Below are 57,671 nucleotides of genomic sequence, written 5' to 3' on the forward strand. Positions count from 1 at the left end.
CCGAAGGAACTGATCGGCTCGGAGGAGGAGCTGGAGGCCCACGCCCAGCCCAAGGCCCAGCCGGAGCCCGTGGGGGCCCTCACCACCGGAACGTCGGCCCTCCCCTCGGCCGCCGACCTCTCGCCGTCGATGCCTCTGTCCGGTTCCGGGCAGGGCGCCGCCACGATGGCTCCGGTGCCGGGCGGCCACGACGCCGCCGCTCACTTCGGCGAGACGTCCACCCCGGCGTGGGAGCCCCAGAGCACCTCCCCCCAGCCACAACCCCAGGCCCAGCAGCCTGAGCAGCGACCCGGCGGTGACCGGCGCCCGGACCTGCCTAGACGCCACGCTCAGGCGAGCCTTGCGCCCGAACTGCTCACCACCCCCGCCCCCCCGGCCGACGAACCGGAGCCCGATCACAATCCAGGACTGATGGCGGCATTCAAGAAGGGAATGCGCAGCGGCCAGGAAGAGGGCCCCGGGGACGAGGCCGGTAGCACTGACTGATGGAACACCACATATATAAGGAGCGTCCATTGAGCGCCGTCTCCCCGAACCAGGCTCCAGATCTAGCTTGGCTGCTGAAGGGTCTGGCCGAGGAGGTCCCCGTCATCAGGGGCAGTGTCCTGCTGTCCTCCGACGGAATGTTGAAAGCCGCCCATGGCCTTGATCGTGCCAGCTCGGAACAGTTCGCGGCACTCGCGTCCGGACTGTTCTCGATAGCACGGAGCGCCGGGACGAAGTTCGACAACAGCAACGAGGTCCGGCAGGTGGTGGCGGAGCTGAAGTCCAGCCAGCTGTTCATCTCGTGGGCCGGCTTCAACTCCGTACTCGCGGTCTTGGCGAAGGGGGAGGCCGACCCGGCCGTCGTCGGTTTCGAGATGGCCCGGCTGATCAAGGCCGTCCGGCCCTTCCTCGACACGGCGGCACGGCCGCCGGCCACCGCCCCGGGCGACCGGAACCCATGAGTACGACACCCGACGATGACGAAGTATGGCTCGATGACGACGCGGGCCCCCTTATCCGCCCGTACACGGTCAACGCGGGCCGCACCCAACCCACCGTGGAACTGGATCTGCTCTCGCTGGTGATCGCGACCGGGCAGGCGAGCTCACGCACGGACCCCGAGCACCTCAAGGTGCTCGGGCTGTGCCACAAGCCGCTCTCGGTCGCCGAGGTGGCGGCCTACATGCGCCTTCCCGTGATGGTCACCAAAGTCCTGCTCGCCGATCTCGTGGACTGTGAGGCCATGACCATGCGGGCCCCGCGTCCCACTTCGGGCTCCACCGACCGAGTTCTACTGGAGAAACTGCTCGATGGCCTACAACGAATCTGAGGTGTTCCCCACCCAGGTCAAGATCCTGATCGCCGGCGGCTTCGGCGTCGGGAAGACGACATTCGTCGGCGCGGCGAGTGAGATCGAACCCCTGAGCACGGAGGAGCTCATCACCGCGGCCAGTGTCGGCGTCGACAGTCTCTCGGGAGTGGAGAACAAGTCCGCGACCACCGTCGCCCTCGACTTCGGCCGCATCACCATCGACCAGCACGGCATCGTGCTCTATCTGTTCGGCACGCCCGGGCAGGAGCGTTTCTGGTTCATGTGGGACGAGCTGTCAGCCGGGGCCCTGGGTGCGATCGTCATGGCCGACACCCGGCGGCTGCAGGCGTCCTTCGAGGCCATCGACTTCTTCGAGAACCGCGGCATCCAGTTCCTCGTCGCCGTCAACGAGTTCGACGGCGCGTTCCGCTACGAACCCGAAGAGGTACGCGCCGCGCTCGAACTCAACGCGCGCGTGCCGATCGTGTTGTGCGACGCCCGGGACAAGCAGTCCGCCACGTCGGCGCTCAGATCCCTCATCAAGCATCTGCTCACCGCCGTGCCCTCCCCATCCGTCTAGTCCACCCCGCAGCCTGCCCACCCATGGAGATCGCTGTGACGTACGAACAGATATACGAGCCCAACGGCCATCTGCTGACGCCCGTTGATCACGAAGTTCCGAAGCGGGAGGCACGGCTGCGAGAACTGGGGCTGGGCAAGGCTCCGGATCGCGAGTTGGACGAGTTCTCCCGTGAGCTCGCCGAGGTCGCACGGCAGCTCTCAGGGGCCGAAAGTGCTCCGTTCGCGATGGTGAACTTCGTGACGGACCGGCAGTACCTGGCCGGCGTGTACCTGCCACCGGGCTCCGAGGGAGTCGGCGCCGCGCTCCTCGGCAGGGAGGCGCCCCTCGATCTCGGTTTCTGCCCGCACGTCGTCGTTCGGCGTAAGGCACTGGTCCTGGACGACGTGTGCGACTACCCGCGCTTCGCGGGCAATCCGATCGTCGACAAGCTCGGCATCCGTACGTACGTCGGAGCACCGTTGATCGACCGCACGGGCACGGCTCTCGGGACGGTCTGCATCGTGGACAACGAGCCGCGCCCGTGGGGTCATCCTGGTCTCAACCTCATCAAGGAGAAGGCGGCCGAGCTGATGCAACGGATTCAACGGCGCGAGGGTCTGCCGGGGTAGCCGCACAGCTCGTCGCGGCCTCCCTCCGGCGTGAGCTCTGGTCAGGTCATGGTGGGGCTGGGAATCGAGCGGGAGTGCAGGTCGCCGGCCGACCATGAGCCGGCTTCGTCGTCGGTGTCGAGGATGCCTGAGGCCAGAAGGTCGAACTCTGTGGCGACGCCGGTGATGTCGGTCTTGAGGAACGCGATAGCGGTTCGGACCCTGTCAGGGTCTGGACCGGTCTCGGCAGACCACCGCATGACCTGGGTGATCGCGAACAGGTAGGCGATGGCGCGGCCGGCCAGCACCTGATGTTCCTGTCCCAGGGGACGATCGAGGAAGCCCAGATTCCCCCGGAGCGCCGCGACGGCCGGCGCTGTGAGCGGCCAGGCGGCCAGGAAACCGCTGAGCGTGCGTCCGGACAGGCGGGCCAGGCAGTATTCGGTGAGCTGCTGGCTGAGCAGATCATTGTTGCCGTCGAAGATCGGGAAGACCCGGGCGTCCAGGGCCGCCTGGGCCGCGATGTTGGTGGGCGAGCCGCTGCGATAGCCCTCTCCGCCGGCCAGCTGCTGGTAGTGCAGCGCCGCGCTCAGGATCCGTTCGGTGGCGACGGTCTTGATGGCCTGTACGGCGGGGAACGCGGAGGTCATGTCGGCCTTGAGGTCCAGCCGCGTCTGCAGATGGTGGTTGAGCGCCTCACAGATGGTGTACGAGGTGTCGATGGCCGCGAGCCGGTAGCGAGCGAACCGGATCGCCGACAACGGCGCACGCCCGATGGTGCGGGTCTCGGCGTACATGTGCGCTTCGCGGCTCACACGGCGGAGGAAGCCGCACCCCATCGCCGCCATCATCGCCCGCGACGCCATGAGTATCTCCACCATGGTGCTCAGATCCCTCTTCTCAGCACCGATCCGCCGATGCCGGGGGACGATCGCGTCGATGTCGTTGAGGCCGTAGTCGACCGCCTTCAGGCCCACCGGCTCATAGCGCTCCACGGTACGGAAACCCTCACTGCGCTTGACGATGAAGAAGCCGTACTCGCGGCGCCCGGCGTCATCGTTCTTCGCACTGACCACCCACCAGTGGGCGGATTGGCTGAGGGCCTGCCAGTGTTTGCGGCCACGGATCCGGTAGCCCTCACCGGCCTCCTCGAACGTGGTGGTCATGCCGGACATGGCCGAGCCACATCCCGGCTCGGTCGCGGCGAACCCGGCCAGCAGCGGGTCGCTTCCGGAGAACAGCGGCAGGATCTCCTGTTTGGCCTGCTCGCCCGCCCACATCACGATGGGCCGGAGCGCCAGGGCCGTGTTGACCGCCGCGTGCACACCGAGTGGAAGGTTCCACTCCGAGATGGCCTCCACGACCCGGCACATCTCCAGATGGCTGTCGCGGCCTCCGTACTCCCTGGGCAGAGCCGGAAGCAGTACGCCACTCCCCACGAGTAGCGCCCAGTCGTCGGCGGGAAGATTCTGCTGTGGATAGCTTGCGGAGTCGAACTTGGACGCGACCGCTTCGATGCCAGCGATGAACTCGTTCGTCGACAGAGACAGTAGAGCCTTGCTCATTGGTGTCCGCTCTCACAGGTCGGGGTGTCAGTAAGGGGAAGGAGTCAGGTCCCGACGTCTATGAACGCCTTAACGGGCGATTCATGGCGAGATAGCCGATCACGCGTACCTCCTGCCGAAGTGTCCTGTTTCCCGGTGCGGTCTACAGGGATCATCGTGAATATTTCGGTCACAAAATGCAAGGCATCTCTGGCTAGCTGTAATCACCCATCGCATGACGACAGCCGTAACCGGCGTATCGGCCTTGACGGCCTGTTGATCTTAGTTTTCACTCGTGAGCTTGACGAACGGCGCGGGGCGGGAGCCCCGGGACAGACCGTGCCAAAGGCCTCATGTGGCCGCACTTTGGTATCGACAGGATCCCGAATAAGTGATCATCCGGGCGCATACCGACACGGGGGCACGGGGATCCCCAAGCTCAGGCGACCACGCCTGGGCTGGGCGTTCATGACGCAGCCGAACGGGCCCGGCCGTCAGCGACATCTGACCGAAATTGTCAAGCGTGGGGCGTACAGGGCCGCATGTGGCCACCGGGTACGCCGATTCGGCGCCGGCCAGGCGCGTTCGAGACCGCAGGGCGCGCCCGGCGGGCAGCGTTCCGGTGGCAGGCAAGGCCGAGGAGGGACTCGGCCTCGACTAGGCCGCCGACCGGCGGCGATGCCGCCGGACGCCGCGCGGCGGCGTGGTCCTGTCCGCGCGGGTTCTTACTTGCGGGAGCGCTTCTCCCGGATCTTCATGCTGATCTCGATGGGGGTGCCGTCGAACCCGAACTCCTCGCGGAGCCTGCGCTCGATGAAACGGCGGTAGCCCTCCTCGAGGAAGCCGGTCGTGAACAGCACGAACCGCGGTGGCTGCACGCCCGCCTGTGTGGCGAACATCACCCGCGGCTGCTTTCCGCCCCGCACGGGGTGCGGCTTGGCGGCGATCAGGTCGGACATGAAGGAGTTGAGCCTGGCGGTCGGCACGCGCTCGCCCCAGCCCGCCAGGGCCGTCTCGATGCCCGGCACGAGCTTCTCCACGTGGCGGCCCGTACGGGCCGAGATGTTGACGCGCGGCGCCCAGCGGGCGTGGTGGAGCTGCCGGTCGATCTCGCGGTCGAGGAAGTGACGGCGCTCCTCGTCGACGAGGTCCCACTTGTTGAACGCCAGGACCAGCGAACGGCCCGACTCGATCACCATCGAGATGATCCGCAGGTCCTGCTCGGCGAGCGGCTCGCTCGCGTCCACCAGGACGACCGCGACCTCGGAGCGGTCCAGCGCGGACTGGGTGCGCAGCGTGGCGTAGAAGTCGGCGCCCTGGTTCTCCCGTGCTCGCCGGCGGATACCGGCCGTGTCGACGAACTTCCAGGTCTGGCCGCCCAGCTCGATCAGCTCGTCCACCGGGTCACGTGTGGTGCCGGCGACGGAGTCGACGACCACGCGGTTTTCCCCGGCGAGCTTGTTGAGCAGGCTCGACTTGCCGACGTTGGGCCGGCCGAGCAGGGCGATGCGGCGCGGGCCACCGGCGACACCGAAGGTCTCCGGCGGTGCCTCCTCGGGCAGTGCGTGCAGCACGGCGTCGAGCAGGTCACCGCTCCCCCGGCCGTGCAGGGCCGAGACGGTGAGCGGCTCGCCGAGGCCGAGGGACCACAGCAGGGTGGCGTCCGACTCGGCCCGGGAGTCGTCGACCTTGTTGGCGGTGAGGACGACCGGCTTCTTGGACCGCCGCAGGACGTCCGCGACGGCCTCGTCGGTGTCGGTGGCGCCGACGGTGGCGTCCACCACGAACAGGACGACGTCGGCCGCGTCGACCGCCAGGCGCGCCTGGTCGGCGACGGCGGCGGCGAGGCCCTCGGCGTTCGGCTCCCAGCCGCCCGTGTCGAGGACGGTGAACCGCCGGCCGCCCCAGGCGGCGTCGTAGGCGACCCGGTCGCGGGTCACGCCGGGTACGTCCTCCACGACCGCCTCGCGGCGGCCGAGAATGCGGTTGACCAGCGTGGACTTACCGACGTTCGGCCGTCCTACGACGGCCACGACCGGTGGAGGGGCGACGTCGTGCTCGACGTCATCGGCGACCCCGATGACGTCGGCGTGCTGGATCTCGGTCTCGCTCACGGGCTTTCCTCGCTGGACAGCGCCTCGCGAACCGCTCCAACGGTCCCTCCGGCCCTATTCGCTATATGGACGATTTCGCTGATGACCTCGGAAAGACCGAGGCTGGAGGTGTCGACCTCGACCGCGTCGGCCGCCCGCGTCAGAGGGTCGGTCTTGCGGGTGGAGTCGAGACGGTCACGGCGGGCCATGTCGGCCTGGGTCGCCAAGACGGTCGCGCCGGTCAGCTCCCTGCTGCGGCGCCGCGCGCGTACCTCGGGGCTCGCGGTGAGGTAGATCTTCACCGGGGCGTCCGGGGCGACCACGGTGCCGATGTCACGGCCCTCCACGACGATACCCCCGGCGCCGATGATCTCCCGCTGCAGCGCCACCAGGCGCTCGCGCACCTCCGGAACCGCGGCGACGGCGCTCACCGCGCCGGTGACCTCGGAACCGCGGATGGGCCCGGAGACGTCGGTGCCGTCCACGGAGATCTCCGGGGAGTCCGGGTCCGTGCCGCAGGACAGGCCGGGCTCGCCCGCGCGGGCCGCGACCGCGGACGGATCGTCCACCGGGACGCCCTCGCGCAGCATCCACCACGTCATGGCGCGGTACATCGCGCCCGTGTCGAGGTAACGCAGCCCCAGGGCGCGTGCCACGCCCTTGGACACGCTGGACTTGCCCGAACCCGACGGGCCGTCCATGGCGATGACGAGCGTCACGTGTGAATCCTCTCCCGTACCGACCGGCCAACGTATGAGGCTACCGGTCCGCCGGGCCGGGTTGATCCGAACATCGAACACCCCGCCACCGGAGGCATACGTCTTGTATGTAACATAGATACAAGATGACCACAGCAACCTCCCGGGCCTACGACCACGTGAAGCAGGCCATCCTCGACCGCGCCTACCCGGGCGGCGCCTTGCTCAGCGAGGGCGAGATCGCCTCCGAGGTCGGGGTGTCCCGCACCCCCGTACGCGAGGCGCTGCTGCGGCTCGAGACCGAGGGGCTCGTACGCCTCTACCCGAAGCGCGGTGCGCTGGTCCTGCCCGTCTCCCCCCAGGAGGTCTCCGACGTGCTGGAGACCAGAGAGCTGGTGGAGACCTTCACCGCCGGCCGGGCCACCATCGGCCCCGAGCTCGTCGCGGAGCTCACAAGGCTCCTGGAGGCCATGCGCGAGCACTCTGGCGCCGCCGACGCCAAGGAGTTCGCCCACGCCGACCGCTGCTTCCACCGCACGCTCGTCGCGGCCGCGGGCAACGCGATCCTCACCCAGCTGTACGACTCGCTGCGCGACCGGCAGCTGCGCATGGCCCGGCTGACCGCCAGCGACCCCGTACGCGCCGCCGATGCGATCAGGGACCACTCGGAGATCCTGGAGGCCGTGCGCTCGGGCGACCGCCGGCGGATCCGCGCCGCGATCCACCGCCACCTCCAGACCGCCGGGGCGGCGCTTCACGGCCGCTCCTGACCACCGGTTCACACCAGCCCCCCGAAAACCCCCTGCCGCAGGCGGAGTACGACCCCTGCCCCCGAAAGGTGAGAAGTGAATCTCGCGGTCCTGTCGCCGCCCCGTCCCGACACCGGCCCCCACCCGCTCGGCGGCCGCCGCGCCTGGAGCATCTGGGCCGTCGGCGCGCTCGTCTACCTGGTCGCCTTCTTCCAGCGTACGAGCCTGGGCGTCGCCGCCCTGGCCGCCCAGCAACGCTTCGACCTCGGCGCGACCGCGCTGTCCGCCTTCGCCATCCTCCAGCTGGGCGTCTACCTGGTGATGCAGATCCCGGCCGGCATCATGGCCGACCGGTTCGGCCCGCGCCGGATGCTGGTCGCGGCACTGCTGTCCATGGCCGTCGGCGAGGTGCTGTTCGCGTCCGCGACCTCGATGCCGCTCGCCGTGCTCGGCCGGGCACTCGTCGGCCTCGGTGACGCCTTCACCTTCATCAGCGTCATCCGGCTGGCCGCCTCGTGGTTCCCTCGCCGCCGGTTCGCGCTGCTGACCGCGCTCACGGCGATGGCCGGGGCGCTCGGCCAGGTCTCCGGCACCGTCCCGCTGTCGGCGTCACTGCGCGCGTACGGCTGGACCCCGACCTTCCTCGGCACCGCCGTCCTCAGCGCGGTACTGGCGGTGGCCGTGGGGTGGTGGATTCGCGACCATCCGGGCGGCACGTCTATGGAACGTTCCAGAACGACCGCCCCGATCCTCACGGATCTGCGCACGACGCTGGCACAGGGCGGCACGCGTACCGCCCTTTGGGTGCACTTCACCCTGATGTCCTCGTTCATGGTGCTGGCGACGCTGTGGGGCTACCCGTACCTGGTCGAGGGGCTCGGGATGGCGCCGGGCCCCGCCCGGCTCACGCTGACGCTGACCGCCGCGGCGCCGCTGGCCGTCGCGCCCGCCATGGGATGGGTGGCCGGCCACCGGCCCGCCCTGCGCGGACGCCTGATCGTCTCGGTCGCCGCCGCGCTCGCCGTCGTCTGGATCGTCGCGATCACCTGGCCGGGCGGCCGGCTGCCCGTGCCGCTGGCCGTGGCGCTCGTCCTGGTCAGCGCCACCGGCAGCGCGGCGTCGATGCTGGCCTTCGACCTCGCGCGTGACGCGAACCCGCCGAGCCGCGGCGGAATGGCCTCCGGTGTCGTCAACATCGGCGGGTTCTCCGCCGCGATGACCGCCTCGCTCGCCGCGGGAGCGCTGCTGGACGCCACCGGGGGGCACTACGACGCCCCGTCGTTCCAGCTCGCCTTCGCTCCGATCACCTGCATGATCGTGCTCGGCAGCGTGCGCATCGCGTTCTTGCGGCTGTGGCGCACGCCGCCCCCCGCCATGCCCGCGGTCGAGCTCAGCCGGGAACCGACCAGCCACGCGCCCGTAGTTCGTCGGCGAGGCGCTGTGCCGCGGCCGGCATCACACTCACCTCGACCACACCGACCGGGCGGCCGGGCGAGTGCTCGATCGTCACGTCCTCGATGTTGACGCCGGCGACCCCGGCGGCCTGGAAGAGCAGGGCCAGCTCACCGGGCCGGTCGGGAATGAGGACCGGGACGACGGCGTAGGTGCCGGCGCGGTCGCCGTGCTTGCCCGGCAGCCGCCGGCGGCCGGCACCGCCGCGCTTCAGCAGCTCGGTCACGGCGGTCTCCCCGCCCTCGCGCAGCGCCGCGGCGGTGTCGGCGAGGTCGGCGGCGACCGCGTCGATGACGTCGGCCACCGGGGCCGCGTTCGAGCTCAGGATGCCGATCCACAGCTCGGGGTCGCTGCCGGCGATGCGGGTGACGTCGCGTATCCCCTGCCCCGCCAGGCCGAGGGCGACCTCCGGCGCGGCCTCGAGCCGGGCCGCGACGGCGGCGGCGGCCACGTGCGGGCCGTGCGAGACGAGCGCGACGGCCCGGTCGTGCTCGTCGGCGCCGACCACGACGGTCTGCGCGCCGCAGGACTCGGCCAGCGCGGTCACGGCGTCGAGGGCCGGCCCGGTGGTCTCCGGCGTCGGGCACAGCGCCCAGGGCCGGCCGAGGAACAGGTCGGCGCGTGCCGCGGCCGGGCCGGAGCGCTCACGGCCCGCGAGGGGATGTCCCGCGACGAAGCAGGTGAGGTCGCAGCCGAGCTCGGCGGCCTCGCGCAGCGGGCGGGACTTGACGCTCGCGACGTCGGTGTAGACCCGCGCGAGATCGCGCTTCTGGGCGTCCAGCAGAGTCGCGGCGACGGCCGCCGGCGGGACCGCCAGCACCGCGATGTCCGCGGGACCGGCGTTCTCGGGAAGGGGAACCCCGGCGCCCAGCTCGGCCGCCATGCGCACGGACGCCGCGTCACGGTCGGCGAGCCACACCTCGTCACCGCGCCCGCGCAGGGCGAGCGCCACCGAGGTCCCGATCAACCCGGTGCCGATGACGACCACCCGCCGTGATTCGACGATCACTCTCACCTCCGCGTGAACTCTCAGGGTATCGACAACCCCAGGAGCCCATGCGGGCGTGGCAGTACGGTGCCTAGGCGCGCGAGCGGATCTCCAGGCCGAAGGCGCGGATCTTCCGGTAGATCGTCGCGCGGGAGATGCCGAGCCGTGCCGCGGCCTTGCGCTTGTCGCCGCCGGACTCATCGAGCGCGCGGGAGATCGCGTCGCGTTCGATCGCCTCCATCGGGGTCAGCACGTGCCGGCTGGTCGTGTGGGCCTCGTCGGGCAGGTCACCGGGCTCGATCCGGCCGGTGGGCCGGGCGGCGACGGCCGCCTGCACCACCCGGTCGAGCTGGGCGACGTTGCCGGGCCAGGGTGAGCGCAGCAGCGTGTGCATCGCCTGGGGTGAGCAGACCAGGCGACGGTGCGCGGCGTGCCGGCGCAGCAGCACGGGCACGATGTCACGTACGTCGTCGATGCGGTGCCGCAGCGGCGGGACGACGAGCGACTCGGCGAAGTGGGCGAGGAGCGAGTGGGGCAGGCTCGCGGGTCCGGTCACGGTGCCGACCACCCAGGCGCGGAGCGCCGCGGGCTCGAGCAGGCCGGCGAGCTCGACCGCGGCCTCGGCGGGCAGCCGGTCGAGGTGCCGCAGCACGACCGTGGCCATCGGCGCGCCGAGGTCGGAGCGCAGCCGGCCCATCCAGTGGGCGGTGTCGCCGCGCAGGTCCGCCGCCTCGAAGACGGCGAACCTCGCCGCCGGGTTGAGTCGCCGGTGCATGGCGCGGACGACGGCGAGCTTGCCGACGCCCTCCTCCCCGCGCAGCAGCAGCCACGAGCGGGACCGGCAGGCCGCCTCCACGATCTGGCAGACCCGTGTCCATCCCGGGCTCCCGCCGGCCACGCCGGGGGGCGGCGCGGAGGCCGGTCTCCCGGCCGGCGCGTCGCCGACGACGTGGATCTCCATGACGGCGCCGCCGCCCATCGCGGGCCGGCACCGGAGCCGTACGGTGTGGCCCTGCGACAGCAGGATCTCCTCGCTGACGTCGCGGGACCCGGCGAGCAGCTCGTCGGCGCGCTCACGCAGCAGCTGGTGGTCGCTCGGCGCGAGGAGACGCGCGGCGGCGGCGTTCACGATGACCAGGTCGCCGGCCACGCTGAAGATCGCTCCCCGGCCACCGCGCGCCGTCGCCATGAACTCCCGCAGCAGGGCGCGCTCCCGCTCGCTGCCGCCCTCGCCGAGGCGCTGCTCGATCAGCGTGGCCGTCTCCTGTACGAGCGCGGGCATCAGCGGGTTGGCGTGGTCGGAACGCGTCGTCAGGTCGATGATGCCCTCCAGCCGGCCCGACAGCGGGTCGCGGATGGGCGCGCCGGCGCACGACATGAGCTGCAGGCGGTCGGTGAAGTGCTCCGCGCCGAACACGCAGGAGACCTGGCCCTGCTCGATCGCGGTGCCGATGCCGTTGGTGCCGACGTGCTCCTCGGCGTAGCTGAAGCCGGGTGCGAGCGAGATCTCGTCGAGGCGGCGCTCCAGGCCGTTGTCGTCCACCCGGCGGTCCAGTACGAGGCCGTGGGCGTCGGTGAGGATCACGCTGGTGTTCGTGCCGGTGAGCTGGCGCTGCAGCCGGTCCAGGACCGGGCGGGCGGCGCGTACGAGGCGGGTGTCGAAGTCCAGGTCGGGCCGGTAGGGCATGTCGAGGTCGTCGGGCGCGACCCCCCAGAAGCGCGAACGCTTCCAGGACGCCAGGATCTCCTCGCGCACCTGTGGTGCCCGGTCGCTGGCCAGGAAGCTCTCCCGGGCGCGCGCGACCGTGAATTCGTCTCCCACCGCCGATCGGTCCCCTCTGAACTCGTGGATGACTCGGAGGCGTCCCAAAAAGATCGACTACCGGCGCTTATACGGGGCTTTCGCCGTGTCCCCACCGTAAGTGAACATCCGGACGCGGCTCGTCTCAAGATGAGACCGTCTTTCTTCTCTATTGGGGGTGCTATTGGCGTGTCCCCGCCGGAGCACGTACCGGCGCCTCTGCACGGGAGGTCACGTGAGCAGGCAGAGCCTGACGAAGGCGCATCAGAAGATCACCGAGCTGTCGTGGGAGCCCACCTTCGCGACACCGGCGGAGCGGTACGCCACCGACTACCGGTTCGACAAGTCGCCCAAGAAGGACCCGCTGAAGCAGATCCTGCGCTCCTACTTCCCGATGGAGGAGGAGAAGGACAACCGCGTCTACGGCGCGATGGACGGCGCGATACGCGGCAACATGTTCCGCCAGGTCCAGCAGCGCTGGATGGAGTGGCAGAAGCTCTTCCTGTCGATCATCCCGTTCCCGGAGATCTCGGCGGCGCGCGCCATGCCGATGTCGATCGGCGCCGTGCCGAACCCGCAGATCCACAACGGCCTCGCCGTGCAGATGATCGACGAGGTACGGCACTCGACGATCCAGATGAACCTCAAGCGCCTGTACATGAACCACTACATCGACCCGGCCGGGTTCGACATCAGCGAGAAGGCGTTCTCCAACTGCTACGCCGGCACGATCGGCCGCCAGTTCGGTGAGGGTTTCATCACCGGTGACGCGATCACCGCCGCGAACGTCTACCTGACCGTGGTCGCCGAGACCGCCTTCACCAACACGCTCTTCGTCGCGATGCCGTCGGAGGCCGCGGCCAACGGCGACTACCTGCTGCCCACCGTCTTCCACTCGGTGCAGTCCGACGAGTCGCGCCACATCAGCAACGGCTACTCCATCCTGCTCATGGCCCTCGCGGACGAGCAGAACCGCCAGCTCCTCGAACGCGACCTGCGCTACGCCTGGTGGAACAACCACTGCGTCGTGGACGCCGCGATCGGCACGTTCATCGAGTACGGCACCAAGGACCGCCGCAAGGACCGCGAGAGCTACGCGGAGATGTGGCGCCGCTGGATCTACGACGACTACTACCGCAGCTACCTCATCCCGCTGGAGAAGTACGGCCTGGTCATCCCGCACGACCTCGTCGAGAAGGCCTGGGACCGGATCTGGAACCAGGGCTACGTGCATAAGGTCGCGCAGTTCTTCGCCACCGGCTGGCCGGTGAACTACTGGCGCATCGACGGCATGACGGACGCGGACTTCGAGTGGTTCGAGACCAAGTACCCCGGCTGGTACGACCAGTACGGCAGGTGGTGGGAGGCCTACAACCGGCTCAGCCGCCCGAACGGCCACAAGCCGATCGCGTTCGAGGACGTCGGCTACCAGTACCCCCACCGCTGCTGGACCTGCATGGTCCCCTGCCTGATCCGCGAGGACATCGTCTGCGACGAGGTCGACGGGCAGTGGCGTACGTACTGCTCCGAGACGTGTCACTGGACCGACAAGACCGCGTTCCGGCCGGAGTACGAGGGCCGCCCGACGCCGTCGATGGGACGGCTGACCGGCAAACGCGAGTGGGAGACGCTTTACCACAACTGGGATCTCGCCGACATCATCACCGACCTCGGGTACGTGCGCGACGACGGCAAGACCCTGATCCCCCAGCCGCACCTCGACCTCGGCGACCCGAAGAAGCTCTGGACCCTCGACGACGTACGCGGGCTGCCGTTCCCGAGCCCGAACGTGACGCTGAACGAGATGTCCGACGCCGAGCGCGAACGCTTCATCGCCGAGTACAAGGTCCACCCGAACCGCACTCCCTGACCAGCGCCGGAGGGCAAGACCGTGGGCGACAAGCACCGGGTCAGGTTCGAGCCGGTCGACATCGAGATCGAGGTCGACGAGGACGAGACGATCCTCGACGCCGCGTTCCGTCAGGGCGTCATGCTCATGCACGGCTGCAAGGAGGGCCAGTGCTCGGCGTGCAAGTCCTTCCTGCTCGACGGCGACCTGCAGATGGAGCGCTACTCCACGTTCGCGCTCGCCGACTACGAGAGCGAGGAGGGCTACGTCCTGCTCTGCCGGGGCCACGCCTACAGCGACCTCGAGGTCGAGCTGATCAACTACGACGAGGACATGATCCGCGCCGGGGTGCCGATCCAGCTCGTGAACACCGAGGTCGCGGCCATCGAGGAGCTGACGCACGACATCGTGCACCTGCGGCTGACGTGCGTGTCACCACGGGAGCTGGCCTTCAATCCCGGCCAGTACGCCGACGTGCGGATCCCCGGCACCGAGCACTGGCGATCGTTCTCGATGGCGAACACCCCGTCCACCGACCACCAGGCCGACTTCGTCATCAAGCGCTACCCGGGCGGGCACTTCTCCGGCCTGCTCGACGGCGGCCTGTCGGTCGGCGACGCCCTCGACATCAAGGGTCCGTACGGGACGTTCACCCTACGCGAGAGCGACCGCGACCTGGTCATGATCGGCGGCGGCGCGGGCATGGCGCCCATCCTGTCGCTGCTCACGCACCTGCGTGAGCAGGGCATCGACCGCAGGACCACCTTCTACTACGGCGGCCGTACGGCGCGTGACCTGTTCTACCTCGACCGGATGGACGAGCTGTCCGAGGTGCTCTCCCGGTTCTCCTTCGTCGCCGCCCTGTCGGAGGAGACCGGAGTCGCCGGGGCCGAAGAGGGCCTGATCACCGACGTCGTCGACCGGCTGGAGACCGACCTGTCCGGCGCCGACGCCTACCTGTGCGGGCCGCCACCGATGGTCGAGGCCGCGATCGAGCTGATGGCCGCCAAGGGCGTGCCGGAGGGGCGGGTCTTCTACGACAAGTTCACCACCACAGCCAGCGCAGACGAACCAACGTGAGGAGGAAGCCGATGTCGACTCCCCCGACCAGGTCGGGTACGCGTGATTTTCCCAAACCGGAGTTCACCGACGCCGAGGCCGGCGCCCTGGAGTTCCCGAGCTCGACGAGCCGCAGCTACAACTACTTCACCCCCGCGCGCATGCGGGCCTCGATGTACGAAGACGTCACCGTCGACGTGCAGCCCGACCCCGAACGCCATCTCCTGCAGGGGTGGATCTACGCCTTCGCCGACGGCCAGGCCGGTTATCCGAAGGACTGGACCGAGCTGAGGTCCTCGGACTGGCACACGTTCCTGGACCCCAACGGGGAGTGGGAACAGACCATCTACCGCAACAACGCGAGCGCCGTACGCCAGGTGCAGAACAACCTGGCGAACGCCAAGGCGGCGAACGCGTACGGCGCCTGGGCACCGGGATGGAAGGAGTTCGTCGCCCGCCACGTGGGCGCCTGGATGCACGCCGAGCACGGCCTGGGCATGCACCTGTTCATCGCGATCCAGCGCTCCGCGCCCACCAACATGATCAACAACGCCATGTCGGTGAACGCCGCGCACAAGCTGCGCTTCGCCCAGGACCTCGCGCTGTACAACCTCGACCTCACCGAGAACATCGACGGCTTCGACGGCGCGGTCCACCGCGAGGTGTGGCAGGACGACGAGATCTGGCAGCCGGTACGGGAGAACGTCGAGCGGCTCACCGCGATCGTGGACTGGGCCGAGGCGCTCTTCGCCACCAACGTGGTCTTCGAGTCGCTGGTCGGCGAGCTGTTCCGCAGTGAGCTGGTCATGCAGATCGCGGCGCGGAACGGCGACTACACGACCCCGACGATCATGGGCGTCGGGGAGAACGACCACACCCGCGACAGCGGCTACACACGGGCGCTGTTCACCATGCTCGTCGCCGACGAGACGCACGGCGCGCACAACATCGAGACCCTGGAGGCCTGGACCGAACGCTGGCTGCCGGTGAGCCTCGCCGCGGCCCGCCACCTCCAGCCGCTGTGGTCACAGCCCGCAGAGCGGGTCATCCGCTTCGAGGACTCACTCGACCGGGCCAAGGACCGGCTGCGCGGCGTCCTCGCCGACCTGCGCCTGAGCGAGCCGAAGGAGCTGACCTCGTGAGTACGTATGAGTTCCAGCGGACTTCCTCCGGCAAGTGCGGCGTCACGCTGATGAACAACCAGGTCGGCTACGTCGTCGCGCAGGTGATGCGCGGCAAGGAGGGCGTCAAGGTCTCGGAGTATCCCTCGATGATCCGGGTCGACGGCGCCACCAAGCTCGTCTTCGACTTCGACGAGATCTCCGACGTCCTGGGCTTCGAGTTCGCCGTGCCCGACTTCGAGGAGATCATGTCCACCCACTACGGGCGGATGGTCCACCTCGACGACCAGACCGTGCTGTTCGCCAACCCCGAGGACGCGGCGGAGTACATCGACTTCGACCTGCGTCCGGTCCAGTAACGGCCCCCCTCTACGCCCTGTGCGGCGCGCACCACGATGCGCGCCGCACCGGGTGATCTGGTTTCTCCCCCCGAGAGGTCATCTCATGTACGAGAAGGACGGCACCGGCTACTACATCGTCGACGGGCACGTGCACTTCTGGAACGCCGGCGCGGACAACCGCAACCGCTTCGGCGAGGGCTTCATCGAGTGCTTCTATGGCTACCACTCGTCCCTGTCACCCGAAGAGTGGCTGTGGACCAAGGACAAGTTCGACCGGTACACCGAGCAGGACATGATCCACGACCTGTTCGAGGTCGGCTACGCGGACAAGGCGATCTTCCAGCCCACGTACCTGAAGGACTTCTTCCCCGGCGGCTTCAACACGATCGAGCAGAACGCCGAGATCGCCGCGCGGCACCCCGACCGGTTCGTCGTGAACGGCGCCTTCGACCCGCGCGACGGCGAGCTCGGACTCCGGCGGCTGGAGGAGGACCACCGGCGGCACGGGATCAAGGGCGTCAAGCTCTACACCGCCGAGTGGAAGGGCTCCTCGCGCGGCTACAAGCTGTCGGACGCCTCGGCCCTGCGCTACCTGGAGAAGTGCCAGGAGCTGGGCATCACCAACATCCACGTCCACAAGGGCCCGACGATCTGGCCGCTCGACCGCGACGCCTTCGACGTGAAGGACGTCGACGTCGCCGCCACCGAGTTCCCCGGCCTGAACTTCATCGTCGAGCACTGCGGGCTCCCCCGGCTGGACGACTTCTGCTGGATCGCCACGCAGGAGCCGAACGTCCTCGGCGGGCTCGCGGTGGCCATCCCGTTCATCCACAGCCGGCCGCGGTACTTCGCCAAGGTCATCGGCGAGCTGCTGTTCTGGCTCGGCGAGGACCGGATCACGTTCGCCAGCGACTACGCCATCTGGCAGCCCAAGTGGCTCGTGGAGAAGTTCGTCGACTTCCAGATCCCCGAGGACATGCAGGGCGAGTACGGGCGGCTCACCACCGACGTCAAGCGCAAGATCCTCGGCCTGAACGCCGCACGCCTGTACGACCTGAAGGTCCCGGACGAGCTGCGGGCCGCGGGCGACGGCTCGGGCACGGTCGCCTCGCCCGAGGCCGCGGTATGACCCCGGCCGGCACCGCACCGCCCGTCACGGACGTCGCGGCGGCCGTGTGGTCGGCACTCGGCACCGTACGTGACCCGGAGCTGGACCGGCCGATCACCGACCTGAGGTTCGTGAGCGAGGTGAGCACCGAGGACGGGCGCGTACGGGTACGCCTGCGCCTGCCCACCTACTTCTGCGCACCCAACTTCGCCTACCTCATGGTCGACGACGCCCGGCGGGCGATCGTCGGCCTGCCCGGCGTGACCGGGGTGGAGGTCGTGCTGGAGGACCACTTCGCCTCCGGCGAGATCAACCACGGCGTCGCGGCGGGCGAGGGGTTCGAGGCGGCCTTCGACGGGCTGGCGGCCGGTGAGCTCGGCGGCCTGCGCCGCGTGTTCCTCCGCAAGGGGTACGTCGCGGCGCAGGAACGCGTGTGCGCGGGCCTGGCCGATCCCGACGTCCGTCTCGGCGACCTCCCGGACTCACCGGCCAAGGAGGCGTTCCTGCTCCGCCGCGCCGAGCTGGGCCTGGACTGCGCACCGGACGCGTACGTGCTCGCGGACCCGGACGGCGAGCACGTCCCGGCCGGACGCACCACGCGCTACCTCCGTTTCGCCCGGACCGTACGGATCAGTATGGAAAGTAACGAGGAGTACTGCCGAGGACTCCTGCGCATCCGTTACGAGGAGCAACCATGAAGGCCGTCCAACTCAGCAAGTACGAGCAGACCCCGGAGCTGACCGAGGTCCCGGACCCGCGGATCACCGGGCCGCTCGACGTCATCGTGCGGATCGGCGGCGCCGGTGTCTGCCGTACGGACCTGCACATCATCGAGGGGCAGTGGGCGCCCAAGACCGGCGTGAACCTGCCCTACACGCTCGGGCACGAGAACGCCGGCTGGGTCGCCGAGGTCGGCTCGGCCGTCACCAACGTGGCCGTCGGCGACACCGTCATCCTGCACCCGCTCGTCACCTGCGGGCTCTGCCGTGCGTGCCGGGACGGCGACGACGTGCACTGCGAGAACTCCGCGTTCCCCGGCATCGACACCGACGGCGGCTACGCGGAGCTGCTCAGGACCACGGCACGCTCGGTGGTCAGGCTCGACCCGTCGCTTCGGCCCGCCGACGTGGCGGCGCTCGCCGACGCCGGGCTGACCGCGTACCACGCGGTGGCCAAGGCCGCGCGGCGGTTGCGGCCCGGCCGGCGCGCCGTCGTGATCGGCGCGGGCGGCCTCGGGCACATCGGCATCCAGGTGCTCAAGGCGCTGACCCCGGCCGAGATCATCGTGGTCGACCGGTCCCCCGACGCGCTGAAGCTGGCCGGAGAGCTCGGCGCCGACCACACGGTCGTGGCCGACGGCTCCCAGGTCGAGGCCGTGCTGGACCTGACCGGCGGGCAGGGCGCCGAGGCCGTGGTCGACTTCGTCGGCGAGGGCGGCGCGATCGAGGACGGCGTCGCGATGCTGCGCCGCGCCGGCGACTACTACGTCATCGGGTACGGCGGTGCGCTGAACGTCCCGACGATCGACATCATCTCCACCGAGATCAACTTCATCGGCAACCTCGTCGGTTCCTACAACGACCTCGCCGAGCTGATGGTCCTCGCGGCCGACGGCAAGGTCGCGCTGCACACCGAGACCTATCCCCTGGACGCCTTCGCCCAGGCCCTCGCCGACCTCGACGGCGGGCGCGTACGCGGCCGGGCGATCCTGATCCCACCGGAGGCGTGATGGCCAAGGAACTGCGATTCAACAGTGACGCCCGGCGGCTGCTCGAACAGGGTGTCAACGCGCTCGCCGACGCCGTGAAGGTGACGCTCGGCCCCAAGGGCCGCAACGCCGTACTGGAGAAGCTCACCGGGCCGCCCACCATCACCAACGACGGCGTCACCATCGCCCGTGAGATCCAGCTGCGCGACTCCTTCGCCAACATGGGCGCCCAGCTCGTCAAGGAGGTCGCGACCAAGACCAACGGCGACGCGGGCGACGGCACGACCACCGCGACCGTACTGGCCCAGGCGATGGTCCGCGAGGGGCTGCGGCGCGTCGAGACGGGCGCCAACCCCCAGCAGGTCAAGGCCGGCATCGAGCAGGCGGTCGACCTCGTCGTGAGCGCCCTGCGCGACGCCTCACGGCCGGTGTCGGACGCCTCCGACCTGCTGCACGTCGCGACACTGGCCGCGAACAACGACCCGGTCATCGGCGAGGTGATCGCCGAGGCCATCGAGCGCGTCGGCCCGAACGGCGTCATCACGGTCGAGGAGTCGCCGGCCTTCGGGCTCGACGTCGACTTCGTCGAGGGCATGGAGTTCGACCGCGGCTACCTGTCGCCGCACATGGTGACCGAGCCGGGCCGGATGACCGCCGAGCTGGAGAACGCCTACCTCCTGCTGACCAACGAGAAGATCTCCCGGGTGCAGGACCTGATGCCGGTGCTGGAGCAGGTCATGCGGGCCGGTGGTCCGCTGCTGATCGTCGCCGAGACCGTCGACGGCGCCGCGCTCGGCATGCTGGTCACCAACATGGTCCACCGGACCTTCACCTCGGTCGCGGTGCAGGCGCCCGGCTTCGGGCACCGGCGCATCGCCGAGCTGGGCGACATCGCCGCGGTCGTGGGCGGCGATGTCATCACCTCCGACGCGGGCAGCAACCTGGCCGGCGTACGCCTGGAACGGCTCGGCCGTGCCGCCAAGATCACCGTCACGGAGGCGTACACGACCATCGTCGGCGGCCACGGCACGCCCGAGGCGGTCGCGAGCCGGATCGAACAGCTCAAGACCGAGTTCCTGCGCGCGGAGAACGAGCACGACCGGGAGAAGCTGCAGGAGCGCATCGCCCGGCTGTCCAACAGCGTCGCGGTGATCCGGGTCGGCGCGGCCACCGGTGTGGAGCTGAAGGAGAAGCAGCACCGGGTCGAGGACTCCCTGTCCGCGACGCGCGCGGCCGTCGAGGAGGGGCTCGTCGCCGGTGGCGGCGCGGCCCTCGCGCAGGCCCGAGGTGTCCTGGACGGGCTCGACCTCACCGGCGACGCCGCGGTCGGGCGCGACATCGTGGCGGCGGCGCTCACCGAGCCGCTGCGCTGGATCGCGGTCAACGCCGGGTACGACGGCGACGAGGTGACCGGGCGGGTCACGGCCGGGGACGGCATCGGCTTCGACGCGCTGAGCGGCGACTACGGCGACATGTTCGGGCGGGGGATCGTGGACCCGCTGAAGGTCACCCGGTGCGCCATCCAGAGCGCCGCCTCGATCGCGGCGCTCCTGCTGACCACCGAGACCCTCATCGTGGAGGAGATCATGGTCAACCCGGGTGAGATCCACGCGCCCGGCTTCGGTGACCTCGCGGAGGGCCTCGTACGGCCCTCCAACATTCCGTGACGGAGTCGGCCGCCGCACTGCCGCGACCATGGCGGGGCAGAACAGGCTGGATACGCCTGCTCGGCCCCGCCTTCGTCGCCTCGGTCGCGTACGTCGACCCGGGGAACTTCGCGACGAACGTGCAGGGTGGGGCGCGGTTCGGCTTTCTGCTGCTGTGGGTCGTGGTCGCGGCGAACCTGGTCGGCATGCTCCTGCAGTACCTGTCGGCCAAGCTCGGCGTCGCCACCGGGATGAGCCTGGCCGAGATCTGCCGGGAGCGCTATCCGCGGCCGGTCGTGTGGGGCCTGTGGGTGCAGGGCGAGATCGTCGCGATCATGACCGACCTCGCCGAGTTCGTCGGTGGCGCCGTCGCGCTGTCGCTGCTGTTCGGCTGGCCGCTGCCGTCCGGCGGCGTCGTGATCGCGGTGGCCTCGCTGCTGCTGCTGATGACGCGGGAGCGTGGCCGCTGGTTCGAGGGCGCGGTCGTCGCGCTGCTCGCGGTGGTGCTGCTGGCCTTCCTCTACCAGACGCTGCGTGCCCAGGCGCCGCTCGGCGACGTGGCGTCCGGGCTCGTCCCGCGTTTCGCCGGCCGGGAGAGCGTCCTGCTCGGGAGCGGCATCATCGGGGCCACCGTGATGCCGCACGCGTTGTACCTGCACTCCGCGCTCACCAGCGAGCGGCGGCCTGACCGCGACCGCGAGACGGTGCTGCGCGCCCACCGGTTCGACGTGCTCATCGCGATGGGCGTCGCCGGGGCGGTGAACGTCGCGGTCCTGGTCTCGGCCGGGGCCCTGTTCCACGATGGTTCCGGTGGCGGGGCGGCCACGGGGACGCTCCAGGGCGCCTACTCCCGGTACGCGGAGGCCGCCGGGTCCGTCGCCGCCGCGGCCTTCGCCGTGGCACTGCTCGCCGCGGGTCTCGCGTCCTCCAGCGTCGGCGTGTACGCCGGCGAGGTGATCATGCAGGGCTTCCTGCGCCGCAGGATCCCCCGGATCGTCCGCAGGCTGGTGGTGACGGTTCCCGCGCTGGTGGTGCTGGCGCTGACCCACGACCCGACCCGCGCGCTCGTGCTCAGCCAGGTCGCCTTGTCGTTCGGCATTCCGTTCGCGCTGATCCCGCTGGTGCTGGCCACCCGCCGGCGCGACCTGATGGGCGCATGGGTCAACCGGCCCGTCACCACGGTGGCCGCGGGCATGGCCGCCGCCGTGATCGTGGGCCTCAACATCATCTTGCTGACGTTGGCCTGACCCGCACGGGGGTCACTGCGCGATGTCGACCCGGAGCGCGGTCGCACCGCGCAGGTAGACGTGCTGGATGTCCGAGCGCGGCCGGTCGGCCTCGATGTGGGCCATCAGCCGGATCACCCGGGGCAGCGCGTGGGGTACGTCGATCTCGCTCGCGCAGAGCAGCGGGACGTCGTGGAAGCCGAGCTTGCGCGCGGCGAGCGCCGGGAACTCCGCGGTCACGTCGGGGGTCGCGGTGAAGATGACGCTGATGACGTCGTCGGTCGTCAAGGCGTTACGGGTCATCACCTCGGTGACGAGCTCCGTTGTGGCCTCGAGTATCTGGTCACGATCGTCAGCGTCGATCTGGATGGCACCACGCACCGCTAGTACCGCCACGAAACACCTCTTTCATGAACTTTCGCCCGCTCATCCGTGTACTCGGGATCAGAGCTCGACCGCCGCGTACAGCTCACCGATCTCCTGCATGGTGAGCGCCCGGATCGTGCCCGACCGCAGACGGCCGAGTTTGACCGGCCCGAACTCGGTGCGGGCGAGTTGCTGCACCGGATGACCAGCCTCGGCGAGCAGGCGCCGCACGATGTGCTTACGGCCCTCGTGAAGGGTCACCTCAACGAGGATTCGCTTGCCGACCTGGTCGAACACGCGGAAGTCATCGGCTTTGGCGAAACCATCCGCGAGCTTGACGCCCTTTTTGAGCCTCCTTCCGAGATCACGGCCGATCGGCCCGTGGATCTCGGCGAGGTAGGTCTTGGATACACCGTATCGCGGGTGCATGAGGCGGTTCGCGAGCTCACCGTCGTTGGTGAGCAGCAGCAATCCCTCGGTGTCGGTGTCGAGACGGCCGACGTGGAACAGCCGCTCGGGCACGTCACCGACATAGGTCATCAGCGACTTGCGGCCCTTGGGGTCGGACATGGTGCTGACCACGCCCGCGGGCTTGTTGAGCATGTAGTAGCGCAGCTCGGTACGGGTGGGGATGCGCTTGCCGTCCACGTGGATGACGGCCTGCTGGGGGTCGACGCGGGCGCCGAACCAGGTGATCTTCTCTCCGTCGACGGTCACCCGCCCGGCCGCGATCAGGTCATCGCAGGCGCGCCGGCTGGCCACGCCGGCCTCGGCGAGCACCTTCTGGAGCCGTACGCCCTCGTTGGTCTGGTTCACTGCTGTAGTTCCTCTATGCCTTCCAGGTCATCGGGCAGGTAGGGGGCGAGCTCGGGCAGCTCGTCCACGGTGTTCAGGCCGAGCCGCTCGAGAAAGTAGGTGGTCGTCCGGTAGAGCACCGCCTGGTGCTCCGGGTCGTGGCCCGCCTCCTCGATGAGTCCCCGCATCGTCAGCGTGCGGATCACGCCGTCGCTGTTGACTCCTCGGATCGCCGAGATCCGCGCCCGGTTCACCGGCTGGCGGTAGGCGATGACGGCGAGGGTCTCCAGCGCTGCCTGCGTCAGCCGCGCCGCCTGGCCGTCCCGCACGAACCGCTCGACGAGGGGGGCGCAGACGTCTCGAGTGTAGAACCGCCAGCCGCCTGCGATCTCCCTTAGGTCGAACCCCCGGGCCTGCTCGGTGTATTCCGCCGCCAGCTCCCGCAGCGTGGCGGCGACCTCGTCCCGCGGCCGTTCGAGGATCTGGGCGAGGGTCACCTCGGGCACCGGCTCGTCCACGACGAGCAGGATCGCCTCCAGCCCGGCGCGCAGCGGCGGCTCGGCCGCGGCGCCCTCGGGCGCGTCGAACAGCGCCCCCGGCTCCACGGCGTCCACCGGAGCGGCCTCTTCCGCCGGAGCGACCTCGTCCACCGGGACGACCTCTTCAGCTTCCGCCGGGACGACCTCGTCCGCCAGGACGGCCCCTTCCGCTTCCGCCGGGACGACCTCGTCCGCCAGGACGGCCCCTTCCACCTCCGCAAGGACGGCCTTGTCCGCGGGCTCGGTGTGCGCCGCTTCGCCCTCATCGGCCGCGCCGGAGGGTGCCACGCCGGCGAGGGGCTCCTCACCGGAGTCGCCGGGCTCCGGTGTCATGTCAGTCATCGTTCTTCTCCACCGGTCGTCCTGAGTAGTCATCGCCGACGAGGATCTCGCCGTCCTCGGTGCCGGTCCAGGTGATGTACAGCTCGCCCAGGGGCTCCAGCTGCTCCAGCGAGACCACCTGCTCGCGGTAGAGCTCGAGGACGGCCAGGAAGCGGGCGACGATCTCGAAGGTGCCGGCGCAGTCGGCGGTCAGGGCGCGGAACGTCGTGCGCTCCAGGCGGCGTAGCCGCTCCACCAGCAGGCGCCCCTGCTCCCGTACGCTCGCCTGCGGCGCGTAGATGTGCTCGACCGAGACGGTCGGCACGGGTTTGGGCGCCAGGGTCTTGGCGGCCAGCCGGGCGAACTCCGCCGGGCCCAGGCCGATGAGCACCTCCGGCAGGAGGTTGGCGAACCTCGGCTCCATCGGCACCGTACGGGCGAAGCGGCGCGACTCCCGTGCGATCCGGCCCGAGAAGACCGCGGCGACCTCCTTGTACGCGCGGTACTGCAGGAGCCGTGCGAACAGCAGGTCGCGGGCCTCCAGCAGGGCCAGGTCCTCTTCGTCCTCCACCTCACCGGAGGGCAGCAGCCGCGCGGCCTTCAGGTCGAGGAGGGTGGCGGCGACCAGCAGGAAGTAGCTCGCCTGGTCCAGGTCCCACTCACGGCCGTAGGAGCGGATGAAGGAGATGAACTCGTCGGTGACCTTGTGGAGGGACACCTCGGTGATGTCGAGCTTGTGCTTGGCGATGAGGCCGAGGAGCAGGTCGAAGGGACCCTCGAAGTTGTCGAGGTGCACCTCGAATCCGCGCTTGTGCTCCTCCGGGGCCGGCTCACTCACCTGGTCAACGGTAGTGGAGGCCACGCACTCCCCTGCCGCCTGCACGCGGAATGGTCCGCGGAGCGGGCATCCCGTGGCGGGCCTCCGGTGCGGTCACGACGACCGCACCGGAAAGGCTCACATGAGGGAATGCCACCTCTGGAGTACCTCCTTGGCGAGTTCCCGGTAGGCGTTAGCGCCCATGGACGACGGGTCGAAGCGGGTGATGGGCTCACCCACGACGGTCGCGTCCGGGAACCGGACCGTGCGGTTGATGACCGTGTGGAAGACCTGCTCGCCGAAGGCGTCCACGATGCGGCCGAGCACCTCACGGGTGTGGAGGGTGCGGGAGTCGTACATCGTCGCCAGGAAGCCGTCGATGGCCAGCTCCTGGTTGAGCCGGCCCTGGACCTTCTCGATCGTCTCCATGAGCAGCGCGACACCGCGCATCGCGAAGTATTCGCACTCGAGAGGGACGAGAACGCCTTGGCTGGCGGTCAGCGCGTTGACGGTCAGCAGACCGAGCGAGGGCTGACAGTCGATCATGATGTAGTCGTAGTCGGCCACGACCGGCTTGAGCAGACCCCCGAGGATGTACTCGCGGCCGACCTCGTGGACGAGCTGGACCTCCGCGCCGGACAGGTCGATGTTGCTGGGCAGCAGGTCCATGCCCTCGACGCTGGTCTCCAGGATGACCTCTTCGGTCTCCACGCCCCGCTCCATGAGCAGGTTGTAGATCGTGAGGTCGAGCTGGCGCGGGTCGCCCTTGCCCAGTCCCACCGACAGCGCGCCCTGGGGGTCGAAGTCGACGAGGAGAACGCGACGGCCCTGCTCGGCCAATGCGGCGCCCAGATTTATGGTCGTCGTCGTCTTGCCGACGCCGCCCTTCTGGTTGCAGACCGAGACGATGCGTGCGGGCCCGTGCTCGGCCACAGGCGGCGGATCGGGGAACGACGGCTTGGGACGCTGCGTCGGGCCTAGCGGCGCGGCGTCACGCGGATCGGTCGCGATCGCGGTCGAGAGCGCCCTTTCGGATCGTGCTCTCTCCTGCTGCGCGCTGATGTCAGTCACCAGCTACTCGAACCTCCCCGGCGACCCTCGGTTTACCAACAGGATGGGGACTCTATGGCCTGTCAAGTACTGCGGCAAGGCGGCACACCGGCCACTGCGGGATTGGTCAGACGTTGGCCCGCGGATGTGCCGAAGCGTAGACGTCACGCAGCCGATCGACGGTGACCAGAGTGTAGATCTGGGTCGTCGCCGGTGACGCGTGGCCCAGCAACTCCTGGACCACCCTAACGTCGGCGCCGCCGTCGAGGAGGTGCGTCGCGAAAGAGTGCCGAAGAGTGTGCGGCGAGACGTCCGTCAGCTCCGCGCGCCCGGCCGCCGACCGCAGCGTCGACCAGGCACTCTGCCGGGAAAGCCGGCCGCCGCGCGCGTTGAGGAACAGCGCGGCGCCGCCCTGGCCACCGGCGTTCAGGACCGGGCGTGCCCGCAGGAGATAGGCCTCCAGCGCCTCTCGCGCGTACCGGCCCACCGGGACGACCCGGTCCTTGGCCCCCTTGCCGTGCAGGCGCACGACGGCGTCGGCGAGGTCGACGTCGCCGACCTCCAGGCCGACCGCCTCGGAGATCCGCGCGCCGGTGCCGTAAAGAAGCTCCAGCAGCGCACGGTCGCGAAGGTCGCGCTCGGTGCCGCCCGGACCGGCGGCGGCGAGAAGGCGCTCCACGTCCTCGATCGTGATCGCCTTCGGCGGGCGCCGCGGGGGCGCCGGCGGCCTGACGCCCTGTGCCGGGTCGACCGCCGACAGTCCCTCGCGTACGGCGAAACGGTGCAGGCCGCGCACGGCCACCACGGCGCGCGCGGCGGACCCCGCGGCGAGCGGCGGGTGCAGGTCGTCGCCCTCGCGCAGTCCGGTCAGGAAGGACACCACGTCGTCCTCACCGACCTGGCCGATCTCCATACGGCCGCGCGCGACCAGGACATCGACGTAGCGGCGCAGGTCGCGCCGGTAGGAGCTGAGGGTGTTCGCGGCCAGGCCACGATCGACCGCGAGGTGGTCGAGGTAGCTGCGGACCTCGGCCCGCAGCGCTCGGCCGAGCTCTTCACCGGCGGCGGATATCAGTGCGGCACCTCATCCCGGCAGGTCGTTGCGGTAGGCGGGTCACCCCTCGGGGGCGTCGGGTGCGCGAAGGTCGCGATAGCCCGTGGCCCGGGCGGCGTAGACCGACAAGATACCCATCACCGCAAGGGGATTGTGTAGGTCACCACGCCTCACCGCGGCGACCGCCTCCTCCAGCGGCACCCAGGCGACCGGCATGCCGGCCTCCTCGTGGATGCGCTCGAAGTCGACCTCGTCCGCGGGGATCTCGGTGAGCCCGCGCGCGAGGAAGACGCGTACGCGCTCGTTGGTCATCCCGGGCGAGGTGAAGACGTCCAGGAGCGTGTGCCACTCGCGTGCCCGGTAGCCGGCCTCCTCGGCGAGCTCGCGCGCCGCCGTACGCCAGGTGGGCTCACCGTCGACGTCACGCAGCCCGGCGGGCGGCTCCCACAGCAGGCGGCCGACGGGATGGCGGTACTGCCGGATGAGGAGCACGCGTTCGTCGTCGTCCAGGCCGATCACGCCGACCGACCCGGGGTGCACGACGATGTCGCGTTCGGCGATCTCGGTCGTGTCGCCGTTCGGCATCCGGACCCGGTCGGTCCGTACCTGGACGACGCGGCCCTTGAACCTTTCCTCGCTGCCGGCGACCTCCCACTGCTCCGGGACGTCGACCGGCCCCGTACCGCCGGTAGCGGTCACTTCTTTCCGTCCAGGGCGGCGGCGACGAGCCCGGCGAACAGCGGGTGCGGGCGCGTCGGCCGGGACCGGAACTCCGGGTGCGCCTGCGTTCCGACGTAGAACGGGTGCTGGTCGCGTGGCAGCTCGGCGTACTCGACGAGGCGCCCGTCGGGCGACAGCCCGGAGAAGACGACACCGGCCGCGGTCAGGTCGTCGCGGTAGGCGTTGTTGACCTCGTAGCGGTGCCGGTGGCGTTCTTCGACCTTCTCCGCGCCGCCGTACAGCTCTCGCACCAGCGAGTCGTCGGCGAGGTTGGCGGGGTAGAGCCCGAGGCGCATCGTGCCGCCCATGTCGCGCTCGCCCGCGACGACGTCGATCTGGTCGGCCATGGTCGCGATGACCGGGTCGGCGGCCTTCTCGTCGAACTCGGCGCTGTTGGCCTCGGTCAGGCCGGCGAGCGAACGCGCCGCCTCGATGACCATGCACTGCAGACCGAGGCAGATGCCGAGCGTGGGGATGCGGTTCTCGCGGGCGTGCCGGACGGCGCCGACCTTGCCCTCGATGCCGCGCACGCCGAAGCCGCCGGGGACCAGGATCCCGTCGACGCCCTTCAGCTCCCGCGCGGCCGACTCGGGCGTCTGGCAGCGGTCGCTCTTGACCCAGCGGATGTTGACCCGCGTGTCGTGGGCGAACCCGCCGTGCCGCAGCGCCTCGGTGACCGACAGGTACGCGTCGGGCAGGTCGATGTATTTGCCGACGAGCGCGATCGTGACCTCTTTGGCGGGCTGGTGGACCCGGTGGAGCAGTTCGTCCCACTCCTTCCAGTCGACGTCACGGAAGGGCAGCCCGAGGCGGCGTACGACGTAGGCGTCCAGGCCCTCGCTGTGCAGCACCTTGGGGATGTCGTAGATGCTGGGCGCGTCGATCGCGGAGACCACGGCCTCGGCATCGACGTCGCACATCAGGCTGATCTTGTTCTTCAGGCCCTGGGTGATGGGCCGGTCCGAACGGCACACGATGGCGTCGGGCTGGATGCCGATGCTGCGCAGCGCCGCGACCGAGTGCTGCGTCGGCTTGGTCTTCAGCTCACCGGAGGGCCCGATGTAGGGCAGCAGCGACACGTGCAGGAAGAAGCAGTTGTCGCGGCCGATCTCGTGCCGGATCTGGCGCACGGCCTCCAGGAACGGCAACGACTCGATGTCGCCGACAGTGCCGCCGACCTCGGTGATGACGACGTCGACGTCGGGGCCGGCCATACCGCGGATCCGGTCCTTGATCTCATTGGTGATGTGCGGGATGACCTGCACGGTGTCGCCGAGGTACTCCCCGCGCCGCTCCTTGGCGATCACGTTGGAGTAGATCTGGCCCGTGGTGACGTTCGCGGAGCCGTGCAGCTCGGTGTCGAGGAATCGCTCGTAGTGACCGACGTCGAGGTCGGTCTCGGCGCCGTCGTCGGTGACGAAGACCTCGCCGTGCTGGAAGGGGTTCATCGTGCCGGGGTCGACGTTGAGGTAGGGGTCGAGCTTCTGCATCGTGACGCGCAGGCCACGCGATTTGAGAAGTCGTCCGAGGCTGGACGCCGTAAGCCCCTTGCCGAGGCTTGAGGCGACGCCGCCGGTGACGAAGAGGTGCTTGGTGGTCCGCCCGGACGCACCAATAACTGCCGAAGCCAAGAGGGACGCTCCCGTGGTCGTTGTCGCGGCGACGTTCACCTGAGGTGTGAACGGCCAATCTCCACGGGCCACCAGGATAACAGGCGATGCGCCTGATCAGCCCCGCGTCGATCAGATCAGCTGTAACCGCCGGCGTAACTTCCGCTCGCCGCGCCCGGCGACACCGAACGCATCTGACCCGTCAGTTCGTCGATGATCTTTCTGGCCTGGTCCGCGGAGCTTCGCGCCTGGTCGCGCTCGGCCGACATCGCGGCCAGCGCGTCGCGCTGCTGGGTGACCGCCTCGGCGAGCTGGTCGACCCATTCTTCGCGTTCTTTGAGCTTCTGGGTGATGGAGTCGCGTTCGCTGCTCGCCTGGCGTGCCTGGGCGAGCGCCTGGTCGCGTTCGCGCGAGGTGTCCTCGGCGCGGCGCTGGGTCTGCGCGAGCTCCGAGGCGGCGCGTGCCTGCGCCAGCTCGGCGGAGTCGCGCTGGCTCTCGGCCTGCTTGAGCGAGTCGAGCGCCCGGCGGCGTTCGCCGTCCAGGTCCTGGATCCGGCGGCGGGCGTCCTCGGCGTCCTTCGAGGAGACCTCCAGCGACGAGACCTTGCTGCGCAGGGTGCCGAGCTCGGCCTGGGCCGTCTCCAGCGCCTGTGCCAGGTCCGCCGCGTGCTTGGAGATCCGGTCGCGTTCGCCCTCGGTCGCCTTGCGCCCGCTCTGCGCCTCGCCCGCGGACCGGTGCGCCTCGTCGCGGTCCTCGCGCATCTGGTCGCGCTCGGCCATGGACTGCCGTGCGGCGACCTCGGACTGCTCGGCCGAGGCACGCGCCTGGTCGCGCTCGACGAACGCCTGGCGCATCGCGGCCTCGGACTGCTCGAACTGGGCGCGCAGGCGCTCGGCCTCCTGCCAGGCGCCCGCCGACTCGCGCTGGGCGGACTCACGCTCGGACATCATCTGGCGTACGGCGGCCTCGGACTGCTCGATACGCTGCTCGGCCTGGCGCGCCTGGGCGAGTGCCTGGTCGGTCTCCTGACGGGCGCCGACCGCCTCGCGCTGGGCGTTGTCGCGCTCGCCGAGGGCCTGGCGCATCGCGGCCTCGGACTGCTCGGCCTGCGCGCGTGCCCGCAGCCCCTCCTGCCAGGCGGTGTTGGCCTCCTGCTTGGCCGACTCGCGCTCGGAGATGGCCTGGCGAACGGCCGCCTCGGACTGCTCGACGCGCTGGGCCATCTCCTCGAACTGGGCGCGTACGCGGTCGAGCTCCTGCTGCATGGCGGCGACGTCCTGCTTGGCCGACTCGCGCTCGGCCATCAGCTGGCGCGCGGTCACCTCGGCCTGTTCTTTCTGCTGGCGTACGGCCTGCGCCTCCTGGCGCATCGCCGCGGCGTCGCGCTGCGCGGACTCGCGCTCGGTCATCAGCTGGCGTACGGCGGCCTCGGCCTGCTCGGCACGGTGGTCCAGCTGGTCGTGCTGGGCGCGGATGCGCTCGATCTCCTGCATCGCGGCCGCGGCGTCCTGCTTGGCGCTCTCACGCTCGGCCAGCATCTGGCGCGCGGTGGCCTGTGCCTGCTGCGCCTGCGCGCGGTGGCGTTCGACCTCCTGCCACGCCGAGGCGGCCTCCTGCTTGCTCTTCTCGTGCTCCGCCTGGACGGCCGCGATCTGGACCGCGGACTCCTGTTTGGCCTCCGCGACCTTCTGCTCGCCCTGCGCCAGAGCGCCGGCGAGCATGTCCGCCATCTGCCTCAGCCGGTCGACGACCTCGCCCGGTTGATCCACGCTGCCGCCGTGGGCCGGCCGGGCGCCGTTGTTCGGCAACCACGACGACCCCCCGCCCTCGGCGTAGGAACCGCCCGAACCATTGAGATCGCTCACATAGGGAACTCTAAGGGCGACTCGCAAGGCTGTCTGCCATGTCCAAGAACGTGTGCCGTATCACTCGCGAATTGACCCGACCATGACGGATGACGTCTGGCGGCTGTGAGCTGCACGGACGAACGGATGGCCTATGCGGCATCACTGTACGAAGCCGTCATATCGCAGATGAAAGAATATCGATCATGAGGACTATGTATCCGCCGATCGAGCCGTACGACTCGGGTTTTCTCGATGCCGGCGATGGCGACCGCGTCTACTGGGAGGTCTGCGGGAACCCCGCCGGCAAGCCCGTCGTCATGGTGCACGGAGGGCCGGGCGCCGGCTGCTCGCCCGGACACCGGCGGCAGTTCGACCCGGAGGCGTACCGCATCGTTCTGTTCGACCAGCGCAACTGCGGGCGCAGCCTGCCGCCCGCCAGCGACCCGTCGGTCTCCCTGGCGAACAACACCACCGGGAACCTCGTCGCCGACATGGAGCTGCTGCGCGAGCACCTGGGCATCGACCGGTGGCTGGTCTTCGGCGGGTCCTGGGGCAGCACGCTCACGCTGGCGTACGCGCAGACGCACCCGGACCGGGTCACCGAGATGGTGCTGCGCGGCATCTTCCTGCTGCGGCCGTTCGAGATCTACTGGTACTACCAGGAGGGTGCGTCACTGCTCTTCCCGGATCTGTGGGAGGAGTTCCTCGCGCCGATCCCCGAGGACGAACGCGACGACCTGGTCACGGCCTTCCACGCGCGGCTGAACGACCCCGACCCGGACGTCCGGCTTCCGGCGGCGAAGGCGTGGAGCCTGTGGGAGGGGTCGACGATCTACCTGCTGCCGAACGAGGACACGATCCAGGAGCACTCCGGCGACGACTTCGCGGTGACGTTCTCGCGGATCGAGAACCACTACTTCGTGAACGAGGGGTTCCTGGAGGAGGACCAGCTCATCCGGGACGTGGACAAGATCCGGAACATCCCGTGCGTGATCGTCCAGGGACGCTACGACGTGGCGACGCCGGCGGCCACGGCATGGGACCTGCACCGGGCGTGGCCGGAGGCGGAGTTCCACCTGGTCGGCGACGCCGGGCACGCGTACACCGAGCCGGGCATCCTGCACCATCTGATCGAGGCGACGGACCGCTTCGCCCGTACCTGACCGCGGTCGCGGGCCGCCGGTTCGGGGCCGGCCCCGCGCGTACGGCGAGGGGGCGGGCCCGGCTCGGGCCCGCCCGTCCGGTGTGTCCGGTATCACTTCGCGCCGGTCCGTCGCCTGTACGACGGCGTACGACGGGTGCCGCACCGCTCTGGCGGTACTGGCCGCCTGGTCCTATCCGAATCTGATTCGGTACCGTGGAGCGGGAAAAGACCGCAGGAGGGGTGCTTGCGTGGCCGATTCCACGACGGATACGGCGATCGCCGGGCTCGGCATGACGGAGCTCGGCAAGGTCTACGGCCACAGTCCGCGCCGGCTCGCCGCCGACGCCGTGCGCGCCGCGGCCGAGGACGCCGGCCTGGCCCTGGCCGACCTCGACGGGCTGATCGTGAGCAGCGGCATGTCCGGTTCTCCCGGCATCGAGCTGGCCCGCACTCTCGGCCTGCGCGATCTGCGCCTCCTCACCCACATGAACTCCTACGGGGCGACCGCCGTCGCGATGGTCTCCCATGCCACCGCGATGATCCAGAGCGGCGCGGCGTCGACGGTCGCGTGCGTGTTCGCGGACGCGCCGCTGGAGCCCGAACGCAACTCGGGCTCGGCCTACCATCGCGACGAAAAGGAGTGGCACGGGGTCGGCGGGCTCCAGGCGGCACTGGGATTCCGCAGTGTCAACGCGTTCTACGCCCTGGCCACGCGGCGGCACATGGAGCGGTACGGCACCACGAGCGAGCAGCTCGGCGCGATCGCCGTCGCCACCCGCGCCTGGGCCCAGGGCAACCCCCTGGCACAGATGCGCGAGCCGATCTCGCTGCGCGACCACCAGGAGTCCCGCTGGGTCGTCGAGCCGCTGCACCTGCTCGACTGCTGCCTCGTCTCCAACGGCGGCATCGCGGTGATCGTCACGAGCGCCGAGCGCGCCCGTGACCTGGCCCGGCCACCCGTCCACGTCTGGGGATGGGCCCAGGGCCACCCCGGCCACCGGCTGACACGCGGCAGCGACTTCGGGCTGACCACCGGCGCCGCGCTGTCCGGGCCCGCGGCGATGAAGATGGCCGGGGTCACCACGGCCGAGATCGACGTGTGCCAGATCTATGACTGCTACACCTTCACCGTCCTGGTGACGCTGGAGGACTACGGCTTCTGCGCCAAGGGCGAGGGCGGCCCGTTCGCCGCGAGCGGCGCGCTGGGCCCCGGCGGGACACTGCCGGTCAACACCGGCGGCGGGCAGCTGTCGGCGTACTACATGTGGGGCATGACCCCGCTGTCGGAGGCCGTGATCCAGGCGCGCGGTCACGGAGGCGACCGCCAGGCGCCGCGGAACGACGTGGTCCTCGTCAGCGGCAACGGCGGCATCCTCGACCACCACGCGACGTTGATCGTCAGCCCGCACGCGAAGGGACGGCCGTGACCCGCGATCCCGGTGAGGACGCGATCGGCACGATCCGCCGCGACGGGCGTTCCGGCCCCTTCTTCGACGGCGCCGCCGAGGGCCGGCTGGTGCTGCGGCGCTGTGAAGCCTGCGGGCAGTGGTTCGCCCCGGACGCGGCCGGCTGTCCCGACTGCGGCACGGACGAGCTGACCTGGGCCGAGGCGACCGGCGAGGCCGTACTGGTGTCCTGGGCGGTCGCCCACTCGCGTACCGGCCACACCGCTCCGCTGGCTCTGGTCGAGCTCGCCGAGGGGCCCTGGATGTACGCGCGGCTGGACGGCGTGGCGGGTCCACACGAAGGCCTGCCGCTGCGAGCGAGCTTCGTCCACCCCGATGATGGCGAGAGCTATCCCGTGTTCAAGGAGCGCCGCCGATGAGGACAGAGGTCTGCGAGAAGTTCGGGATCGGTTTCCCGCTGTTCGCCTTCAGCCACTGCCGGGACGTGGTGGCCGCGGTCACGAACGCGGGCGGGTTCGGCGTCCTCGGCGCGGTGGCCTACTCCCCCGAACGCCTCGAGGAGGAGCTGCGCTGGATCGACGACCACGTGGACGGCCGCCCGTACGGGGTCGACGTCCTGGTGCCCGGCAAGATCGCGAAGGAGGCGGAGGCACCCGGCGACCTGTTGTCCGCCGTCCCGTCGCGGCACTGGGAGTTCCTCGCCGGGATCTTCGAACGCTACGGCGTGCCGGCGCCCGACCTCGACGCCGCCGACGGGCGCGGCGCCGGCCGCCAGGTGACCAAGGAGGGCGCCACCGAGCTGATCGACGTCGCGCTGAACCACCCGATCCGGCTCATCGCCAGCGCGCTCGGCCCGCCGCCGCCGGTGATGGTCGAGCGCGCGCGTGCCGCGGGCGTGCCCGTGGCGGCGCTCGTCGGCACCGTCGAGCACGCGCGACGGCAGGTCGCGGCCGGCGTGGACCTGATCATCGCGCAGGGCTCGGAGGCCGGCGGGCACACCGGCGAGATCTCCACGATGGTGCTCGTGCCTGAGGTCGTCGACGCGGTCGCGCCGCTGCCCGTCCTCGCCGCCGGCGGCATCGCCTCGGGCCGGCAGATGGCCGCGGCGATGGCCCTCGGCGCGCAGGGCGTGTGGTGCGGGTCGGTCTGGCTGACCACCGAGGAGGCCGAGACCCTCCCGGCGGTGAAGGCGAAGATGCTCGCCGCCACCTCCGCCGACACGGTCCGCTCCCGCTCCCGTACGGGCAAGCCCGCGCGGCAGCTGCGGTCCTCCTGGACCGAGGAGTGGGACGAGTCCCCCGACAGCCCCGGCGCGCTGCCGATGCCGCTGCAGCTCATCGTCGCCGAGGGCGCGATGGGAGCGATCGGCAAGGCCGCCGAGAACGGCAACGAGGGCGGCCGCCGCCTGGCGAACTACTTCGTCGGCCAGGTCGTCGGTCGGCTCGACACCGTCAAGCCCGCGCGTCAGGTCGTCTACGACATGGTCGAGGAGTTCGCCGGCACCCTGGAAAGACTGGCCGAGATCGGCGGCGAGTAGCCGGCCGGGTACTCAGGTTCGTCGCGCGGTGGTGTCGAATCGCGCCGAGCCCGTTCGTAGCCAAGGTGAGAGGCCGGCAACGGGCCGGTCGCCACTCACGAGGAGAGCATCATGGCCGCGACTTACACCTTCGACGTCTTTTCCAGCCTCGACGGTTTCGGTACCGCCGGCGGCGACTGGACCGGCTACTGGGGCAAGCAGGGCCCCGAGCTCCTCGACCACCGCCTCGCTCTGTACGGCGAGGAGCAGCGGATGGTCTTCGGGGCCAACACGTATCGGGCGTTCGCGCGGATGCTGGCATCGAGCACCGAGGAGTCCGACGTGCGCGACCCATGGGTCACACGGATGAGGAGCCTGCCGGCAACGGTGGTCTCGACCACACTGGAAGGATCCCTCGACTGGCCGGACGCGACCGTCGCGAGCGGCGACGCCGTCGACGTCGTCGCCCGGCTCAAGGAGGAGTCCGAGGTGCCCCTGCGCTCGCACGGCAGCCTGTCGATGAATCGCGCGCTGATGGCCGCCGGTCTGGTCGACCGCGTCCAGGTGACGCTCTTCCCCGTGATCACCGGCCGGACCGGGCAGGAACCGATCTTCGGGGGCGCGGCCGACTTCGACCTCGAGCTGATCGAGCACCGGACGCTCGACGGCCACATCCAGGAGCTCGTCTACCGGCCCACCCTGCATGCCTGAGCCGGTCCACGCACCCACCCGAGGCTGAGAAGCGGCCAGTATTGACCGTGTGTCCGAACAACTGATCCTCGTCGTCGAGGACGAGCCCTCGCTCGCTGAGGCGGTGGCCGCGCGGCTGCGGGCGGAACACTTCGCGGTCCAGGTGGCGGCCGACGGCCCGGCCGCGGTCGAGTCCTTCCGCCGCCACCGGCCGGACCTGCTGGTCCTGGACCTCATGCTGCCCGGTTTCGACGGGCTCGAGGTCTGCCGCCGCGTCCAGGCGATGAGCCCGGTGCCGGTGCTGATGCTGACCGCGCGCGACGGGGAGACCGACCAGCTCGTCGGGCTGGGGGTCGGGGCGGACGACTACCTCACCAAGCCGTTCAGCATGCGGGTGCTGGTGGCACGCGTCCGCGCCCTGCTGCGCCGGGCCGGGCGCGCCGCGACGCCGGCCGCCGAGGTCGTACGGGCCGGGCCGGTCGAGGTGGACCCGCTCGCCCGCCGGGTGCGCTGCCGGGGCGCGGAGGTGCACCTCACGCCGACCGAGTTCGACCTGCTGCACTGCCTCGCCGTCGCGCCCGGCGCGGTGTTCACCCGCGCGCAGCTGCTCGAACGGATCTGGGACTGGGCCGACGCGTCGCCCACGCGCGCGGTGGACAGTCACGTCAAGGCGCTGCGCCGCAAGCTCGGCCCCGGCCTGATCAGGACCGTGCACGGCGTGGGGTACTCCCTGGAGGTCCCGGCGTGATCCCCCGCCCGCTCGACCCGCTACGGTCCATCAAGATCAAACTCGGCGTGCTGGTCGCGGTCAGCTCGTGTGCCACCGCCCTCGCCCTCAAGGAGGCGCTGGAGCACGGCATCCGGGGCCGCTACGCGCTGCCCGTCGCCGTGCTCGCCGCGCTCGCGGTCACCCAGGTCCTCGCGCACGGCATGACGTCACCGCTGCGGGGAATGACGGCCGCCGCCCGTGCGATGGCCGGCGGCCGCTACGACGCCCGCGTACGCGCCAGCTCACGTGACGAGGTGGGCGAGCTGGCCCAGGCGTTCAACCAGATGGCCGCCGACCTCGCCGAGGTGGACCGCCAGCGCCGTGAGTTCGTCGCGAACGTCTCCCACGAGCTGCGAACGCCGATCAGCGCCCTGCACGCCCAGCTGGAGAACATCGCCGACGGTGTGACGCCCGCCGGCCCCGAGACGCTGGGGGTCGCGCTCCGGCAGACCGAACGCCTCGGCCGGCTCGTCGGCCAGCTCCTCGACCTGTCACGCGCCGACGCGGCCGGCGACGCGCTCGACCGTACGGAGTTCGCCGTCGGGCCGTTCCTGGCCGGTGTGGCCGCCGAGGGCCGCGCGGCGCGTCCCGGTGTCCGCATCGTGCTCGACGTGCCACCGGACCTGGTCGTACTGGCCGACCGGGACCGCCTCCACCAGGTCGTGGAGAACCTCATGGACAACGCGGCGGCGCACGGCCCGGCCGACGGCACCGTCACCGTCACGGCACGGCCGCGCGGAAGGACCGGCGGGCTGGCACTGGACGTCGCCGACGAAGGGCCGGGTATCGCGCCGGGCGAACGGGCACGCGTCTTCGAGCGCTTCTACCGGGGCGCGGGCGGCGACGGCGGCACGGGGCTCGGACTCGCGATCGCCCGCTGGGCCGTCGAGCTGCACGGCGGCAGCATCGAGGTGGCGGGCGAGGGGCCGGGATCCCGGATCCGGGTGACCATCCCGGGCTGACCCGCACAGAATCTCCACGACACCCTCACATCTTCCGCGCCACCGGTCGCCCGTGCGGGGCCGTCCCACCATAGGACAGCCGCCTATCCCCCGGAGCAGCCATGCGCGTGAAGATGATCCTGCCCGCCCTGACCGAGGCGACCTCGCCGTTCTTCCGCCCGATCAAGTACTCGTTGTTCCCGCCGCTCGGGCTCGCCACCCTGGCCGGCCACCTCGACCCCGGCGACGACGTGACGATCACCGACGAGCACGTCCAGGAGGTCGACACCTCCAACGAGCCGGACCTCGTGGTCATCCAGGTCTACATCACCTCGGCGCGGCGCGCGTACGAGCTCGCCGACCTCTACCGCGCCAAGGGGGTGTACGTGTGCCTGGGCGGGCTGCACGTGACGTCACTGCCGGAGGAGGCCGCGAGACACGCGGACACGATCTTCTGCGGGCCCGGGGAGGACATCTGGCCGGCGTTCCTCAGCGAGCTGCGGAGGGGATGCCCGCGGTCCCGCTACGACTCGAAGCAGCGGAGCCTGGCCGGGCTCCCGCCGATCCGCCGCGACCTGATCGCGCGTCACCTGTACCTGGTCCCGAACTCCATCGTGGTCTCCCGCGGCTGCCCGCACGTGTGCGACTTCTGTTACAAGGAGGCGTTCTTCGAGGGCGGCAGGTCGTTCTACACCCAGACCGTGGACGCGGCCCTGGCCGAGATCGACCGGCTACCGGGCCGCCACCTGTACTTCCTGGACGACCACCTGCTCGGCAACGCGCGCTTCGCCACCGCCCTGTTCGACGGGATGCGCGGGATGGGGCGCCTGTGGCAGGCGGCGGGCACGGTGCAGACCGTGCTGCGCCCCGGCCTGCTGGAAAAGGCGGTCGACGCGGGCCTGCGCAGCCTCTTCGTCGGCTTTGAGACCGTGAACGCCGGAAACCTCACCGAGCAGCGCAAATGGCAGAACGTCGACCGTGACTACGGGGCGGTGATCCGCCGGCTGCACGATCTCGGCGTCATGGTCAACGGCAGCTTCGTGTTCGGCATGGACGAGGACGACGCGAGCGTCTTCGACCGTACGGTCGAGTGGGCGGTCGGTCAGGGCATGGAGACCGCGACCTTCCACATCCTCACCCCCTATCCCGGCACCCGTCTCTACCAGCGGATGAGCGCGGCGGGACGCATGCTCCACCACGACTGGGACCGCTACGACACACGCCAGGTCGTCTTCGAGCCCGCCCGGCTGACCGCGCGCCAGTTGGAGGAGGGATACCGGCGCGCGTACCGCGACTTCTACCGGTGGGGCTCCATCCTGCGCGGCGCCCGTACCCAGCCGACGCTGCGCGGCAAGACGCGCCACGTCGCGTACGCGGGCGGCTGGAAGAAGTTCGAGCCGCTGTGGGATCTGGCCATCCGGGCGAAGAGGGTCGGACACGGCCTGCCCGCCCTGGAGACGATCCTGTCGGGATTCGGCTCTCAGCCCGCTGAGAGGACCAGGGACCATGGCGATCCGGTCGATCGGGGACGTACCGTGCGGACATGAGCTCTGACGAGGTGCTGGTCGACAAGGACGGCCCGTTCGCCGTCATCACCATGAACCGACCCAAACGCCGCAACGCGCTGTCGCTGTCGCACATGCACGCGCTGACCTCGGCGTTCCGCGAGGCCGGCGGGACCGATGCCACCGGCATCGTGCTCGCCGGCAACGGCCCGGTCTTCTCCGCCGGGCACGACTTCGCCGATCTGGCCGGGGCGGACCTCGCGGCGGCGCGCGAGCTGCTGCTCGCCTGCCGCGAGCTGATGGAGACGATCCAGTCGGTGCCCCAGGTGGTCATCGCCCGGGTCCACGGGCTGGCGACCGCGGCCGGCTGCCAGCTCGTCGCCACCTGTGACCTGGCCGTGGCCGCGTGGAGCGCCGGTTTCGCCGCGCCCGGCGGCAAGGGCGGCTGGTTCTGCCACACGCCGATGGTCCCGATCGCGCGCAACGTCGGGCGCAAACGGGCGATGGAGATGGCGCTGACCGGGGACGTCATCGACGCCGGTACCGCCCTCGACTGGGGCCTGATCAACCAGGCCGTGCCGCCCGAGGAGCTGGAGAAGGCAACGCGTGAGCTGCTGGAACGCGCGACTCGGGGCAGCAGGCGCAGCAAGGCCCTCGGCAAACAGGCCATGTACGCCCAGCTCGGGCACCCCGAGGCGGACGCCTACACGTACGCGATCGAGGTGATGGCCGCCGCCAGCCAGACGCCCGAGGCACAGGAGGGCATGGCGGCCTTCCTCGAGAAACGCGCCCCGGAGTGGCCCGCCTGAGCCGGATTCGGGGTTCCGGTCCCGGCAGATCCCTCCAGGGCATGGATTCAGACGATTCGTCCAATACTCTGCGCTCAGGAGGGGGTTCCATCACCGGGGAGTGAGGCATGCCCGTACAGGCTCATGCGGGTTCGCAGGACCGGCGCGTGCTGAGCACGCCCGCGGGCCGCCAGTTGCTCGGGCTCTTCGACGCCCGTACCCAGGCCCGCCCGTGGCGGCTCGGCAGCCAGCCGTTCCCCCTCCTCGTCTTAGAGGCGGCCGAACCCGGCGTACCCGTCGACGACTACGTGGGAGAGCTCGAGCGGGCGGCGGCCGAGGCGGGCATCCCGCACACCGTGCCGGTACCCGCGCCCGGAGCGGACACCGCCCCGGAGGTCGCGCTGCTGGACGCGATGACCGACGAGGGCGCCTGGAACGGCCTTCGCCACGGGTTCGGCCGGTTCCGCTTCCCCCGCTCCGACCTCGTACGCTCCTTCGAGAAGGCGAGCGAGCGCGCACGCGAGAAGAACGCCGCCCATCCCGGGTCCACCACGCCGATGGATGAGTGGAAGGACACCGCCGCACTCCTGTCCTGGTCACGCCGCCCGTTCCGCGCGCCGGTGTGGTGGTCGACGGTGATCCTCCTCGTGGCCGCGATCCTCGGCGGCGTCGCCCAGGCCCTGGCGGACAAGATCCGGATCGGCACGCTGCTGCTGACGAGCCTGGCGCTCCTCGTCGCGGTGATCCTCGCGGCCGGGCTGACGACACGCACGATCTGGCTGCCGATCCTGTCGCGTGCCGGTGTCGGCACGCGGTACCGATGGTTCGCCACCTCCTCGTTCTTCGCCGTTCTCGGCGGACACGGCTTCGACGACCGGCTCCGCCGGGTGCTCGACCGGCCCCAGTGGGCCGACACCGCGGAGTTCGGGCTGCAGATGAAGACGCTGGCCTTCCTGGAGGACCTGCGTGCCGCCCACCGCAAGCTGTCGCCCACGCTGCGCGGGCTCAAACGGCCGGTGCCGCCCGTGGTGTTCCTCAGGGGCGTCACGGCCGACAACGGCGGCGTCGAGCTGCTGTCGGCGATGAGCGACATCCGCAGCCGCCGCAGCGAGTTGCATCCCCTGCTCGTCGTCGCCTCGGCCGGCCACGAGCACCGCGCCGCGCTGGACGGCCTTGCCGTGGCGCCCCCGCCGGGCCCGCTCCAGGACCTCTACGACGCGTGGGAGGCGTCGCTGGGCACCGCGCAGGCACCGAGCCAGCAGGTGGCGGGCCCGTGGCTGCTGCGGCTGCCCATCCCGGCGGAGGCCCCGGACTCGCTGGCACCCTCCCGGCTGAGCCCGAGGCGCAGACCGGGCTGGACGTGGCTCTGGTCGTGGTGGTCGCTGCTGCTCGTCCTGGCCGTGACCGCGGTCGGCGGCTCGTACCTGCACGGGCGGCTGAGCTCGGCGCACTGCAGCGTACGGTTCCCGTTCTCGGCCAACGTCGACACCCGGCTGGAGGACGACGGCGCGGGCAGCCGTGAGTGCGTCGGGGTCTCCACCGAGGGGGTCCGCTTCGAACGCGAGAGGCAGAGCACGGGCCTGGACGGCGACCGCCGCGCGCCCGACCGCCGGCACACGGCCGGCGACCTCACCCTCGCCGACCTGCAGCGCATGGTCGACGAGGAGGACGCGAGCGTCGTACGCGGCCACGCGCCGTACGTCACGGTCCTCTATGTCGGCATGCTGACCACGGCCGACGGGCAGGAGCAGAGCGCCGTCAGCAGCATCCGCGAGCTGGCCGGCGCCTACCTCGCGCAGCTGGCCAACAACCACACCGACCAGCCCGGCGAGGTCGGGATGCCGCTGAAGGTCCGGCTGCTCGCGGTCAACGCCGGCCAGAACATGGCCTTCTCCGGCCTCGTCGCGGACCGCATCCTGGCCATCGCCCGGCGCGACCCCACCGTCGTCGGCGTGGTCGGCATGGGCCGCAACACCAGCGCCTCCCAGGCCGCGATCCGCCGGCTAAATGACGCCGGCCTGGCGATCGTCGACCCGGTCAACTCCTCCGACCAGCTGCCCATGCTGGCGCACTACTACGGCCTCGCCGCCACCGACCACGACGAGGCGGTGGCCGCACTCCGTGCCCTGGGCGGCCATCCGGTCGGACGGGCGCTCATCGTCTCCCGCTCCCCCGGTCCCGCCCAGGAGTACAGCTCCGAGCTGGCCGCCGATGCCCAGGAGGCACTGCGGCCCCGGCAGCCGGACCCGCTCACCTACGACGGCACCGACGACATCGCGGGCAAGGTGAAGACGGCGTGCGAGAACTCCCTTGGCCATCCGTACGAGCTGGTGTACTTCGCCGGCCGGGCCGAGGACCTGCCCGGCCTGATCAACGGGCTCAGCAGCGGCGGCTGCGCCGACCGGCCGCTCACCCTGATCGGCGGCGACGAGGTCGCACGAGCGAGCTTCGGGTCCGGACGGCACCAGATCCTGCTGCCGCGGACGCTCACGGTGTACTACACGACCTTCAACCACCTGCCGAACCTCGTCGCCGGCGGCCGCGACCGGACCAACGCGTTCTTCCTGCTCTCACGCAACGTGCTCGGCATCGCCCCGGGGCCGCTCCTGGCGGACGGCCAGATGGCACTGACCTACGACTCGACCTCCGCGCTGGCGCAGGCGGCGCAGAAGGCGTTCAACACGCTGGGCCTGACCGTACGCGACCGCGAACGTACGGCGGGCAGCAGCGTGGTCACGTCGGGATCAGTACTCCTGGAACTACCCCTGCTCCGGGCGAACGAGGGTGCGAGCGGCACGATCGACTTCACCGGAGACCAGCACACGCTGAACGGCTCAGGCCACCGCGGGCTGACGCTGGTCAAGGTGACGATCAAGCGGGGACAGCCCGTCTACCAGCCGGTCTGCGGACGCCTGAACGGCGATCTGCCGGTACGCGGGCTGCCCGCCTGCCCGTAGGGGTGTCCTTTCGCGGGGACGGGGGGCTCCTGCTTGCCCGATCCGCCTCGGATCGGGAACCTTCGCAGATCAGAGACACCTTCGATGGGGTCGGTTGCCGCTAATACGGAGAGCCGATAACATGGAAAGCGTTGCAGTCGTAGTTTCCTCGTACGTATTGAGTTCGCTCTTGAACGCCCGCGGAAGTGACGGCGGGCGTTTTCGCTTCTCCGGGATAATCTTCGCGGACGCAAGCCAAAGTCCGTATGCAGCCCCGGTCCGCCGACCGGTGTCCCGGTGAGGCATCCAAGAAGGAGAGAAAGTGGCAGAAGGCACCGTCAAGTGGTTCAACGCCGACAAGGGCTTCGGTTTCATCGCGCCTGACGGCGGGGGCCCGGACGTGTTCGTGCACTACTCGGCGATCACCTCCAGTGGTTTCCGTACGCTGGAGGAGAACCAGCGCGTGAGCTTCGAGACGACCCAGGGTCCCAAGGGCCCCCAGGCGGAGCAGGTCACGCCGATCTAGGCTTAGCACTACACCAAGCTGGGCCCGCACCGAGCAATCGGTGCGGGCTCTGCTGCCTTGTGGAGCCGCGTCTCGCTCCGGTCGGCGGCATCATGGGCGTGCCGTGCCTGGGGTGCTCCGGGTGGCGCAAAACATCACATTTCGGGCTTGTTGGGCTTGGGTGGACTGCCGGCTCCGGGGTGCCTCGGATGTTGGCCCGATCCGGCCACTTCGCGACCCGCCAGCCGCCAAGCGCCCGTGGGGATGAGGACGTGCGCGGCAGGCGACGCAGCGCAGGCCGGCCAGATCGATGCACCAGCGGACAGCGACCGAGACCTGATCGCTCGTCCCCGTCGAGGAGGCAGGTGCGCCGGCTCACGGAGCTGCGCGGCATGACCGAAGAGGCCGCACGCGCCCGCATCGCTATCAAGGCCACACGGAGACCGGGGACCCCGCCCTGTCCGCCCTTGCACGTGGGCGCCGTCGTCGAGGTGTACATGCCGACGGGGGGCCGCTCAGCGTCGCTGAGCGATTCAGGCCGACCGACCGTACCGGCGCGTGCCCGTCGGCTTGGTCGCCCCTAACAGACCCTGAGAAGACGCCACCTGGCACACCGCAGTCACCGCGCGTCAGAACTTCCCGGCCGCCAGACCCACTCCGTCCAGACCGCCCGGGCCCCCTCCAACGTCGCCGCGCGTCAGAACCTCCCGGCGACCAGGCCCGCTCCGTCCCGACCGCCCAGGCCCCCGGACCGCCTCCAGCCTCGCCGCGCGTCAGAACCTCCCAGCCACCAGGCCCACTCCGTCCAGACCGTCGGAGCCCCCTCCGGACTACTTCCAGATCGGAGCCGACCTCCCTCTCCCTCACTCGGCACGGCAATACGACTCGGAGTCGATCCCTCAGCCCGGCACTGGTTACGCCGGAACCGTCCTCCGATGCCTCGGAGGACATGCGCCCCCGGCAGCCGGACCCGCTGAGGTGCGAGGACCCTCACTCTGGGCCTGCAAGACGCGCTCGTCGCCGCACGAGGTCGCCTCAGGTCACCGCCGTGCTCTCCACACGACACGAGGTCAGACCGCGTGTGGTGAGGTGGAGGGGAGGCGATCGACGTTCTCAGGCGTCAGCTACATGGCTGGGCTTGCCCTGCCGCCGCCCCGACTGTCCGTCCGCCTGGTCGGACTCCTCGCTGTGCGACCGGCAAGCCTGACGTCGCGCCCCGGCAGCTCGCTCCTCAGCCGGGTCCCACGGCGGCGTGCCCGCCCCTGTGGTGGTCAGTCCCGCGCCATGGGCGCTCGCGGGGTCCGCGTCGGGCGCGGAAAAGCCGGCGCTATAGGTCGGCGTGCCCGCACTTGGCCAAGGTCCGGTGAATCCGGCGCTATAGGTCGGCGTGCCCGCACTTGGCCAAGGTCCGGTGAATCCGGCGCTATAGGTCGGCGTGCCCGCACTTGGCCAAGGTCCGGTGAATGCTGCGCCTTGGGCCCACCGCGGGTACCTCGGCCAAGTCTCTGCTCGGACCAAGGCCTCGTCTCCCGGTTCCTCCCGGGTGTGACCTGATACCCCGCCCCGAAACCGGCCGCCGATCCCCCGCACGGGGCGCCTGAGAGCCCGTCTCCAAGCTCCGGTCATTGCCCCGGTCGCTGACCTGACCTCTCGCTCCCGCGGCGCCCGTGTTCCCCGATGCCGACGTGGCCCTCGCCCCCGGCCTCTCCCCCTCGCTCACTCGCGCCCCTGGCCGCGCGCCTCCAGTCGTCCCAGCCGCTCGCCTGGCTCGCCCGCCCCAGCCTTCCGCCTCCGGTCCTGCGGCCTGGTCGGCTACCTCCCGGGCCTCTCCCCCGGGCGCTTACCCCCGGGCACCCACCCCAGCCGGCCGCGCGCTCGCCCACCGACCCCAGCCAGCCGCCTCCGGTCTCGCGGCTTATCGGCTACCTTCCGGGCGCCGGGCGCCCAGCCCCGGGCACCCGCACCCGGCCCCCGGGGGCCCTGTGGCCTGGTCGGCCACCTACCGGGCCCCTCCTCCGGGCGCTTGCCCCCGGGCACCCACCCCCGGCCGGCCGCGCGCTCGCCCACCGACCCCAGCCGGCCGCCTCCGGTCTCGCGGCTTAGTCGGCTACCTTCCGGGCGCCGGGCATCCGGCCCCGGACACCAGCCCCCGGACACCCACGTCGAGGGTGTCGGGCCCTGTCGCTGGCCCTGGCCCCGGCCCCGGCCCCGGCCCCGGCGGGTGGCTACTTGACGCCGGCTTCCTTCATGTCGCGGAGTTCGCGTTTGAGCTCCTTGATCTCGTCGCGGAGGCGGGCGGCGACCTCGAACTGGAGTTCTTCTGCCGCGTGGTGCATCTGCTTTGTCATCTGTTCGATGAGGGATTCCATCTCCTCGCGGGGGCGCTCGCCGACCAGGTCGGCGGCGTGGCGGCCCGCTCGGCGGGAGGACAGGCCCGGGACCGGGGCCTTGCCACGGCTCTGCTGGCGGCCGGCGCCGCCGATGAGCTCTTCGGTGTCGGCGTCCTCGCGGGCCAGCATGTCGAGGATGTCGTTGATCTTCTTGCGGAGCGCGGTGGGCTCGATGCCGTTGGCCTCGTTGTAGGCGACCTGCTTGACGCGGCGGCGGTTGGTCTCGTCGATCGCGCGTTCCATCGACGGGGTGATCTTGTCGGCGTACATGTGGACCTGGCCGGACACGTTTCGTGCGGCTCGGCCGATCGTCTGGATCAAGGAGGTCTCCGACCGCAGGAAGCCCTCCTTGTCGGCGTCCAGGATCGACACCAGTGACACCTCGGGCAGGTCGAGGCCCTCGCGGAGCAGGTTGATGCCGACGAGTACGTCGAACTCGCCCATCCGCAGCTCGCGCAGCAGCTCCACGCGGCGCAGCGTGTCGACCTCGCTGTGCAGGTAGCGCACCCGGATGCCCAGCTCGAGCAGGTAGTCGGTCAGGTCCTCGGACATCTTCTTGGTCAGCGTCGTGACCAGCACCCGCTCGTCGCGTTCGGCCCGCTCGCGGATCTCGTGCACGAGGTCGTCGATCTGGCCCTTGGTCGGCTTGATGACCACCTCCGGGTCGATCAGGCCGGTCGGGCGGATCACCTGCTCGACCACATCGCCCTTGACCCGGCCCAGCTCGTACGGGCCCGGCGTCGCCGACAGGTAGATGGTCTGCCCGATCCGCTCCAGGAACTCCTCCCACTTGAGCGGGCGGTTGTCCTGCGCGCTGGGCAGCCGGAAGCCGTGCTCCACCAGAGTGCGCTTGCGCGACATGTCACCCTCGTACATCGCGCCGATCTGCGGTGTCGTCTGGTGCGACTCGTCCACGACGAGCAGGAAGTCCTCGGGAAAGTAGTCGAGCAGCGTGTTGGGCGGGGTGCCGGGACCACGGCCGTCGATGTGACGTGAGTAGTTTTCGATGCCGGCGCACGTCCCGACCTGGCGCATCATCTCGATGTCGTACGTCGTGCGCATCCGCAGGCGCTGTGCCTCCAGCAGCTTGCCGGTGCGCTCCATCTCGCCGAGGCGCTCCTCCAGCTCCTGCTCGATCCCCTTGATCGCCCGCTCCATCCGCTCCGGACCGGCGACGTAGTGGGAGGCGGGGAAGATGTAGAGCTCCTGGTCCTCGGTGACGACCTCGCCGGTCAGCGGGTGCAGCGTGGCGAGCTTTTCGATCTCGTCGCCGAACATCTCGATCCGTACGGCGAGCTCCTCGTACTGCGGGATGATCTCGACCGTGTCGCCGCGTACCCGGAACGTGCCGCGGGTGAACGCCAGGTCGTTGCGCGCGTACTGCATGCCGACCAGCCGCCGGAGCAGGTCGTCGCGGTCGATCTCGTCGCCCACGCGCAGCCGTACCATGCGGTCGACGTACTCCTGCGGGGTGCCCAGGCCGTAGATGCACGACACCGACGCCACCACGATCGTGTCGCGGCGGGTCAGCAGCGAGTTGGTCGCCGAGTGCCGCAGGCGCTCCACCTCGTCGTTGATCGAGGAGTCCTTCTCGATGTAGGTGTCGGTCTGCGGGACGTACGCCTCGGGCTGGTAGTAGTCGTAGTAGGAGACGAAGTACTCGATGGCGTTATTGGGCATCATCTCGCGCAGCTCGTTGGCGAACTGGGCGGCGAGCGTCTTGTTCGGCTGCATGACGAGGGTGGGGCGCTGGGCCTTCTCGATCAGCCAGGCGATGCTCGCGGTCTTGCCGGTGCCGGTGGCCCCCAGCAGCACCGAGTCCTTGTCCCCCCGCTTGATCCGCTGCTCCAGCTCGCCGATCGCCTGCGGCTGGTCGCCGGACGGGATCATCTCGGTGACGACCTCGAAGGGCGCCACCTTGCGCTGAAGATCGGTGACAGGCCGCACGCTGTTTCCTCCGTCGACTGGTGGTCGCCGGTCCAGAACGGCCGGCGGATCGCGGGCCGTGCCGGGAGGCCCGTGTATGTCAACCGTACGACCCGGCAGTGACATTCCGGTGGCCCTCGCGACGTTCCGTCCCGGCGGTGATTGCCAACCAACCGTGAACGATGCGTTACTCTCCGTTGAAGCGGCTACGTCACACCGGTCGTGGCCGAGGCCCTTGCCCGGAGGATCGCCATGGCTTACCGCCTCGCCGCCATCGTCTCGGCTCTGCCGCTCACCTGCGCCGGTATGGCGTTCACCTCGACCGTACGACATCCCACCCGGGTAAGCCCGGCCGGCATCGCCGACATCGGTCACCGTGGCGCGTCGGCGTCCGCCCCGGAGAACACCCTCGCCGCCTTCCGCGCGGCCAGGTCCCAGCACGCCGACTACTTCGAGCTCGACGTCCAGCAGACCAAGGACCGCACGCCGGTCATCATGCACGACACGACGCTGAGGCGTACGACCAACGCCGAGTCGGTCTACCCCGGCCGGTCGCCGTGGCGGGTCGGCGACTTCACACTCCGGCAGCTCGAACGGCTCGACGCCGGCTCCTGGTTCTCCTCCCGGTTCCGGCACGAGCGTGTGCCGACGCTCGCCAGGACCCTGAGCGAGATGGAGGGCAGCGACCTGAAGCTGCTCCTGGAGATCAAGGACCCGTCCCTGTACCCGGGCCTGACGAGCCGGGTCGCCGGACAACTGCGCGCCCAGCCGAGATGGCTGCTCCCCGGCCGGCTGATCGTCCAGAGTTTCGACTGGGGGTCGGTACGGGAGTTCCACCGGCTGATGCCCGCCGTCCCGACCGGCGTACTCGGCACGCCGACGGCCGCGCAGCTTCCCGCGATCGCCGGGTACGCGCACTATGTCAACCCTCGCTACGACGCCATCAACGCCGCCTACGTCCGGCGGGTGCATGCCCGGCACATGGAGGTCTTCGCCTGGGGCGCCGGCAGTGCCGCCGACGTCCGCCGGCTGGTCGGCTACCGGGTCGACGGCATCATCAGTGACCGCCCTGAGGCGGTCCCCCGTTGATCCGGCGGGTCAGCTCGGCCCACAGGTCATCGACCTGTGCGGCGAGCGACTCGATCGTGCCGGAGTTGTCGATGACGTGGTCGGCGACGGCTCGGCGCCGTTCCCGTGTGGCCTGGACGGCGATGCGGGCGCGCGCGGCCTCCTCGGTCATGCCACGCAGCTCCGTGAGCCGGCGCACCTGCTCCTCGACCGGGGCGTCCACGACGACCACGACGTCGTACAGGCCGGCCAGGTCGTTCTCGGTCAGCAGCGGCACGTCGTAGACCACGATGGCACCCGCCGGCGCGTCCTCGACGAGCTCCTGCATCCGCTCGCCGATGAGCGGATGCACGATCGCGTTGAGCCGCTCGCGCCGCCCGTCGTCCGCGAACACGATCGCGCCCAGCCGGTCGCGGTCCAGCGTGCCGTCGGGGCGCAGGACCTCCTCGCCGAACTCCTGCGCCACCGCGGCCAGGCCGGGCGTGCCCGGCTCCACGACCTCGCGCGCGACCGCGTCCGCGTCGACGAGCGCCGCGCCGAGCGACACGAGCCGCCGCGACACCTCGCTCTTGCCCGAACCGATGCCACCGGTCAATCCCACTCTCAGCACGAACGCGAGAGTACTCAGTCGGCCGGCCCCGCGGCCACGGGGGCGTGTCTGACGGATGGCGTTCGTAGCGAGCGGTGTCCAGGCGGCGCCTCGCAAGGCGGAGGAGGGAGTCGGCTCGGTGTTGGCCGGCGACCGACGACAACGCGGCGAGGCGTCGCCTGGGCGCCGCGCAGTAGGACAGGCATCCGTCAGACACGCCCAAGGGTCTTGCGCATGTGCACCAGCATCAGATGGTCGGCGACCCGCTCCCGATGCGTCTCGCCGTACCCGAGCCGCCGGTACAACCGCAGGTTGGCCTCGCTGAGATGGCCGGTGAACAGCACGCACGCGTCCGCCCGGCCGATGGCCTCGGCCTCCATCGCCTCCATCAGCGCGCGGCCGATGCCCCTGCCCTGCAGGTCCGGTGCCACCGCGAGCCGGCCTACCAGGCACGTACGGTCGTTGATCCGGGCGCGTACGGACCCGGCGAGGCGCGTGCCGATCATGGCCTTCAGCACGAGCGACCCTGCGATCATCTTGCACACCTGGTCGAGCGACTCGACCAGCGGCGGCAAGAACGGATCACCGTGCAGCTGCGCCTCGGTGACGTACGCGGCGCGCTGCAGGGTGAGGATCTGTCCGGCGTCGGCCACGCCGGCGGGCTCGATGCGTACGTCGTCGTCCATGGCCACTCAGCCGATGACCCGTACGGTGGCGGCCAGAGCGCTACGGCCCGTGGCGGGTGCCACCACGGTGTCGTCGAACCCCAGGTCGTCACTGCCGAAGATGGACACGACGGGCTTGCCCGGCTCGCCTCCGCCGGCCTCGCGCAGGCCGCCCTGAGCGGTGAGGCGGCCGACCTCCGGCCCGCTCTCCGCGGCGTTCAGGTTCCCGGCGATGACCGTACGCGGGGCGCCGCTCCATACCTGCAGCAGTTTGCCGATCTCGGTCAGCCTCGTCTGCGTACGGTCGGCGCCGTGCTGGACGTCGACCGACCACACGTCCGCGGTACGGCCGCCACCGGTGTCCACCCGCGCCCAGACATAGCCGCGCGCCTGCGGTCCGGCGCCCACGGGCAGCCGCCCGGTGCCGGTCGTCCTCACCGGCAGCCGCGACAGCACGGCGTTGCCGAACTGGTGGTCGGCGGCCGGACCCCACACGAGGCGCATGCCGAGCCGCCGGGCCAGCCACGAGCCGACGTCGGTCGTACCCGACAGGGGCCAGCCGCGTCCGACGGCCTGCAGGGCGACCACGTCGGCGTGCTGCGCCTGGATGACGCGGGCGACCGCCTCCGGGTCGAGCCGGCCGTCGCCGTCGACCGCCTGGCCGATGTCGTACGTCACGAGCCGGAACGTACCCGGCTGCGCGCTCGTACGCGACTCCCGCGGGGCCGTGACCGCGTACGCGGCGGGCACGGCGAGCAGGAGCAGTGCCGCGCCTCCGGCGCCGAGGGCGCGGGCCCAGGACCGGCCGGGCAGCGGCCCGCCGCGTGCCGCGGCGATCGCCGAGAGGAGCCCCAGGGCGATGCCGGCGGCGCCGGGCAGCACCTTGTTGGGCAGTGGGAGCGGCGCGGCGTAGTGCGACTGGTACGGCAGCAGGACGAGTGCGGTGAGCAGCCCGCCGAGCGCGGCACCAAGGTCGATGCGCCAGGCGCGCCCGCCGCTGTCGGCACGCTCCGGCTCGACGAGCGCGTCGCCACGCCGGCCGCGGTAGCCGCCGCGGCGCAGCGGCACCCGGCAGGCGACCGCCAGCAGCCACGCCGACAGCACCTGCCCGGCGACGATCACGGCGACCGCGACGACCCCGGTGAGTCCGTACCGGCCGGTGACCGCCCCCGCGCCGACGCCCAGCAGGGCGCCGCCGAAGACGCACACACCGCCGGGCACGGCCGCCACGGCGAGTCCGGAGGACAGGAAGGCCAAGGTGAGCGCCTGGGCGCCGAGGACGACGGCGCCCGCGGCCGGCAGCGACAGCCATCCGCTGGAGGCGGCGAACGCCGGACTGGCCAGGACGAGGATCTGCAGAGCGAGGAACGGCCCGAGCGCGGCGGCGCCCAGCGCGTCACGCCAGCCGATCGCGGGCGCCTCCACGGACGGGATCCGCAGCTGTCTCACCAGAACGATGGCCCCGGCGCCGACGACGAGGAGGCAGGCCAGCCAGGGCAGCACGCCGCCCCGGTCGGCCGGGTCCCAGGTGCCGAACGCCAGGCGGAGCGCCGTGTCGCCGGTCAGCCCGGCGACCACGGCCACCGCGAAGCCGGTGCCGGAAAGGCCACGCGCCGTCTCGTACAGCGCGGTGATCGCGAGCATGGCGAACGCGGTGCCGGCGAAGGCCGTCCAGAGCGCGGGCGAGAGGGCCTGGGTGCCCAGCCGCAGGACGAGAAGACCACCGACCCCGGCCAGCAGCAGCCCACGGGGCCCGGCGACCGCGCGTACGGCGGGCGCGGCGAAGCCGGCCAGGCAGACGACGAGGATCGCCGCGGAGGCCGTGACGGCGCCAGAGGTCGCGGCGAAATGACCGAATGGAGGGAACGCGGCCCGCAGCACCTCGGAGAGGACGGCGATGGTGACCGCGATGAGCAGCACGCGGGAGAGCTCTTGGGGAACGACCGGGGGCCCCGCCGTAACGACGGGACCCCCAGGACGTGCACTTGAGTCGAAATCGACCATTATGCGGTTGTATTACTCCTGGTTACCGGACAGTTTCTCCCGCAGCGCCGCGAGTGCTTCGTCAGAAGCGAGCGCGCCGCCGCCACCGGCGTCACCGCTGCTGCCGCCGCCGGCCGGCGGCTCACCCTCGGAGTTGTAGGACTGCGGTCCGGCCGCCTCGGCTTCGGCCTTGCGGGCTTCCTCGACCTGCTTCTTGTGAGAGTCGAAACGGGTACGCGCCTCCGCGTACTGCCGCTCCCACGTCTCACGCTGCTGGTCGAAGCCCTCGAGCCAGTCGCCGGTCTCCGAATCGAAGCCCTCGGGGTACTTGTAGTTGCCCTCGGAGTCGTACTCGGCCGGCATGCCGTAGAGCGTCGGGTCGAACTCCTCGTCGGTGAACGTCCCGCCACCCTCGTTGGCCTGCTTCAGCGAGAGGCTGATGCGGCGCCGGTCGAGGTCGATGTCGATGATCTTCACGAAGATCTCGTCACCGACCTGGACGACCTGCTCCGGGATCTCCACGTGGCGCTCGGCCAGCTCGGAGATGTGCACCAGGCCCTCGATGCCCTCCTCGACCCGGACGAACGCGCCGAACGGCACCAGCTTGGTGACGCGACCCGGCACGACCTGGCCGATCTGGTGGGTGCGGGCGAACTGCTGCCAGGGGTCCTCCTGCGTCGCCTTGAGCGACAGGGAGACCCGCTCGCGCTCCATGTCCACGTCGAGAACCTCGACGGTGACCTCCTGGCCGACCTCGACCACCTCGGACGGGTGGTCGATGTGCTTCCAGGAGAGCTCGGACACGTGCACCAGGCCGTCGACTCCGCCGAGGTCGACGAAGGCACCGAAGTTGACGATGCTCGACACGACGCCCTTGCGGACCTGGCCCTTCTGAAGCGTGTTGAGGAAGGTCTGGCGGACCTCACTCTGCGTCTGCTCCAGCCATGCGCGGCGGGACAGAACCACGTTGTTGCGGTTTTTGTCCAGCTCGATGATCTTCGCCTCGAGCTCGCGCCCGACGTACGGCTGAAGGTCACGCACCCGGCGCATCTCCACAAGAGACGCGGGAAGGAAGCCGCGAAGACCGATGTCGAGGATCAGGCCGCCCTTGACGACCTCGATGACGGTACCGGTGACGATGCCGTCCTCGTCCTTGATCTTCTCGATCGTGCCCCAGGCCCGCTCGTACTGAGCGCGCTTCTTGGACAGGATCAGGCGGCCTTCCTTGTCCTCCTTCTGGAGGACCAAGGCCTCAACGTGATCACCGACCTTGACGACCTCGTTGGGGTCGACATCGTGCTTGATGGACAGCTCACGCGAGGGAATGACGCCCTCGGTCTTGTAGCCGATGTCGAGCAAGACCTCGTCTCGATCGACCTTGACGACAGTGCCTTCGACAATGTCGCCGTCGTTGAAGTACTTGATGGTCTCGTCGATCGCTGCGAGGAAGGCTTCCTCGGACCCGATGTCGTTGACCGCTACCTGCGGGGTACTCGAGGTGGCCTCGGTGCTGCTCGTCATGTGTGGGATGGCTCCGGATACGGACATGCGTAGTTGCCTGTGCAACGCGGAGGGCCAGTTATCGTCCCTGCCGATGGACCGGCCGTCTGACCAGACCGATGTCGACTTGGCCGAGCGCGTACCTGCTCTGTCCGAGGCGCGCGCAGGCCCACAGCGCAGCGATCAGGATATGGGAGGCCAGGGGCAACGGTCAATCTCAAGAGGGGTCAGTAAGGACAGGCCCACTCCCTGTAACGCGTGTAGAGGTAGATCATCTTATCCTGCGGGAAGGCGATCGTGGCCGGGTTCCCGTCGGAGGTGTACCGCTTGTCGGGATTCTTCGCCAGCCACTCCAGCCATGCTGTGGAGCAGTACTGCTTGCAGTCATCTTCCTTGATTTTTTCCTTGTCCCGGATCCGCGGGATCTGCCGGGCGTCGAAGCTGCTCGCGTACGGCGAGTCGGACGGCTTCCAGCCGGCCAGGAACATCCCGGTGAAGTCCCATTTCACCGGCTTGGTGCCGTGCTGGGCCCAGTCGAGGTGCGCCGTCGAGAGCGACCCGAACGGGAAGGCGAACGTCGTCGCGGGCTTGCCGGTGGCGTCCTCGATCATCTTCTCGTCGGTGCCGATCTCCTTGGCCACCTCGGCCTTGCTCATCGACCGCATGTCCTTGTGGTTGGTCGTGTGGTTGGCGATCTCGAACCCGTTGCGGACGAGCCAGCGCATCGTCTCGATGCCCGGCTTGGATCCGCCGTAGAACGGGTCGCGGTTCACGAAGAAGGTCGCGACCGGACGGAACCCGGGATTCTCCTTCGCCACCCGCTGGATGACCGCGATCGCCGTGTCCGGCTTGGGATTCCCCGCCCCGTCGAAGTCGGCGTGCGTGATCGATCCGTCGTCGAAGGTCAGGACGACCGCGTGCTTGCCCGCCGGGATGTTGATCTGCCCCTTGACGAACTCGGCGGCGGTCACCGGGACGTAGCCCTGCTTGGCCATGCCGGTGAACTCGTCGTACAGCTCCTTGGTCGAGCGGTCCAGCGAGGCCTGCGGCTTGGCCATGACCCGGTGGATCATCAGGATCGGGACCTGGCCGAGCTCGTTCGCGCTGACGGCTCGCGCCGCGGCGGCGGCCTTGGCCAGGTTGAACGGCGGCTTCTTCGGTGGTTTCTTGCGTGGCGGGGCGGCGACCTTGGAGGGCGCGGCCTGCGCGGTCCGCGCGACGCCACCGGCCGCAGCCGGGTTCGCGCGGGGAGGGCCTACGTCATGCCGATCACGCGGGGCCAGGAAGCCGACCACCACGGCTACGACGATCAATGCAGCGGCGAATTTGTCAAGGTGCGGCACGGTTTGTCCCCTAGCGTTTCTGCACGCGGTGCGCACTAAGCCCAGCGAAAAGTTACTTCCCGCTCCCGCGATCATGTAATCGCGCGAACACGGTCGGCGAGGTGGCTTGTCATTTCGGGGTAAAGGTTCTGTCAGGGCCCGGGTCCGGTGACGTCGACGGCTGCGACACGGCGTCGCCTTTGCCTTGACCCACCACCAGAAGACGACACCCCCGCACCCGACGCCGCCCGAGAAATCCGGCGCCCCACACCCGGCACCACTCGAGAAACCCCACACCCCACACCCGACACCACTCGAGAAACCCGACGCCCCGCACCCGGTGCTGCTGGGGAATGACCGGGCGCGGCCGGCGCCTGGTGGTCGTTGGGCAGAGGATCCTGTCGCCCGGGATGCCGACGAGTGCCGACCGTTCATTTAGCGTGGTCAGCGCGCATTCCGGACCCTTTTCGGAGCGGCGGGACCGCGCGGCATGTCCGACCACGGCGGCGTGGACCCTCAGACCGGAACGAGACGTCCCGGCCCGAGGAGCATCTCAGCGGGGGCATCCGCCGTCGGGTCGCGGGCGCCGCACGCCCTGCCTACACGTGGACGTCCTCTTGCTCACCAAGTCGACCTCACCGAGCGGCCATGTCGCCGCGATGTCCGTTCATCGCCCGGACTCCGGGCATGCGACTGCTCCATCGTGGGTGTGACCTCGGCTAGGCCGGTGCTTATCGCGGAATGGGATGGGTGGCCGGATCGGCCTCGCGCGCCGTCTTCACCGGCAGATCGTTCTGGCCTGGGGATCTGAATACGCCTTGCCGGGGACGCGGCAAGCCCCTAACCCGGGACTAGGGCCTCATCCGAGATCCCCGTCCGTAGCGAGCGGCGTCCAGGCGGCGCGGCGCAAGGCGCAAGAGGGAGTCGGCTTGGTGTCGGCCGGCGGCCGACGACAACGCGGCGAGGCGCCGCCTGGACGCCGCGCCGTAGGACAGCGGGACTTCGAGACAGGCCCCAGGCGACCCCCCTGGCCTGCGGATCTACACATGCCAGGGGCTCGACGAGCACGAAATCCGCTCACATCTGTCGAGCCGGCGTCATCCGCGCCGAGCTATCTACTGCGATCCCAGCGGACGGCATACGTCGGCGCGCACGCCGTACGGACGCAGGATGCCGGCTGACGCCGTTCGGCCTGGAGCGGATCTCGGTGGCGGCGTTGCGGGCCCGCGCGCCGCCGGCGTGATCGTGCACAAGGAGGACGACCTGCCTATCGTCATCGCCCTCTCTCGCGTGATCGGTCACTCCACAGCCCTCCCGACCGGATCGGGCGCACAGCCGGTACCCCGGGCGGATCGGGCAGACGCCGGTACCCCGGCCGGATCGCGCACACCCCGGTACCGGAGCCACGCCAGAGTCATCCGCGGGATCCCGCACACACGCACCGGCAAGCACCGGCAAGCACCGGCAAGCACCGGCAAGCACCGGCAAGCACCGGCAAGCACCGGCAAGCAAAAGCACAACACACGCGCGGTTGTCGTGTCAGGTGCTGGACGTGCCGGTGCGGGGGCTCATGGTGCTCGGCTCAGTGGCCGGCCTCGTGCCAGGTGCGGCCGGTGCCCATGGACACCTCCAGTGGCACTCGGAGGTCGTACGCGGCGCCCATCTCTGATCTCACCAGGTCCTGCAGGGGTGCCAGCTCGCCCGGGGCCACCTCGAAGATGAGTTCGTCGTGGACCTGCAGCAGCATCCGGGAGCGCAGGCCCGAGTCGCGCATGGTGCGGTCGACGCGCAGCATGGCGACCTTGATGATGTCGGCGGCCGAGCCCTGGATCGGCGCGTTCAGCGCCATCCGCTCAGCCATCTCGCGGCGCTGGCGATTGTCCGAGGTCAGGTCCGGCAGGTAGCGGCGCCGGCCCATGATGGTCTCGGTGTAGCCGTCCTGGCGGGCCTTGGCGACGATGTCGCGCAGATAGTCGCGGACGCCGCCGAACTGCTCGAAGTATTCCTCCATGAGCGCGCGTGCCTCGTCCGGGATGATGCGCAGCTGCTGGGACAGGCCGAACGCGGACAGGCCGTAGGCCAGGCCGTAGTTCATCGCCTTGATCCGTGAGCGCAGCTCACCGTCGATCTGCTCGGCCGGCAGGTCGAACACCCGTGACGCGGTGACGGTGTGGAAGTCGATGCCGGAGCCGAACGCGTCGATGAGCGCCACGTCCTCGGACAGGTGCGCCATGATCCGCAGCTCGATCTGGCTGTAGTCCGCGGTGAGCAGGCATTCGAAGTCGTCGCCGACCACGAAGCCCTCGCGGATCTGGCGGCCCTCAGCCGTGCGGATCGGGATGTTCTGGAGGTTGGGGTCCGATGAGGACAGGCGGCCGGTCGCCGCGACCATCTGCCCGAACGTCGTGTGGATGCGCCGGGCCTCGTCGGCCATCGGGATCAGCGAGTCGACCATGCTCTTGAGCTTGGCGACCTCGCGGTGGCGCAGCAGATGCTCCAGGACCGGATGCGCGGTCTGGGCGAACAGGTTGGTCAGCGCCTCGGAGTCGGTGGTGTATCCGGTCTTGGTGCGGCGCGTCTTCGGCAGGCCCAGCTCATCGAAGAGGATCTGCTGGATCTGCTTGGGCGAGCCCAGGTTGAACTCCCGCCCGATCGCCTCCCACGCGCCCTCCTCCATCGCCTTGACCTCGCCGCCGAACGTCGCCGACAGCCGCGCCAGATAGTCGATGTCCAGGGCGATGCCGAGCCGCTCCATCGCGGCCAGGACCTCCACGAGCGGCATCTCCACGTCCCGCAGCAGCGTGGCCGCGCCGCGCCGCTCCAAGTCCTTGTCGAGCGCCTCGGCGAGGTCGACGACCGCGCGGGCGCGTACGACCAGGTCGAACGCGGCCTCCTGCTCACCGGAGCCGTCCAGCGTCAGCTGCCCGCTCTCGTCGGCCTCCTTGCGCAGCTCGCGGTGGAGATAGCGCAGCGCCAGGTCGCCCAGGTCGAACGAGCGCTGGCCCGGCAGCGCGAGGTAGGCGGCCAGCGCCGTGTCGCTGGTCAGGCCGTCCAGCTCC

Annotated in this window: 48 protein-coding genes and 1 pseudogene (2 of these 49 only partly in view); 28 read left to right on the plus strand and 21 right to left on the minus strand. The window is 70.3% G+C overall.

The annotated features are described in order from the left end of the window. The 5 genes in view from FB559_RS40765 to FB559_RS40785 are tightly spaced (at most 29 nt apart) and all read left to right on the plus strand, a layout consistent with a single transcriptional unit that may run on beyond the window. Window positions 1-486: the end of a sensor histidine kinase gene (locus FB559_RS40765; protein ID WP_185792714.1), read on the plus strand. Its footprint begins 1,080 nt before the window's first position; only the last 486 of its 1,566 coding nucleotides appear in the window; its start codon lies beyond the left edge, outside the window; it ends in the stop codon at window positions 484-486. A 29-nt stretch (window positions 487-515) separates the two neighbouring features. Further along, a complete protein-coding gene (locus FB559_RS40770; protein ID WP_221640686.1) occupies window positions 516-947 on the plus strand; it encodes a roadblock/LC7 domain-containing protein in 432 nt (143 codons plus the stop codon). Further along, window positions 944-1,315 carry a DUF742 domain-containing protein gene (locus FB559_RS40775; RefSeq protein ID WP_141962926.1) on the plus strand — a complete coding sequence of 124 codons (372 nt, stop codon included), beginning with the start codon at window positions 944-946 and terminating at the stop codon, window positions 1,313-1,315. Before FB559_RS40770 ends, FB559_RS40775 begins: the two co-directional genes overlap by 4 nt. After that, the gene (locus tag FB559_RS40780) at window positions 1,296-1,877 is read left to right on the plus strand and encodes a GTP-binding protein (protein WP_141962927.1); all 582 of its coding nucleotides are present in this window, start codon (window positions 1,296-1,298) and stop codon (window positions 1,875-1,877) included. The genes FB559_RS40775 and FB559_RS40780 overlap by 20 nt, the downstream gene beginning before the upstream one ends. A 23-nt stretch (window positions 1,878-1,900) precedes the next feature. Then, window positions 1,901-2,488 (plus strand): GAF domain-containing protein, encoded by a 588-nt coding sequence (locus FB559_RS40785; RefSeq protein WP_141962928.1) that lies wholly within the window; start codon window positions 1,901-1,903, stop codon window positions 2,486-2,488. Between the two features lie 41 nt (window positions 2,489-2,529). Here FB559_RS40785 and FB559_RS40790 read toward each other — a convergent pair whose 3' ends face one another. The 3 genes from FB559_RS40790 to cmk all read right to left on the minus strand — a co-directional run bounded on the left by FB559_RS40790 (window position 2,530) and on the right by cmk (window position 6,823). Beyond that, a complete protein-coding gene (locus FB559_RS40790) occupies window positions 2,530-4,032 on the minus strand; it encodes an acyl-CoA dehydrogenase family protein (protein WP_141962929.1) in 1,503 nt (500 codons plus the stop codon). 704 nt (window positions 4,033-4,736) lie between these two features. Next, window positions 4,737-6,110, minus strand: a complete 1,374-nt coding sequence (der, locus tag FB559_RS40795; RefSeq protein ID WP_246122903.1) for a ribosome biogenesis GTPase Der — start codon at window positions 6,108-6,110, stop codon at window positions 4,737-4,739. Between the two features lie 11 nt (window positions 6,111-6,121). Next, window positions 6,122-6,823, minus strand: a complete 702-nt coding sequence (gene cmk, locus FB559_RS40800; RefSeq protein WP_246122860.1) for a (d)CMP kinase — start codon at window positions 6,821-6,823, stop codon at window positions 6,122-6,124. A gap of 125 nt (window positions 6,824-6,948) precedes the next feature. Between cmk and FB559_RS40805 the strand changes: the two genes are divergently transcribed. Beyond that, complete coding sequence (locus tag FB559_RS40805) at window positions 6,949-7,572, plus strand: GntR family transcriptional regulator (protein ID WP_141962931.1); 624 nt, start codon at window positions 6,949-6,951, stop codon at window positions 7,570-7,572. A gap of 75 nt (window positions 7,573-7,647) precedes the next feature. After that, a pseudogene (locus tag FB559_RS46000) lies at window positions 7,648-8,661 on the plus strand (MFS transporter); the annotation flags it as partial. Window positions 8,662-8,941: 280 nt separating this feature from the next. Here FB559_RS46000 and FB559_RS40815 read toward each other — a convergent pair. Continuing rightward, window positions 8,942-10,009 (minus strand): prephenate dehydrogenase, encoded by a 1,068-nt coding sequence (locus FB559_RS40815; protein WP_141963311.1) that lies wholly within the window; start codon window positions 10,007-10,009, stop codon window positions 8,942-8,944. Window positions 10,010-10,082: 73 nt separating this feature from the next. Further along, window positions 10,083-11,813, minus strand: coding sequence for a sigma-54-dependent Fis family transcriptional regulator (locus tag FB559_RS40820; protein WP_141962933.1), 1,731 nt, complete (start codon window positions 11,811-11,813; stop codon window positions 10,083-10,085). Between the two features lie 214 nt (window positions 11,814-12,027). Here FB559_RS40820 and FB559_RS40825 point away from each other — a divergent pair, with 214 nt between their 5' ends. From FB559_RS40825 to FB559_RS40865, 9 genes are all read left to right on the plus strand, one after another. Then, a complete protein-coding gene (locus FB559_RS40825) occupies window positions 12,028-13,662 on the plus strand; it encodes a ferritin family protein (protein WP_141962934.1) in 1,635 nt (544 codons plus the stop codon). A gap of 21 nt (window positions 13,663-13,683) precedes the next feature. Then, complete coding sequence (locus FB559_RS40830) at window positions 13,684-14,721, plus strand: FAD-binding oxidoreductase (protein ID WP_141962935.1); 1,038 nt, start codon at window positions 13,684-13,686, stop codon at window positions 14,719-14,721. Between the two features lie 11 nt (window positions 14,722-14,732). Next, complete coding sequence (locus tag FB559_RS40835; protein ID WP_141962937.1) at window positions 14,733-15,842, plus strand: aromatic/alkene monooxygenase hydroxylase subunit beta; 1,110 nt, start codon at window positions 14,733-14,735, stop codon at window positions 15,840-15,842. After that, window positions 15,839-16,180 carry a propane 2-monooxygenase effector subunit MimD gene (gene mimD, locus FB559_RS40840; protein WP_141962939.1) on the plus strand — a complete coding sequence of 114 codons (342 nt, stop codon included), beginning with the start codon at window positions 15,839-15,841 and terminating at the stop codon, window positions 16,178-16,180. Before FB559_RS40835 ends, mimD begins: the two co-directional genes overlap by 4 nt. 85 nt (window positions 16,181-16,265) lie before the next feature. After that, a complete protein-coding gene (locus tag FB559_RS40845; RefSeq protein WP_141962942.1) occupies window positions 16,266-17,291 on the plus strand; it encodes an amidohydrolase family protein in 1,026 nt (341 codons plus the stop codon). Continuing rightward, a complete protein-coding gene (locus FB559_RS40850; RefSeq protein WP_141962944.1) occupies window positions 17,288-17,968 on the plus strand; it encodes an iron-sulfur cluster assembly protein in 681 nt (226 codons plus the stop codon). The genes FB559_RS40845 and FB559_RS40850 overlap by 4 nt, the downstream gene beginning before the upstream one ends. After that, on the plus strand, window positions 17,965-18,999 hold the full coding sequence (locus tag FB559_RS40855) for an NAD(P)-dependent alcohol dehydrogenase (protein ID WP_141962946.1): 1,035 nt from the start codon (window positions 17,965-17,967) through the stop codon (window positions 18,997-18,999). The genes FB559_RS40850 and FB559_RS40855 overlap by 4 nt, the downstream gene beginning before the upstream one ends. After that, the gene (gene groL, locus FB559_RS40860; RefSeq protein WP_141962948.1) at window positions 18,999-20,645 is read left to right on the plus strand and encodes a chaperonin GroEL; all 1,647 of its coding nucleotides are present in this window, start codon (window positions 18,999-19,001) and stop codon (window positions 20,643-20,645) included. The genes FB559_RS40855 and groL overlap by 1 nt, the downstream gene beginning before the upstream one ends. Then, window positions 20,642-21,871: an Nramp family divalent metal transporter gene (locus tag FB559_RS40865; protein WP_141962950.1), complete on the plus strand. Its 1,230-nt coding sequence runs from the start codon at window positions 20,642-20,644 to the stop codon at window positions 21,869-21,871. Before groL ends, FB559_RS40865 begins: the two co-directional genes overlap by 4 nt. 12 nt (window positions 21,872-21,883) lie before the next feature. On the opposite strand, the gene aroH is transcribed toward FB559_RS40865, so the two are convergent. The 9 genes from aroH to FB559_RS40910 form a co-directional block, all read right to left on the minus strand. Next, complete coding sequence (aroH, locus tag FB559_RS40870) at window positions 21,884-22,246, minus strand: chorismate mutase (RefSeq protein WP_141962952.1); 363 nt, start codon at window positions 22,244-22,246, stop codon at window positions 21,884-21,886. Window positions 22,247-22,294: 48 nt separating this feature from the next. After that, complete coding sequence (locus FB559_RS40875; RefSeq protein WP_141962954.1) at window positions 22,295-23,032, minus strand: pseudouridine synthase; 738 nt, start codon at window positions 23,030-23,032, stop codon at window positions 22,295-22,297. Beyond that, window positions 23,029-23,616 (minus strand): SMC-Scp complex subunit ScpB, encoded by a 588-nt coding sequence (scpB, locus tag FB559_RS40880; protein ID WP_425455133.1) that lies wholly within the window; start codon window positions 23,614-23,616, stop codon window positions 23,029-23,031. Before scpB ends, FB559_RS40875 begins: the two co-directional genes overlap by 4 nt. A gap of 268 nt (window positions 23,617-23,884) precedes the next feature. After that, window positions 23,885-24,709 (minus strand): segregation and condensation protein A, encoded by an 825-nt coding sequence (locus FB559_RS40885; RefSeq protein ID WP_221640687.1) that lies wholly within the window; start codon window positions 24,707-24,709, stop codon window positions 23,885-23,887. A 117-nt stretch (window positions 24,710-24,826) separates the two neighbouring features. Continuing rightward, a complete protein-coding gene (locus tag FB559_RS40890) occupies window positions 24,827-25,621 on the minus strand; it encodes a ParA family protein (RefSeq protein WP_425455134.1) in 795 nt (264 codons plus the stop codon). Window positions 25,622-25,865: 244 nt separating this feature from the next. Further along, entirely contained in the window at window positions 25,866-26,810 is a 945-nt protein-coding gene (locus FB559_RS40895; RefSeq protein ID WP_425455135.1) for a site-specific tyrosine recombinase XerD, read from the minus strand. A 42-nt stretch (window positions 26,811-26,852) separates the two neighbouring features. After that, a complete protein-coding gene (locus FB559_RS40900; RefSeq protein ID WP_141962963.1) occupies window positions 26,853-27,491 on the minus strand; it encodes an NUDIX domain-containing protein in 639 nt (212 codons plus the stop codon). Further along, on the minus strand, window positions 27,488-29,143 hold the full coding sequence (locus tag FB559_RS40905) for a CTP synthase (protein WP_185792716.1): 1,656 nt from the start codon (window positions 29,141-29,143) through the stop codon (window positions 27,488-27,490). The genes FB559_RS40900 and FB559_RS40905 overlap by 4 nt, the downstream gene beginning before the upstream one ends. 116 nt (window positions 29,144-29,259) lie before the next feature. Further along, on the minus strand, window positions 29,260-30,987 hold the full coding sequence (locus FB559_RS40910) for a coiled-coil domain-containing protein (RefSeq protein ID WP_141962965.1): 1,728 nt from the start codon (window positions 30,985-30,987) through the stop codon (window positions 29,260-29,262). 185 nt (window positions 30,988-31,172) lie between these two features. On the opposite strand from FB559_RS40910, the gene pip reads away from it, so the two are divergent. From pip to FB559_RS40965, 11 genes are all read left to right on the plus strand, one after another. Next, complete coding sequence (pip, locus tag FB559_RS40915) at window positions 31,173-32,132, plus strand: prolyl aminopeptidase (protein ID WP_141962967.1); 960 nt, start codon at window positions 31,173-31,175, stop codon at window positions 32,130-32,132. A gap of 229 nt (window positions 32,133-32,361) precedes the next feature. Further along, complete coding sequence (locus tag FB559_RS40920; RefSeq protein WP_246122862.1) at window positions 32,362-33,540, plus strand: thiolase C-terminal domain-containing protein; 1,179 nt, start codon at window positions 32,362-32,364, stop codon at window positions 33,538-33,540. Further along, window positions 33,537-33,938: a Zn-ribbon domain-containing OB-fold protein gene (locus FB559_RS40925; protein WP_246122864.1), complete on the plus strand. Its 402-nt coding sequence runs from the start codon at window positions 33,537-33,539 to the stop codon at window positions 33,936-33,938. The genes FB559_RS40920 and FB559_RS40925 overlap by 4 nt, the downstream gene beginning before the upstream one ends. After that, a complete protein-coding gene (locus FB559_RS40930; RefSeq protein WP_141962969.1) occupies window positions 33,935-35,056 on the plus strand; it encodes an NAD(P)H-dependent flavin oxidoreductase in 1,122 nt (373 codons plus the stop codon). The genes FB559_RS40925 and FB559_RS40930 overlap by 4 nt, the downstream gene beginning before the upstream one ends. Before the next feature lie 111 nt (window positions 35,057-35,167). Next, entirely contained in the window at window positions 35,168-35,746 is a 579-nt protein-coding gene (locus FB559_RS40935; RefSeq protein WP_141962971.1) for a dihydrofolate reductase family protein, read from the plus strand. A gap of 49 nt (window positions 35,747-35,795) precedes the next feature. Then, window positions 35,796-36,473, plus strand: a complete 678-nt coding sequence (locus tag FB559_RS40940; RefSeq protein ID WP_141962973.1) for a response regulator transcription factor — start codon at window positions 35,796-35,798, stop codon at window positions 36,471-36,473. Continuing rightward, a complete protein-coding gene (locus FB559_RS40945; RefSeq protein WP_141962974.1) occupies window positions 36,470-37,456 on the plus strand; it encodes a sensor histidine kinase in 987 nt (328 codons plus the stop codon). The genes FB559_RS40940 and FB559_RS40945 overlap by 4 nt, the downstream gene beginning before the upstream one ends. A gap of 101 nt (window positions 37,457-37,557) precedes the next feature. Further along, on the plus strand, window positions 37,558-38,982 hold the full coding sequence (locus FB559_RS40950) for a B12-binding domain-containing radical SAM protein (RefSeq protein WP_141962976.1): 1,425 nt from the start codon (window positions 37,558-37,560) through the stop codon (window positions 38,980-38,982). Further along, window positions 38,979-39,749: an enoyl-CoA hydratase-related protein gene (locus FB559_RS40955; RefSeq protein WP_141962978.1), complete on the plus strand. Its 771-nt coding sequence runs from the start codon at window positions 38,979-38,981 to the stop codon at window positions 39,747-39,749. Before FB559_RS40950 ends, FB559_RS40955 begins: the two co-directional genes overlap by 4 nt. A gap of 107 nt (window positions 39,750-39,856) precedes the next feature. Next, window positions 39,857-42,685 carry a type 1 periplasmic-binding domain-containing protein gene (locus FB559_RS40960; protein WP_141962980.1) on the plus strand — a complete coding sequence of 943 codons (2,829 nt, stop codon included), beginning with the start codon at window positions 39,857-39,859 and terminating at the stop codon, window positions 42,683-42,685. 301 nt (window positions 42,686-42,986) lie between these two features. Further along, entirely contained in the window at window positions 42,987-43,190 is a 204-nt protein-coding gene (locus FB559_RS40965; protein ID WP_141962982.1) for a cold-shock protein, read from the plus strand. A 2,204-nt stretch (window positions 43,191-45,394) separates the two neighbouring features. On the opposite strand, the gene uvrB is transcribed toward FB559_RS40965, so the two are convergent. Beyond that, window positions 45,395-47,506: an excinuclease ABC subunit UvrB gene (gene uvrB, locus FB559_RS40975; protein ID WP_141962984.1), complete on the minus strand. Its 2,112-nt coding sequence runs from the start codon at window positions 47,504-47,506 to the stop codon at window positions 45,395-45,397. 231 nt (window positions 47,507-47,737) lie between these two features. Here uvrB and FB559_RS40980 point away from each other — a divergent pair, with 231 nt between their 5' ends. Beyond that, window positions 47,738-48,574, plus strand: coding sequence for a glycerophosphodiester phosphodiesterase (locus FB559_RS40980; protein WP_141962986.1), 837 nt, complete (start codon window positions 47,738-47,740; stop codon window positions 48,572-48,574). On the opposite strand, the gene coaE is transcribed toward FB559_RS40980, so the two are convergent. The 6 genes from coaE to polA form a co-directional block, all read right to left on the minus strand. After that, window positions 48,543-49,163: a dephospho-CoA kinase gene (coaE, locus tag FB559_RS40985; RefSeq protein ID WP_141962988.1), complete on the minus strand. Its 621-nt coding sequence runs from the start codon at window positions 49,161-49,163 to the stop codon at window positions 48,543-48,545. The two genes, FB559_RS40980 and coaE, sit on opposite strands and share 32 nt — an antisense overlap. Window positions 49,164-49,351: 188 nt before the next feature. Next, on the minus strand, window positions 49,352-49,828 hold the full coding sequence (locus FB559_RS40990) for a GNAT family N-acetyltransferase (RefSeq protein ID WP_141962990.1): 477 nt from the start codon (window positions 49,826-49,828) through the stop codon (window positions 49,352-49,354). A 6-nt stretch (window positions 49,829-49,834) separates the two neighbouring features. Next, entirely contained in the window at window positions 49,835-51,727 is a 1,893-nt protein-coding gene (locus tag FB559_RS40995) for an endonuclease/exonuclease/phosphatase family protein (protein ID WP_246122866.1), read from the minus strand. A gap of 96 nt (window positions 51,728-51,823) precedes the next feature. Next, window positions 51,824-53,311 carry a 30S ribosomal protein S1 gene (rpsA, locus tag FB559_RS41000; protein ID WP_141962994.1) on the minus strand — a complete coding sequence of 496 codons (1,488 nt, stop codon included), beginning with the start codon at window positions 53,309-53,311 and terminating at the stop codon, window positions 51,824-51,826. 206 nt (window positions 53,312-53,517) lie between these two features. Further along, window positions 53,518-54,633, minus strand: a complete 1,116-nt coding sequence (locus tag FB559_RS41005; RefSeq protein WP_141962996.1) for a polysaccharide deacetylase family protein — start codon at window positions 54,631-54,633, stop codon at window positions 53,518-53,520. A 1,561-nt stretch (window positions 54,634-56,194) separates the two neighbouring features. Further along, a protein-coding gene (gene polA / locus FB559_RS41010; RefSeq protein WP_141962998.1) for a DNA polymerase I crosses the window boundary here: on the minus strand, window positions 56,195-57,671 show its 3' portion. Its footprint extends 1,217 nt past the window's final position; 1,477 of the gene's 2,694 nt are visible here — the last part of the coding sequence; the start codon falls outside the window, past its right edge — the gene reads right to left on this strand; the stop codon is at window positions 56,195-56,197.

It is taken from the genome of Actinoallomurus bryophytorum, assembly GCF_006716425.1.
In the GTDB taxonomy this organism is placed as follows: domain Bacteria; phylum Actinomycetota; class Actinomycetes; order Streptosporangiales; family Streptosporangiaceae; genus Actinoallomurus; species Actinoallomurus bryophytorum.

What these genes read in the sequence shown, in the direction of transcription:
- FB559_RS40775 (WP_141962926.1), top strand. Translation starts at nt 944, where the DNA reads ATGAGTACGACACCCGACGATGACGAAGTATGGCTCGATGACGACGCG.
- FB559_RS40780 (WP_141962927.1), top strand. Translation starts at nt 1,296, where the DNA reads ATGGCCTACAACGAATCTGAGGTGTTCCCCACCCAGGTCAAGATCCTG.
- FB559_RS40785 (WP_141962928.1), top strand. Translation starts at nt 1,901, where the DNA reads ATGGAGATCGCTGTGACGTACGAACAGATATACGAGCCCAACGGCCAT.
- FB559_RS40790 (WP_141962929.1), bottom strand. Translation starts at nt 4,032, where the DNA reads ATGAGCAAGGCTCTACTGTCTCTGTCGACGAACGAGTTCATCGCTGGC.
- FB559_RS40805 (WP_141962931.1), top strand. Translation starts at nt 6,949, where the DNA reads ATGACCACAGCAACCTCCCGGGCCTACGACCACGTGAAGCAGGCCATC.
- FB559_RS40835 (WP_141962937.1), top strand. Translation starts at nt 14,733, where the DNA reads ATGTCGACTCCCCCGACCAGGTCGGGTACGCGTGATTTTCCCAAACCG.
- FB559_RS40845 (WP_141962942.1), top strand. Translation starts at nt 16,266, where the DNA reads ATGTACGAGAAGGACGGCACCGGCTACTACATCGTCGACGGGCACGTG.
- FB559_RS40850 (WP_141962944.1), top strand. Translation starts at nt 17,288, where the DNA reads ATGACCCCGGCCGGCACCGCACCGCCCGTCACGGACGTCGCGGCGGCC.
- FB559_RS40855 (WP_141962946.1), top strand. Translation starts at nt 17,965, where the DNA reads ATGAAGGCCGTCCAACTCAGCAAGTACGAGCAGACCCCGGAGCTGACC.
- groL (WP_141962948.1), top strand. Translation starts at nt 18,999, where the DNA reads ATGGCCAAGGAACTGCGATTCAACAGTGACGCCCGGCGGCTGCTCGAA.
- pip (WP_141962967.1), top strand. Translation starts at nt 31,173, where the DNA reads ATGAGGACTATGTATCCGCCGATCGAGCCGTACGACTCGGGTTTTCTC.
- FB559_RS40930 (WP_141962969.1), top strand. Translation starts at nt 33,935, where the DNA reads ATGAGGACAGAGGTCTGCGAGAAGTTCGGGATCGGTTTCCCGCTGTTC.
- FB559_RS40935 (WP_141962971.1), top strand. Translation starts at nt 35,168, where the DNA reads ATGGCCGCGACTTACACCTTCGACGTCTTTTCCAGCCTCGACGGTTTC.
- FB559_RS40950 (WP_141962976.1), top strand. Translation starts at nt 37,558, where the DNA reads ATGCGCGTGAAGATGATCCTGCCCGCCCTGACCGAGGCGACCTCGCCG.
- FB559_RS40955 (WP_141962978.1), top strand. Translation starts at nt 38,979, where the DNA reads ATGAGCTCTGACGAGGTGCTGGTCGACAAGGACGGCCCGTTCGCCGTC.
- FB559_RS40960 (WP_141962980.1), top strand. Translation starts at nt 39,857, where the DNA reads ATGCCCGTACAGGCTCATGCGGGTTCGCAGGACCGGCGCGTGCTGAGC.
- FB559_RS40980 (WP_141962986.1), top strand. Translation starts at nt 47,738, where the DNA reads ATGGCTTACCGCCTCGCCGCCATCGTCTCGGCTCTGCCGCTCACCTGC.
- FB559_RS40990 (WP_141962990.1), bottom strand. Translation starts at nt 49,828, where the DNA reads ATGGACGACGACGTACGCATCGAGCCCGCCGGCGTGGCCGACGCCGGA.
- rpsA (WP_141962994.1), bottom strand. Translation starts at nt 53,311, where the DNA reads ATGACGAGCAGCACCGAGGCCACCTCGAGTACCCCGCAGGTAGCGGTC.